Source organism: Nonomuraea sp. NPDC049607, assembly GCF_040675375.1.
GTDB lineage: Bacteria > Actinomycetota > Actinomycetes > Streptosporangiales > Streptosporangiaceae > Nonomuraea.
Genome location: NZ_JBFAOV010000018.1, coordinates 1 through 57,671 on the forward strand (window position 1 = coordinate 1; position 57,671 = coordinate 57,671).

The following is a 57,671-nucleotide window of genomic DNA, read 5'->3' on the forward strand; positions in this document are numbered from 1 at the left end:
ATCCAGGCGGTCAGCCCGCAGGAGGGCGGCCTGGCCTCGGGCGTCAGCAGCACCACCCGGCAGATCGGCGCGGTGCTCGGCGTGGCGGTGCTCGGGGCGATCGTTCACACCCGGCAGTCCGGCGGAGCCTCCTTCGAATCCGGCCTCAACAGCGCCTTCCTCGTGGCGGGTGCCGTGACGCTGGCCTGCGCCGTGTTCACCGTCCTGTGGCTGAGCACAGGCCGGACGCCGCGGGCCGTTCCGGACGGCGTCCCCAGGCCGAGGGCAGCGGCGCGCGGGTGAGCCCGTTCAGGTGCTGGTCGCTGACGGCCGCGCCGACCGGGCGGGGGCCTCGGCGATGTTCGGGAGACGGGAACGGCTCCGAGAAAGCGGAAGGGCCCTCGCGTGGTCGCGGGGCCCGTCGCTCGCGGCGTCACCTGGCCGAGACGGCCTTCCCGGTGCGCGGGATCGCCTACTGCTGGTCCTGCGTGCGCTTCGCGGGGAGCGCGTAGGCCAGGGCCGCGCCGAGGCAGACCGACATCGCGAGCCCGAGGAGGAGGTTGTGGAGGGTCACGCCGAGGCCCATGCCCAGCGCGACGCCCGCGGCCAGGCCGACGATCCAGTTCGGGGTGGTGTTCTTCGCGTTCTTCGTCATGGTTCGATCTTGTCGGAGGTGCGGGGTTCGGGTCAGATGCCGCAATCACGAGTGGGAGATGACAGAAGTCATGACGTCCGCCAGGCGTCCGTTCGACGTGGTGCATGCCTCGGAGGGGTGGCCGGCGGTGGTGAGCTACTCCTTCTGCGGGGCCGGAGTGCGATCGAGGTATCGCCTGCCCCACACGTCCAGCAGGTGCACGATCTCCTCCAAGCTTCTGCCCGTCTCCGTGAGCGAGTACTCGACCCGCGGCGGCACCTCCCGGTACACCGTCCGCGTGACGACCGCGTCCTCCTCCAGTTCGCGGAGCTGCCGCGTGAGCATGCGCGGGGTGATGCCGTGCATCTCCCGCTTGAGTTCGCCGAACCGATGCGTGCCCTGGAGCAGTTTGTAGACGATCGCCAGCTTCCAGCGACCGCCGAGGATCTCCATGGCAACCTCGACCATGCAGTTGTCCGGCTTGTCCGGCAGGTTCGTTCGCATCTCCGTCACCTCTATTGGTATACAAATCAGCACTACGTCACAAAAAAGACAGTACTTGTAGATTCCGTAGCACCTTCCCCAGGCTGGGATCATGCGTTCGAACGACACACCTCGCCGGTGGGCGGTTCTCGCGGTGATGTGCGCGAGCCTGTTCCTGGTCGGCATCGATCTGACCGTGCTCAACGTCGCCCTGCCGAGCCTGACCGAAGAGCTGATGCCCGGCGCGACCGAGGTGTTGTGGATCGTCGACGTCTACTCGCTCACGGTGGCGGCGCTCCTGGTGACCTGCGGAACGCTGGGTGACCGGCTCGGCAGGAAACGGATGGTGCTGGCCGGGTTCGCCGTGTTCGGCGTCGCCTCCGCCGCCGCGGCGGCCTCCGCCACGACCGCGCAGCTCATCGGCGCGCGGGTGCTGCTGGGCGTCGGCGCTGCGATGATCATGGCGTCCACGGTGGCGATCATCAGGACGACCTTCTCCGACGACCGCGAGCGGGCGATCGCGCTCGGCGTGTGGACCGCGGCGCACAGCGCGGGCGCCACCGTCGGGCCGGTTCTCGGCGGTGCGCTGGTGGAGCGCTGGTGGTGGGGCGCGGTCTTCCTGGTCAACGTGCCCCTCGTGGCCCTCGCGCTGATCGCCGGCGCCCGGCTGATCCCCGAGTCCAGGGACCCTGCGCCGCGCCGGTGGAACCCGGCGGACGCGGCGCTGTCCATCGCCGGCCTCGGGCTGGCGGTCTACGCCGGGAAGCAGGTGGGCGACCACCCGTCCGCCGGGACGGCGCTGGCAGGGGCCGCAGGCGTGGCGCTGCTCGTGTTCTTCGTGGTGCGGCAGCGGCGTGCCGCTCATCCGCTGCTGGATCTCTCGCTGTTCGCCGACCGCCGGTTCACCGCCGCCATCATTTGCGTCCTGGCCTGCTTCGGGTGTTATACGTCGCTGTTGTTCTTCCTCACCCAGCGCTTCCAGCTCGTGGACGGGCTCACTCCCCTCCAAGCGGGACTGACGCTCGCTCCGCTGGCCGCGGCGAACGCGGTGGGTGCGGCTGGGGCGCCGTGGCTGGCAGCGCGTTGGGGGCGCCGGTCCGCCGTGGCGGCGTCGCTCGTCGTCTTCGGCGGCGCGCTGGCCGTGCTCGCGGCGGCGCCGGGTGGGGCCGCCGTCTTCGCCGCGTTGGTCGTCGCGGGCGCGGCGGCCGGAGTGGTGATGACGCTCGGCGCGGATCTGGTGATGTCCGCGGCCCGTCAGGAGCGGGCGGGAGAGGCCGCCGCCGTCCAGGAGACCTCGTTCGAGCTGGGCGCGGGACTGGGGGTCGCCGTACTGGGCACGGTTCTCACCGTGGTGTATCGCGCGGCGCTGCCCGCCGCGCCCGCCGGGGCGCGGGAGTCACTCGGCGCTGCGGCCGAGCTGGCGGCTTCCCTCGCCCCTGCCCAGGCGGACGAGCTGCTCCGGGCGGCGCACGAGGCGTTTCGGTCCGGGCTGAGCGCGACGCTGGCCGGCGCCGCGGCGTTGCTCTGGCTGACCGCCCTTGTCGCGGTGGTCTTGTTGCGTGACCCGGGTGAACCGGAGGCGGCGGATACGGGACGCCGCCTCAGCCGAAGTCGTCCGGTGGTGACGTCGCACCGTATGTCGTCCGGCCGGACAACGCGGGAGTGTCTCGAAGAGCAGCGAGGAAGTTGGCCGTCATGGGCTGAACGCGATCACGGTTCCACACCACGGCGATCTGCCACTCCGCCACCGGATGAAGGACCGGGGTGACGGTGACCGGCGGAGGCGCGATGCGGCCGGCGCGGGCCGGGACGAACGCCGCGCCCACTCCGGCTGCCACGAGCGCCAGCACGGTCTGCAGGTCGTCCGCCTCCTGGATGACGTCGGGACGAACCGTGAGGGCCCCGCACAGCCGTTCGATCTGCCCGACCAGGCCCGGCCCTCTGTCCTTCCTCAGTTGCACGAACCGGTGACGAGCGACCCAGCGCGGCAGGTCTGACGCGTCCTGCGGCGGCGAAGTGTGCTCGCCGGTCGAGGCGAGGGCGAGGCGATCGGTGTCCAGCACCATGTGGGCCCAGGCGTCCCCCTCGGGAAGCCGGACGAAGCCCACATCGAGTTCCCCGGTCGCGAGCCGGTCGAACTGCTCCTGGGAGGACATGTCGTCCAGGGTGACGTGCGCGTCGGGATGGCGCCGACGGAAGGCGGCCACGGCGCGCGGGGCCAGATCGATGCTCGACAGCCCGAAGCCGACCGACAGGCGCCCGATCTCCCCGGCGGCCGCCCTGGTGATGCGCAGAGCCAGGGCATCGGCGCGCCGCACCAGATCCTGCGCCTCGGGCAGCAGGATCGCCCCCAGGTCGGTGAGCGTGGCACCGTGCCGCCCGCGGTGGAACAGCCGGCCTCCCACCCGTGCCTCCAGGGACTGGATCTGCTTGGTCAGCGTCGGCTGCGTCACCAGCAGCTTCTGCGCGGCCGAACCGTACCTGCCCAGCTCGGCCACCGTCAGGAAGGCGCGGAGCAGCATCAATTCCATTCCTGGAGTCTATAGAAAGCCATATGGAATTCATTGGACGCATGGAAGACGCGTATGGTCACCTGCTGTCGAAACGGCGACGTGGAGGAGTCAGCAGTGGAACAAGGTGACGTGGCGGTGCGCGGCGCGACCGTTCAGTTCGAGCCCCGGCCCGACGACAAGAGCTACAACCTGGCCAGGATCGAGCATTACGTGCGCGAGGCGACCGCCGCGGAAGTGCGGATCCTCGCCTTCCCGGAGATGTGCCTGCTGGGGTACTGGCACCTGCGCCGACACCCCGCCGACCGGCTCCGCGAGCTGGCCGAGCCGCTGGCCGGGCCGTCGATCTCGGTCGTCCGGCAGCTGGCGGCCGATCACGGCATGGCCATCGGGGCCGGCTTCCTGGAGATCGACGAGCAGGGTCGCCTGTTCAACAGCTACGCCGTGTGCATGCCGGACGGGAACGTCCACTGCCACCGCAAACTGCACGCCTTCGAACACGAGGCGATCAGCAGTGGCGATTCCTACACCGTCTTCGACACCCCTTGGGGCGTACGCGTGGGCGTGCTCATCTGCTGGGACAACAACCTGGTCGAGAACGTCCGGGCAAGTGCGCTGCTGGGCGCGTCGATCCTGCTGGCCCCCCACCAGACCGGCGGCACCGACTCACGCAGCCCCCACGGCATGCGGCCGATCCCCGCGCAGCTCTGGCACGATCGCCGCCGCGCCCCGGAGGCGATCGAGGCCGAGCTGCGCGGCCCCAGCGGACGCGGGTGGCTGATGCGCTGGCTGCCCGCCCGCGCCCATGACAACGGCCTGTTCATCCTGTTCAGCAACGGCATCGGTCAGGACGACGATGAGATCCGCACAGGCAATGCGATGGTCATCGACCCCTACGGCCGCATCCTCGGCGAGACCTGGAAGGCGGGGGACGACATGGTGATCGCCGACCTCGACCTCTCCCTGCTGCCGCTGTCGACGGGCCGGCGATGGCTCCAGGGACGACGCCCGGAACTCTACGACATCCTCACCCGCCGATTCGGAGACGAACGCGAGCCTCGTGCCGCGCGATTCGCCACCGATTCGGTGCCACTCCACCGCGCCCCCACCGACCACGACGGGCCGGCCACCTGAGCCGCCAGCGGGGCGACACCCGGTCATCGGCCGCGTTCGTCCTGGCGGTGGCGCTCCGGCAGCTCACGGGCGGCACGGAGAGAGGATCGGAGGTGCCGTGGGGTTCTCCTGCCGGAGCCCGTACGGCTCTCCAGGCCGGCCCCGCCGCTCTCCGACTCCGAGGTTCCGCTGGAGGACATCGCCCGTCTGGTTGGCCACAGCGGGACGGAGGTCACGCTTGTCGCCGACGATCGTCACTCAGTCAGTCCCTCGACGACTGGCCGATATCTTCGTCACGAATCCCGGGCGCCGCGCTTTGCTTCTCTTCTCTTCGATGTCTCTCCATCGTCAGACCCACATCCAAGAAGAAGGCCGCGAGGAGCAACACACCACCGACGGCCAGCAGAATCGTTGTCGGGATCTGAACGAGATTGCGAACGTCCTCGCACGCGTTCACATGGTCCTGACCGGCGGAATCGGACGGCGAGATGAAGGCCGAACCACACTCCGAGCCACCTTCGGTAAGGGGCATCACCCCAGCAAGCACCCCGGCACCAACAAAGAGGAAGGCAATGAACGCGATCGCCTTTATGGACATACGTGATCCTTCGGCATGATCGATTCGGAGAAGGATCCTTCCATATCGCCCGCAGATGCGAAAGTGCTGGCCCAGCGCCTGATGACCCACCGCCCCCGGGGCGATCCATCCAGATGGTCGTGTGAGCCCTAACGGGCGATCACCCGCACCTCGGGAAACCGTGAGGAACGCTTGTCGAGCAGGTCGCCCTTGCGCCGTAGATGCAGGTCGAAGAAGGCCGTGGTGTAGGCGCGGGTGACAGCCACGGAACGCGCCGCCGACAGTGTCCCGTTCACCGCCTGCAACTGCTCCTTCGACAGACCGATCACCGGCGCCGCCTGCTCGTACACCAGCGGCAGGTCGGTGTAGGAATTGTGCTTGGCGCCCTTGGTCTTCACGTGCAGCCGCCAGCCCCTCAGCCGGGACCAGAAGCCCTTCTGCCCGCGGATGGGCTTGTCGAAGATCTCGGCCTCCATCAGCATGTACGGCCTGGTCAATCCCTTGGCGGCCACCTTGCCGAGTGCGGGTCCGTCCAGGTTCAGCACCGCTTTGACCCGCCGGTCCTCCAGCATCGTCGCGGCGGCCGTCGCTCCTCCCGCGGAATGGCCGAACATGCCGACCCTGCTCAGGTCGAACGCGCCACGCAGCCCCTTCGGCAGCTTCCGGCCTTCGGCATCGGGGTTCTGCCCCTTGTTCAGTTCCTTGAGCTGGTTCAGCACGAAGCGCGTGTCAGCCACCCGTACCTTGACCTCTTCGGCCTTCTCGTCCAGCCGGCTCACCGGGACCGGCTTCAGGACCCGGCCGGTGACCGTGCCGTCGGGGAACTCCACCTCTCCCGCATCGCCTGGATGATCGATCGTGACCACCATGTAGCCCCGGCTGGCCAGTTCTTCGACAGTGGCGGTGTTCATGGAACGGTCGGCGCCGTTGCCGGGTGAGAACAGCACGACGGGCAGCTCTCGACCCGCCACCGGGGCCCCTTCTCGGCCATGGGTCAAGGGCAGGCTGACAGCCGCGGGCGAGAGGCCGTTGGTGCGGTAGAAGGCCTCGGCGGCGCGAGGCGGCAGCCAGGGCGCGGCGGGGTGGCCGTCCGGGCTACGGGTGGGATACCACAGGCTGACCATCAGCTCACGCCGGTCGTGCGTCTTGATCCATGGGTCGGCCCTGGAGCTGTCACGCAGGTGCAGCGCGACGGTGCCGATCTCGCGCGGACCTGTCGGCTTGGGCAGGGCCACAGTGACGGGCTTCGACGCGGCCTGTACGGCGGGCCCGGTGACCAGAAGTCCGACCGCGACCGCGGCGGCCACGCCCCTTCTGAGCAATGCGTAGTTCATGACGGCCACGCTAGGGTGGCTCGCTGTCCGGAAACTCCTCACCGGAGATGAGTTCGGCCTTCCTGCGAACGGCGGAAGCACCCGTCCGCTCGGAGGGGAGATCAGGGCCCGTTTGAGGTTGAAACGGGCGGCACTCCCTGCTAGATCGATATGCACCGCGCGAGGCAGCCGTGTGACCGTAATTCAGCGGACATGTAGGCCCTTCGGCCGCTAGGGTCGGAGCCGATGCGGAATCCCGTCCGCCTGGGGAACTGAGGAGCCTGATGTCTACGACGATGACCGGAGCTTCCGTTCGCCCCTTGGTGACCGCAGTCGCGGCCTTGTGACGCCGCGCGTGTAGCAGCGAAGTCAGCACACATCCCGGTCACCGGGGCGAAGTGACACGTGTCACCGACCCTTGGCGCTGTTCGGCGTCTCCGTTCGCCCTTCCGGGAGTTCTGCTGTGTCCGCTCGTCATTCTTCACTGCTCCATGTTCGTGTCCTGGTCGAACGCCTGCTCGGCAGGAAACCTCAACCGTCGACGTCGGCTCCGAGCCCCGCTGACCAGACTGTCAGCCGGAATGTCCGCCTGCTGAGCTGGTTCAACTTCCTCGGCGACTTCCGCATGTACGGGCCGATCATGGTCATCTACTTCGCGCAGGTCACCGGCTCGTACGCCGCCGCCGCCAGCCTCCTGGCGGTGAAGATGCTGTCTTCGGCGGCGTTCGAAGTGCCTACCGGGGTGCTCTCCGACCGCCTCGGCCGACGCGGCACGATGATCGCCGGCGCCGTCGTCATGACGGCCGCCCACCTCGGGTACGCCGGCGCTTCCGGCTACGGCCTCCTCCTTGCGGCCGTGGTGCTGGAGGGGTTGGCGACCTCGCTGTGGAGCGGCAACAACGAGTCTCTGCTCTACGACACGTTGCTCGAAGCCGGCCGGGAGGAGGAGTTCCCCCGGCACTCGGGCCGGGTGAACTCGATGTTCCAGATCGCGCTCGCACTGGCGGCAGCCCTGGGCGGCGTGGTCGCCGGCACCTGGTCGCCGCGGGTGGTGGTCGTATTGTCGGTCGTGCCGCAGGTGCTGTGCGTGCTCGTCGCCCTGTGGGTCCGGGAACCGCGGGTGCACGGCCCGCGGGAATCGAGCGTGCTGGCGCATCTCGGATCGGCTCTGCGCGGCATCCGACGTAATCCGGTGCTCCGCCGGATGACGCTGGTGTCGGCGCTTCGTTACAGCAGCGAGAGCGCGGCCCAGTTGTCGCCCGTGTTCGTGACGGGGCTGTGGCCGCTCTGGGCGCTGGGCCTGTGGCGCACCTTCGGCCATGGCGTGGCCTTCATCGGCTTCCGCGTCAGTGGCTGCGTGATCGGCCGGGTGGGCGCGGCCCGCACTCTGCTGTTCGGTGAGCTGTTCGACAACGTGGCGAACTTCCTGGCGCTGATCAAGCCGACGGTGTTCTCGCCCGTGCTGCTCGGGTCCCCGGCCTACGGCATGTCGACGATCGCCCAGCAGACGTTGCTGCAGCGCGAGTTCACCGACCGGGAACGCGCGACGATGGGTTCGCTCGCGTCGCTGCTCGGCAGCGTGCTCTACGCGCTCGTCGCCCTGGGAGCCGGCCTGGTGGCAGACCGCTGGGGCATCGTTCCGGCGTTGCTCGCGATCCAGGCGGTGGTGCTGATCGCACTCCCGCTCGCCTGGTGGGTGCACGCGCACGCTTCCTCGCTCCCCGCGAGTGCCGGGACAGCGACGGACTGAGCGCCCGCTCGCCCCGGCCCGGCCTGTGGTCGACGTGGTGGGCGCCGGAAGCTCACTTGTGTGGCCATAGGCCGGCGAGGCGGGCGATGCGGAGGCCGGCGTGCAGTTCCAGGCGGACCGACCCGTCCGTGATGTCGCAGTCGATGACCTCGCGGATGCGGTCGAGCCGGTAGTAGAGCGTGCTGCGGTGGATGCGCAGACGTCGTGCCGTGCCCTGGATCTCGCCGCCGCTGTCGAGGTAGCCCTCCAGGGTCGTCGCGAGTTCGACGCCGTGGGGCGCGTTCAGCAGGCGTCGTACTCCGGTGGGGAGCTGGCTCGGCGTCAGCCGGTCGAGCGGCAGTTGCAGGAACAGGCGGTCGATGCCGAGGTCCTCCCAGAAGACCCGCTTGCCGTAACGGTGCCGATCCAGCCGGGAGGCGCGGGAGGCGAGCTGGGCCTCGTGGTAGGAGTGCACCGCCTCCGTCAACGACGGTTTCACGCCGCCCACGCCCGCCACGACCTCTTCCAGATCGGGACCGGCGAGTGCGCGTTCAAGCCTGTCGTGATTCACCGGACGCGGAAAGAGAACGATTCCCTCGGCCCCGAGAACGGCACCGACGATCTTCACGGTCGTCGATCTCGTGGTGAATTCAAGGGTCGCCTCGACGGCAAGTCGCGTCACCGACTTCGAGGACGATCCCGGGGCCTGGAGAACGAGAACCGAGTAATTCTCGACATCGTCGATGAGGTCGTCCCGGACGAGGGTTTCGGCTGCCTTCGAGCGGGCCTCCGGCGATCCTCCGAGCAATGCCGCGAGAAGGTGCTTCGAATTCTCCTTGCCGTGCCTGCGCTCGGAGATCCGCAACGAGAGCAGCGCGCCCATTTCCGGCGCGGCGGATTCCAGGACTTCGAGGTCGTCGGCGCACGGCGTTTCCCGGTCCTCGACGTAGTAGACGTAGCCGAGCAGTTGCTGCTCGTGACGCAACGGCAGGACGACCAGCTCCCCGTCGTCCTGGGTCACCCGCACGCCGTGCTTGGCGTGGTGCAGCCGATGCTCCTTGACCAGCGACTTCGTCACCGGCGCCGTCGAGCCCGCGAGCAACCGCGCGAGCCGGGCGAGCCGGGCGTCGGTGTCGTGGACGCTGAACGCCGCGATCTTCAGGTCGTGGTCGAGCACCACCAGCGCCACGCCGAGGCGATCGGCCAGATCTTGGACGGCGTCATCAAGGCTCACCGGGGTTGCTCCTCTCCTGCGACACAACGTCGGATCGGCACCAACAAATAGCGACAGATCGTACGAAGCGCTTCAACAGGGTGTCTGTCTACGGTGGTGCGACAGCGCACAAGTTAGCAATGCGAGAGGTGAAAAGGCCAAGCCCGCCGTCGTCTGGCGGGCCTGATCCCGGCCGTTCACCCGATCACTGCGCATCCTGAGCAATGCCCGCGCATGACGGGAAGGAGCCCATTCTAGTGACCGAGCGCACCGTCGAAACCCATGGCTATTCCACTTTCTTCCTGGAAAGCGGCGACGAGGCCCACGAGACCGTAATTCTGCTGCACGGCGGCGGCCCCGGCGCCAACGCGGTGTCGAACTGGAGCGGCTTCATCCCCGCTCTGAGCGACGACTATCACGTGCTGGCTCCCGACCTCGTCGGCTACGGCCGCACCGACCATCCCGAGGACATGCCGGGCAGCCTGACCGGATGGATGCGCATGCGGGTCGAGCAGGTGCTCGCTCTGATGGACGTCCGCGGGATCGAGCGGGCGCACCTGGTCGGCAACTCGATGGGCGGCGCGCTCGCCATGCACCTGGTGATGACGGCGCCGGAGCGCTTCGCCCGCGTTTCCCTGATGGGCAGCGCGGGCGGGCACTCGCAGCCGACGCCCGAGGTCATGCGGATGGTGTCCTTCTACAAGGACCCGACGATCAGCGCGCTGGAGAACCTCACCAAGTGGTTCGTCTATGACGAGGACGCGCTGGGCACGTCGATCTCGGAGATCACCGAGACGCGCTACAAGGAGGTCATGCGGCCCGAGGTGCGGCGTTCCTTCGAGCGCTTCTTCTCCTCCTCGCCCGCCGAGATGGCCGTGCCGCCGTCGGCGCTGCGCCGGATGCCCCACCCGTTCCTCATCGTGCACGGCCGCGAGGACCGTTTCGTCACCCCCGACTCCAGCGTCTTCCTGCAGCAGCACCTGCCCAACGCGCAACTGCACATCTTCCCGCACTGCGGCCACTGGGTGCAGATCGAGCGCGCCGCCCAGTACGCGGCGCTGCTGCGCGGCTTCCTCACCGACGCGTTCTGACCTCGTACGACCAGGAGACAACAGGCATGGACATCAAGCAGCTCGGCTACCTCGGCCTGTCCGCACGCGAGCCGGACGCCTTCACCACGTACGCCACGGACATCCTCGGCATGCAGCGCGTCGCGGGAGAGGACGGCGCCACCCACTTCCGCATCGACGACGTGCACCACCGCGTCACCGTCGAGGCGGGAGAGCAGGACGGCGGCGCGTACTACGGCTGGGAGATCGCCGACGCCGACGCGCTGAGCGCCGCGCTCGACGAGCTGAGCGACCACGGCGTCGTGGCCCACCAGGCGACGCAGCGCGAGCTGGAGATCCGCCGCGTGGCCGGCATGGCGCACTTCCTCGACCCCGCGGGCAACCGGGTCGAGCTGTTCCACGGGGCCTCGCCGGGCGAGGGGCAGTTCACCTCGGCGCGGGACATCGAGCGGTTCGTCACGGGTGACCTCGGCCTCGGCCATGTCGTGCTCGCCAGCCCGGACGTGGCGGCCCAGCAGCGTTTCTACACCGACGTCCTCGGCTTCAAGATCAGCGACACGATGCGCGTGCCGTTCCAGGCCACGTTCCTGCACACGAACCCGCGTCACCACAGCATCGCCTTCGTGGACGGCCCGTTCTTCGGCATCCACCAGCCGTTCCTGCACCACTTCATGCTGGAGGTCCCCGACATGGACCAGGTCGGCCGGACCTACGACCTCGTGCTCGACCGCGACGTCCCGGTCACCATGACGCTCGGCCGGCACAGCAACGACCAGATGTTCTCCTTCTACGCGCAGTCCCCCGTCGGGGTGCACACCGAGTTCGGCAGCGGCGGCGTCCTCATCGACGACGCGACCTGGGAGGTCACCGAGATCCCCGGCCCCGACCTCTGGGGCCACCGGCACTGACGTCACCCTTCTAGGAGCCATTGACATGGAAACCCTCACCCCCGTCGTGGAGACGGACGTGCTGATCGTCGGGGCCGGCCCGGCGGGCGCGACGGCCGCGGCGCTGCTGTCGACGTACGGCATCGCCAACGTGGTGCTCAACAAGTACGCCGGCGTCTCGAACACGCCTCGCGCGCACATCACCAACCAGCGCGGCGTCGAGGTGCTGCGCGACCTCGGGCTGGAAGGCGAGGTGACGAAGAACGCGACCCCGCAGCACCTGATGGGCGAGCACGTGTACGCCACCAGCCTCGCCGGGCAGGAGCTCGGCCGCCTGCGCACCTGGTACACCCATCCGCACTTCAAGGCCGAACACGACCTGGCCAGCCCGACCTCCGTGTGCGACCTGCCGCAGCACGTGCTGGAGCCGATCCTGGTCAACGCCGCCGCCTCGCGCGGGTCGTCCGTGCGTTTCAACACCGAGCTGCTGACGTTCACGCAGGACGACGACGGCGTGACCGCCCTGGTCAGGGACAGGCTGACCGGCCAGGAGTACGGCATCCGCAGCAAGTACCTGATCGGCGCGGACGGCGGCAACTCGACCGTCGCCGCGCAGGCGGGCCTGCCGCTGGTCGGCGAGATGGGGCTGGGCGGCTCGATCAACGTGGTGTTCGAGGCGGACCTCACCCGCTTCGTCGAACACCGCCCGGGTGACATGTACTGGTTCGTTCAGCCGGGCGTCGGTCACGACGGCAACGGCATCGGCGTGCTGCGCATGGTGCGCCCGTGGACCAAATGGGTCGGTGTGTGGGGATACGACGTCGACGCCGGGCGTCCCTCGCTCACCGAGGAGGACGGCGTCCGCATCGCGCACCAGCTGATCGGGGACGACCAGGTGCCGGTGAAGGTCGAGTCGATCTCCATCTGGGCGGTCAACGACGTCTACGCCACCGACAACATGGCGGGCCGGGTCATCTGCGTCGGCGACGCCGTGCACCGGCACTCGCCGATGAACGGCCTGGGGTCGAACACCTCCATCCAGGACAGCTACAACCTGTGCTGGAAGCTCGCGATGGTGTTGCGCGGCGAAGCCGGGCCGGCGCTGCTCGACAGTTACCGGGACGAGCGACTGCCGGTCGCCAAGCAGATCGTCCAGCGCGCCAAGCGCAGCGACGGGCTGATGCCGCCGATCTTCATGGCGCTGCGCCTGCCGCCCGCCTCGGGCGCGCGGGAACTGCGGGACGCCCTCGACGCCCTGCTGCGGCCGACGGCCGAGGGCGCCCAGCGGCGGCAGGAGTTCGACGCCGCGCTGCGGGCCACGATCATGTGCTTCAACACGCACGGCGTCGAGACCAACCAGCACTACACGTCCGGCGCGATCGTCCCCGACGGCACGCCCGAGCAGCCCGCGCCGCGGGACGAGGAGGTCTACCACTTCGCCTCCACCCGTCCGGGACGCCACCTGCCGCACGTGTGGCTGACCAAGGACCAGCAGCGCGTCTCCACCTTCGACCTGTGCGGCCGGGGCCGGTTCACCCTGCTCACCGGCGTCGGCGGCGCGGCCTGGCGGGAGGCGGCCGAACGCGTCGCCGAACGCCTCGGCGTGCCCGTCCGCGTCCATTCGATCGGCCGCGGCTGCGACTTCGAGGACAGCTACGGCGACTACCGCGCCCTTTCCGAGGTCGCTGAGGACGGGGCTCTCCTGGTCCGTCCCGACCACATGGTCGCCTGGCGGTCCGCCACCGCGGCGGACGATCCGGAGGCGGCGCTGAGCGCCGCGCTCGGCCAGATCCTCGGCCTGACGACCAAGGAGTAGGGGGCCATGCGCATCGCGGTGGTCGGCGGCGGGCCCGGCGGGCTGTTCTTCGCCGCGCTGATCCGGCAGGCGGACCCGTCGTCCGCGGTAACCGTCTTCGAGCGCAACCGCGCCGACGACACCTTCGGCTTCGGGGTCGTCTTCTCCGACCGGACCCTGGAGGCGATCCACGAGGCGGACCCCGTGCTGCGCGCGGCCCTGACCGAGCACGGCAGGCACTGGGACGACATCGAGGTGCGGCTGAAGGGCGAGCGGATCAGGTGCGGCGGCAACGGCATGGCCGCGGTCGTCCGGCGCACGCTGCTCCTGCTGCTGCAGGAACGGGCCCGCTCGGTCGGGGCGGACCTGCGGTTCTCCACCGAGGTGACGCTCGACGACCTGGCGGGCTACGACCTCGTGGTGGCCGCCGACGGGTCCTCCTCGCGGATCCGCGAGGAGCTCGGCCCCGGCCTCGGCTCGCAGGTGGAGACCGCCACGGCCAAGTTCATCTGGTTCGGCACCGACCACCTCTTCGACGGGCTCACCTTCATCCACGAACGCGGCCCCGACGGCGTCTTCGCGGTGCACGGGTATCCGATCTCCGACACCATGTCGACGTTCATCGTGGAGACCGACGAGGCGTCCTGGCGGCGTGCCGGTCTCGACGCGTTCGACGAGAGCCTGCCGCCCGGGGCGAGCGACCTGCGCTCCAAGGCGTACCTGGAGAGGTTGTTCGCCGAGCAGATCGAGGGCGGACGGCTGCTCACCAACAACTCCCGCTGGGCCGGCTTCCGCACGCGCCGCACCCGTCACTGGCACACCCTGACCCCGCGGCCCGTCGTGCTGCTCGGCGACGCCGCGCACACCGCGCACTTCTCCGTGGGCTCGGGCACCAAGATGGCCATGGAGGACGCCGTCGCGCTCTCGCGGGCGCTGGCCGGGCACCCCGGCGACCTCGGTACGGCCCTCGCGAGCTACGAGCGGGCGGCCCAGCCGCCGGTCCGGCACATCCAGGACTCGGCGCGGCCCAGCCTCGCCTGGTGGGAGAGCTTCGGCAGCTACTACGACGCCCTTGAGCCGTGGCAGTTCGCCTACCACTTCATGTCCCGCAGCATCTCCGACGCGCGGCTGGCCAGACGCGCGCCGCAGTTCACCGGCTGGGCCCACCGCCGGTGGCGGGACCTGCACGGCGCCGCTCCCCTGGAGACGCGCTTCGAATCCGCGGGCTGGTCGGCGCCCGGCCGGTTGCTCGACGTCGTGGCCGCCGCGGACGGCGTCCCGGCCGCCGTCCGGGGGGAGAGCGATCTGCCGCTTTCCGTGACTCCGCTGCCCGGCGCGTGGGGCGCTCTGCTGAGGGCCCCGGACACCGAGGCCGGCCTGCCCGGTCTGTGCGATTCCATCGCCGCCGGACCGGCGCTGGTCGCCGTGCACGGCGGCACGGCCCTGACCCGTACCCGGCTGTGCGAGGAGGCACGGATGCGCGCGGGACTCCCCGTACTGCTGATCGAACGGGAACCTGACCGGGACCGGGCGCTGACCACGGTGCTGTCCGGCCGCGCGGACCTGGTCGGAGTCCTCACGTGAACGGCCTCGGAACCGGGCGGGGCGATCGCGCGAACGACCTCGGCCCGCTGTTCGCCCCGCGCGGCGTCGCGGTCGTCGGCGCCTCCCGCGACCCGGGCAAACTCGGCGCCGCCATGGCCCGTTCGCTGTCCGGTTTCGACGGGTTCCTGGCACTGGTGAACCCGCGCGACACCACCATGCACCCGTCCGTCGGCGCCGCGGCCGGCGCGGGTCCCGTCGACCTCGCGCTGCTCTGCGTCCCCGCCGCGGCCTGCGCCGACGTGCTCGGCGAGGCGGCCGCCGCGGGTGTGCGGGCCGCCGTCGTGTGCGGCGGCGGGTTCGCCGAGGCGGGCGGCGCCGGGATCGAGCATCAGCGTCGGCTCGCCGCCGTCGCCCGGGACTCGGGCCTTCGGCTCCTCGGTCCGAACACCAGCGGCTTCCTGGCCCCCCACGCGCGGCTGACGGCCAGCTTCGTCCCCGGAGCCCATCGGGTGGCGCCCGGCGCCGTCGCCGTCGTGGCGGCCAGCGGCGGCGTCAACCACGCCCTGGCGTTCGCGCTGACCGAGGCGGGGCACGGCGTCAGCCTCGCCGTCGGCCTCGGGAACGCGGCCGACGTCACGGCCCCCGACGTCCTCGACCACCTCGCCGGCGATCCCCGCACCACCGCCGTCGCCCTGCACGTGGAGTCGGTGGCGGACGGGCCCCGGCTGGTCGCGAGCGTGCGCCGGCTCACCGCGACCCGGCCGGTCGTCGCCCTGGTCGTCGGCCGCCACGATGTCGGAGCCTTCGCCGCGTCGCACACGGGGGCGCTCGCGACCTCCTGGCGCACCACGCGCGCCGCACTGGCCCAGGCGGGGGCGGTCCTCGTCGATGACGAACGCGAACTCGTCGACGCCGTCGGCGCGCTCGCGGTGACGCGGGCCCGGCCCTGCGCCGACCCGGGCGTCGGTGTCGTCACCGCCCAGGCGGGTCCGGGGCTGCTGCTCCTCGACGACCTGCGAGGACGCGGGATCCGGGTGCCCGAGCTCACTCCCGGCACCCGCCGGAGCCTGGCCGGGCTGCTGCCGCCGCTGACCTTCCAGCGCAACCCGGTCGACACCGGCCGCCCCGGGCCCGAGCTGGGAGCGGTGCTCGCCGCCACCGGCGCCGACCCCGGCGTCGACGTCATCGCCGGGTACGTCCTGCACGAACCGGACGCGGTCGACGTCGTCGCCGCCGTCACGGAAGGCGGGACCGCGGGCGTCCCCGTCGTCCTCGGGCTGGCGGGAACGGGCGACGACGTCACCCGCGACCGCAGGGCCCTGCGCGAGTCGGGCGTCCCCGTGGCCCACGACGCCCGCGGCGTCGCCGCCGCCACCGCCGCTCTGCTCGCGGACGCCCGTGCGCGCACGCCCCGACCGGCCGTCCCGGACCCGTGGCAGGCGCCGACCGGCCTGGCCACCCGGTACGACGAGCACGAGGGAAAGGAGCTGCTCGAACGGCTGGGCGTGGCGACCATGCCACGCCGTGCCTGCGCGGACCGGGCGGCGGCCCACGCCGCGTTCGACTCCGTCGGGACGCCGGTCGCCGTGAAGCTGCTGGACGCCGAGATCCTGCACAAGACGGAGATCGGCGGCGTGCACCTGGGCGTGTCCACCCACGCCGGCCTGGACGCGGCGCTCGACGCGCTGGACGCGGCCGGCGCGCGCCGCTACCTGGTCGAGGCCATGGCGCCGGCCGGGATCGACCTGGTGGTCGGCGCGCGGCGCGACGTCGTCTTCGGCCCCCTGGTGCTCGTGGGGCTGGGCGGCACGGTGGCCGAAGCCCTGGCCGACGTCACCGTCAGGCTCGCCCCGCTGTCCCCCGGCGAGGCCGCCCGCATGCCGTCCGAGCTGGCCGGGCGGGCCCTGCTCGCCGGGTGGCGCGGCGGCCCCGTCCTCGACCCCGACGACCTCGGCACGATCGTCTCCAGGCTCGGCGACCTGCTGGCCGCCAATCCGCTCCTGGACGAGATCGAGGTCAATCCGCTACGGCTCACGCCACAAGGTCTGATCGCGCTTGACGCCGTCATCCTCACCAGGAAGGCCGACGATGCCCACACCGATCACTGAGCACACCGTGCCTTGGCCGGACGCCGACGTCGCCCGTTTCACCGAGCGGGGCTACTGGGCCGGGGCCGCGATCGGCACCCTGCTGCGAGAGGTCGCCGACCGCGATCCGGACGCCACGGCGCTGGTCGACGGGACGGGCCTCCGCCTCACGTACGGCGAGCTGGCCGACCGCGCCGACGCCGCCGCCGGGCGCCTGCGTGACCTCGGCCTCGCCCCGGGCGAGCGGATCATCATGCAGCTGGGCAACTCGTGGGAGTTCGTCGTCCTCCTCCTGGCGTGCCTGCGCGCGGGCGTCGTGCCCGTGATGGCGCTGCCCGCCCATCGCCGGGCCGAGCTCACCTATCTGGCCGTGCACGCCGAGGCCGTGGCGATCGCCGTCCCCGACCGGAGCAGGGACTTCGACCACCAACGACTGGCCCACGACCTGGCGTCCGACGTACGCGCCGCCACCGGGGCCGGATGGCGGGTGCTGGTCGCCGGGGACGACGTCGGACCAGGAAGCGTCGACCTGCGCGCCCTGTGCGGCCCGCCCGCCGGCCGGGCCGGCTTCGACGCGCCCCCTCCCTCCTCCCGGGACGTGGCCGTCTTCCTGCTGTCCGGGGGCACGACGGGCCTGCCCAAGCTCATCGCCCGCACCCACGACGACTACGCCTACAACGCCCTGGCCAGCGCCGAGGTCGCCGGGATCACGTCGGAGTCGGTCTACCTGGTCAGCCTGCCCGCCGGGCACAACTTCCCGCTCGCCTGCCCGGGGATCCTGGGCGTCCTGCTGGCCGGTGGGCGGGTGGTCATGCTGCCCTCGCCCGAGCCGGTACGGGCCTTCGCCACGATCGCGGCGGAAGGCGTCACGCACACCGCGGTGGTGCCCGCGGTCGCCGGTCGCTGGCTGGAACGGGCCGCCGAGCACGGCGCCGGGCAGCTCGCCACCCTGCGGGTCGTCCAGGTGGGCGGCGCCCGCCTGGCGGACGAGCTGGCGTACAAGGTGGAGCCGGTGCTCGGGGCGACGCTGCAGCAGGTGTTCGGCATGGCGGAGGGCCTGCTGAACTTCACCCGCCTGGACGACCCCTCGGAGACGGTGTGCACCACGCAGGGCCGTCCTCTGTGCCCGGATGACGAGATCAGAATCGTGGACGAGCAGGACCGGGACGTACCGGACGGCCAGGCCGGACTCCTGCTCACGCGCGGGCCGTACACCCCTCGCGGCTACTACCGGGCCGCGGAGCACAACGCCCGCTCCTTCACCGGCGACGGCTGGTTCCGCACGGGTGACATCTGCCTGCGTACCCCCGAGGGCAACCTCGTGGTGGCCGGCCGCGACAAGGACATGATCAACCGGGGTGGGGAGAAGATCTCCGCCGAGGAGGTCGAGAACCTCGTGTACCAGCTCCCCTCGGTCAGCCAGGTCGCCGCCGTGGCCATGCCGGACGCCCTGCTCGGGGAACGCGTGTGCGTGTACGTCGTGCCCCGGGACGGCGCGACGGTCACGCTGGAGGAGATCCGCGCGCGGATGGAGAGCGCGCAGGTCGCCCGTTTCAAGCTTCCCGAACGGCTCGTCGTCGTCGGGGAACTCGCCTGGACCAAGGTCGGCAAGATCGACAAGAAGGCCCTCCGGACCGACATCGCCGTCCGCCTCAGGGCGGAGCAGCGCGGCACGGGCACTCGCGAAGCGGCACAGGCCGAGGACGATGGGAGAGACGCGTTCGGAGGGGTAGGAGCAGCCGGACGTCACTTCATGGAACAGGACGTGAGGGAGTCGAGATGAAGGCTGCAAAAGGCGATCAGCTGATCGTGGAGGGCACGCGCGACGGCGAGCACCGCCGCGTGGGGTTCATCGTGGAGGTGGCGCACGCGGACGGCTCGCCGCCCTACCTGGTTCGGTGGCTGGACGACGATCACGAGTCCCTCGTCTTTCCGGGGCCGGATGCGCGAGTCGTCCACGCCGTCCGATGAGAGAACACCGCCGGGCCGCCTGAACCCTCGTGCGCGGGGTTTGGGCGCCCTACGGGCCACCGGCGACGTGCGAGCCATGCCGTAGATGCGCGCCGGTCCGGGTGCTGCCGGTTCGGACAGGCCGTCGGCCGGGCTCATGACCCTTGGAGACCGTCCGCGAGCCCGGTGTGGGCGGCGCAGAACGCCAGCGCGTCGGCGTGCAGGTCGTGCCAGCGGGAGGCGGCGCGCGCGCCGTGGCCCACGCCGTCCTCGCAGCGCAGCAGGATCGGCTGCTCGGAGGCGGTGGCGTGCTGCAGGGCGGCGGCGAACTTGCGGGTGTGCATGGCGTCCACCCGGGGGTCGGTGCGCGGGGTGGTCAGCAGCACCGCCGGATAGCGGATGCCGGGTCGCACCTGGTGGTAGGGAGAGTAGCCGAGCAGCACCGGCAGGTGGTCGGGGTGGTCCGGGTCGCCCAGTTCGGTCGTCCACAAACGGCCCAGCCCGAAGCTCGGGTAGCGGACGAGGTCGGTGACGGAGTCGGAGCAGACGGCGGCGGCGAACAGCTCCGGGGCGCGGGTGAGCGCGGCGGCCACGAGCAGGCCGCTGTGCGAGGCGCCCTTGATCGCGAGCTGACCGGCGGTGGTCCAGCCGTCGTCGATCAGATGACGGGCGGCGGCGATGAAGTCCGCCACGGCGTTGGGCTTGTTGACGCCGCGCCCGGCGGCGTGCCAGGCCGTGCCGTACTCGCCGCCGCCACGTACCGCGGCGATGGCGTAGATGCCGCCGGCGGCCACCCAGGCCAGCGTGGTGGGCGAGTACGTGGGCCGGAAGGAGGCGCCGAAGCCGCCATAGGCGGTCAGGACGGCCGGGCGCGGGCCTCGCGGTCCTGGGCGGGCGAGCACGTACAGGTGCCCGGCGCTCTGGCCGCAGGGGTAGGTGAGCCGGGCGACCGTGGGCGCGTTCGCCGGGCGTGGCGCCCTCTGCTTCCCGCCGGGCCGTCGCCATGGGCGGCACCCTTGGTCGCGCGGGTCGTAGCGGTACACGGCCGGTGCGGTGACGAAGTCGGTGTAGGTGAAGTGGGCCTCGGCGCCGCCGGGCGGGCCAGTCAGGCCCGTGATGGTGCCCGGTCCGCGGCCGGGCGCCGGGACGGCGCGCAGGAAGGCGCCCTCGCCGTCGTGCAGGCGCAGTTCGGCGCCGTCGGGGCTGATGAGGCTGACCAACAGGTACGGCTGCCGGCGGGGACCGACGAGCGGGACGCAGCCGGACAGCACCGCGGGGGCGCTGGAGGTGACCAGCGTCCGCCACCGGGAGGCGTGCGGGTCGCCGGGCTCGACGGCACAGACACGACCATAAGGGGCTTCTGCGTCGGTGACGGCGTACAGGCGGCCGGCGGGGCCGGATTTGAGCATCGCGGTGGTGTGGTCCCGGACGCCGTCGTGGATCAGGCGGGCGTCCAGGATGTGCTCCCGGCCTGGGACGATCGGGGCCAGCCACAGGCGGTTGCCGCTCTGGGCCCCGGGGGCGGCGCTGATGGACAGACCGTGGCCGTGGGGGCTGATGGCGATGGACAGATGCGGCCAGGCGGTGGAGAAGACGACGGCGTCGTCGTCCGCCGTGTCCAGGCGGTGCAGCCGTACCTGGCGGCGGGGCGGGAACGGGCCGGTGGAGAGGGTCAGGTAGTAGAAGCCGGAGTCGTCGGGCAGCCAGGCGATCGGCGTGATCCGGCCGGGGCGCAGCGGCCCGGCCACGACGCGCCGGCGAGGCACGTCGAGAACCTGGAGGACCGGCCGCTCGTCGCCGCCGCGCGAGGTCTGGTAGGCCAGCAGATCGCCGGTCCACGACGGCCGCCAGGCGTCCAGGGTGGTCAGCGCCGACGGGTCCAGCCTCAGCGGATCGAGCAGCGGGGCCGGTGCGCGGCCGGCGAGGGCGGTCATGAGGACCGGCAGCTCCTGCCCGGCGGCGCGGTGCAGGTAGAAGCTTCGCGGCCCGCGGATCACCGGTGGGCCGGCCGCCGGGCCGCCGTCCGCCGCGAACTCCTCCAGCAGTCGCCGCAGCCGCGGCCGGTGGCGCCAGGCGGGGGCGTGCGCGGCCAGCAGCGCGGCCTGGCCGTCGAGCCAGGTGGCGCAGTCGGCGCTGTCGGCGTTCTCCAGCCATCGGTAGGGGTCGGTGACCAGGTGCCCGTGCAGCAGGTCCGCCGTCGGGACGCGGCGAGCGGGCGGGTAGGGCGACGGCACGGGCTCCCCCTCCCTCCCGCTCGCCGACGGGCCCGCCGAGGCGTCGGCGGGCCCGTCGGTGCCGGTCAGCTCAGCTCGCCGGTCGTGGCTTCGGAGCGCCAGTCCTCCAGCGAGGCCATCTCGTCGGAGAGAAGCCCAATAGGGAGGCCGGGCAGTTCGTTCATGACGTGATCCTTTCGGGTGCACCTTCTGGTACGCCTGCTCATGCCCGCCGCCGTATTGCTGAAAGTAGCCGCTCGGTCACATTCAGCTAACGGAGAGATCAGGTGCGGATGCCGACGGGAGGAGTCCCCGCCCGTGAGCGAGCAGCTCCGACGGCGGTGCTCGCCGGCGCTCAGGAGTTCCCGGGCGCGGGCCGCCACACGAGGGCGCGGCGCGAGCCGTCGGGGGCCTCGGCCCACCCGGTGATCTCGCCCTGCGCGTTGACGGCGTTGGCCATCGTGGCGGTGCCGGTCGCCGGGTCGGGCAGCAGGGCCGGAGCCGCGCCGGGGCCGGTCCAGACCGCCGCGTGGGCGGCGGTGCCGGCCCCCGTGCAGGTGTGCGTGCCGGCGATCACGTCGTCGTCGTTGACGGCCTTGGGCGTGGCCAGGCCGCCGGCGTCGGGCAGGCGCCGCATGCCCTCCTCGGCGCTCCAGATGTAGCCGCCCGCGAGCACGCCGTCCGCGCCGAGCGCCGACTGGCCGACGATGTGACCGTCGCCGTTGATCCCCTCGGCCTGGCTCCACTGGCCGCCGAGCGTGCCGAGCTCGGTGATGACGCCGTCCTCCCAGAGGAAGGCCCGGTGGGTCCGCTGGCCGGCCGGGCCGGGCGGTTCGAGGCGGCCCTGGGTGCCGGCGATCTGCCCGGCCGGGTTGACGGCCGCCGCATGGCTGCCGGGGACGGCGGCGAGGTCGGTCCGGACGCCGTCCTGGATGCGGAACGCCTGGTAGCGGGCCGTGCCGTTGGGCAGCCAGTACCGATATTCGCCCACGACGACGCCCGCGCTGACGTCGTGGACCAGGGTGGGGACGCTGCCGAAGATGCCGAGGTCGGTCATCGTCCCGGCGCGCCAGTGGAAGGCGTGCCCCTTCTCCGTCGCCGTGTAGCTGCTGCCGACGACGTTGCCGTCCTCGTCGAGGGCGCCGGCGGAGGCGTGGCCGCCGCCGAGACTGCCCAGGTCGACCACCTGCGCGCCGTCCCAGACGGTCGCCCGCTGTTCGCCGGTCGCGCTCACGCTGGAGCCGGCGATCTGTCCCAGGTCGTTGATGTCGAGTGCGTACCCGGTGACGCCCAGGTCGGTGACCTCCCACTGGTCGGTGGTCGCCGGGCAGCCGTCCGCCGCGGCCGGGCCCGCGCCCGCCGGCTGTCCGGCCATGAGGAGGATGCTCGCCAGGATGGTCAGGCTCGTGCGTGTGGTTCTCATGGTCACCCCACTGTCCGAAGAGCCGGCAAAAACGATCACCAAGATATGGGCGCGATCGCCGGCCGCCAAGGCACGAAGGGGAACGTCACCATCCGTCCGCGGGCGATCCCGGAAGGCGTCGGCTCGCGGGCGGCGGGCCTGGGCACGCCGGTGCGGCCGAGGTCGGCGGAGCGGGCGTCGGCTGACACATCGCGCCGCGGCAGGCGCGTTCGCGGGTCACTCTTCGGGGGTGTCGCCCCCGGCGGCGTCGGGCAGCCCTTCGAGCTCGCGTACGCGCTCGACCATCTCCAGGATCGCGGTCAGGCTCTTCGGCGAGAGCCCGGCCGCCCGCAGCGCGATGCCCCGGACGGAGGCGTCGCGCATGGCGGCGAGCAGCGACAGCTCGGCGTCGATGCGCTCAGCCGCCTCGTCGTCGAAGAAGTAGGCGGGCGGGACGCCGAAGAATCCCGCGAGCGCCTCAAGATGGCGCTTGGTGGGGTTGTCGCGCAACCCCTTGCGGAGCTGCCAGATGTACGTGCCCGAGATGGTGGGCCCGCCCGCCGCCCGCAGCGCGTCGGCGACGTCCTCGAAGCTGTATTCGCCGCCCTCTCGCGAGTGGACTGTGCGGAACAGGTGGTCCAGCTTCGCCGCTAGGGTACGGCGTCCCTCGGATGGGGTGTCGGGCATGATTCCTCTGCCGGATGCACGGAGGCGGCTGGGTGGAGAAGGGGACGCTGCCGCCAGCATAGCAGAGGAATTAACTTCAGTTGACGACCGAATAGCGTTCCGTTAACGACAGTCTACGTCGGCTCCAGCGCCCGGCCATGGTGCAGCGTCTCCGCGTACGAGAAGACGTACCCCCTGCCCACCTCGACCGGGGCCAGTCGGGCGAGGTCGGAGTCCGGCACGTCGGGGAAGCGCACCTCGGCGCGGCCCGTCCAGATCTCCGAGAACTCCACGTCGCTCACCTCCGAGGTCACCAGCCGCGTCACCGGTTCCTCCGCCGGGAGCCAGGCCGGGAACAGCCGCGTGTGCACCAGCGGGACGGTGTGCAGGCGGGGCGGCTCGTCGGCGCGGCCCTCAAGGGTCACGGCCGCCTCGGCGACGCGCCTGCCGCCCGCCGACAGCGCGGCGTCGAAGCGGCCTCCGGGGGCGAGCCTGGGCCCCGCCCTGCCGACCCGGGCCGGCCTGATCTGGTGCACCTGACCGAACTGTTTGGGCATGCCCTGGATCCAGCCGCGTACCAGCGGCACCGGCTCGTCCACCCAGGCGTACGGACAGCGGGCCAGAGGACGGCCGCGGTACTCGCAGGCGAGCAGGATCAGGAACTCGGCGAACCGGCAGCGGGCGGGGTCGGCCAGCTCGGCGCCGTCGGCGGAGCACCACTGCCACTCGGCGAAGATCGCGGCGGCGGCTCCCGGGTCGGGGCCCAGGGTGAGCTCCGGGGGCAGGAAGCGGGCGGCGGCCTCGGGGTCCACGCGGTAGTCGGCCATGATGACGTCACCGGAGAAGTGCCAGGGCGGCGGGGTGACCATCGCCGCACGCCCCGAGGGCGAGAGCGGGAGCGTGTAGCCGTGCGGGGACGCGGCGGGTGGGGGGTCGGCTGCGGTGGGCGAGGGTGCGGTGGGCGAGGGTCCGGTGTGCGGGGGGGCGGTCATCAGGGGGTCGTCTCCTGTCGGGGCATCGGATTCTCGGTGGGCGGATTCTCAGGTCTCCGGGGGGATCGTGTTCCAGACCTCCGCCAGCCGTTCCGCGGCGGCGGCCAGCTCGTCCGGGCCGTTGAGGCCGTACGCGAGCCGTACGGCGCCCGCCGTCGAGCCGGGGACGGGGGCGGCGGCGAAGCGGGAGCCGGCGGCGACCAGGACGTCCGCGCGGCGTGCCGCGGCGAGCAGCCCGGCTTCCCGGCGGTCGGCGCGCACCCACACGAACAGGCCGCCGGCGGGCCGGTCGAGGGCGAAGCCGCCGTCCAGCCGCGCCGTGAGGACGTCCACCAAGGCGTCGCGCCGTTCGCGCAGGCGTTCGCGCAGCCAGAGCAGGTGGCGGTCGTAGTGGCCCCGCTCCAGCAGGGTGGCCACGGCCAGCGAGGTGGTGTGGTTCAGGCAGCCGCCGCTCTGGAACACGCCATGGGCGGCCAGCCGGTCGGCCACGGCGGGCTCGGCCGTCAGCCAGCCGAGGCGCAGCCCGGGGGCCAGGGACTTGGAGAAGGTGCCCAGTCTGATCACGCCCCGGTGCCCGTCCAGGCAGGCCAGGGCGGGCGGTCCGGTGCCGCCGTCGAGGCGCAGGTCGGCGTAGGCGTCGTCCTCGACGATCGTCGTCGCGTGCCGGCGCGCGACGGCCAGCAGCTCGCGGCGGCGGCCGAGCGGCACGACCCGGCCGGTCGGGTTGTGGAAGGTGGGGTTGAGGTACACGAAGGCGGGGCGGGTGCGGGTCAGGGCCGCGTCGAGAGCCTGCGGGTCCATCCCGGAGGCGTCCCCCGGCACCCCGTACGGTCGCAGGCCGCAGTCGGTGAGGACGAGCCTGCCCAGGTCGTAGCAGGAGTCCTCGACGAGCACCGCGTCGCGGGGCCGGGCCAGGGCGGTGGCGAGCAGGTGAAGGGCCTGCGAGGTGCCGGCGGTGACCAGCACGCCACCTGGCCCGCACGACACGTCCTGGCGGGCGGCGAGCGCCGCGCGCAGGGTGAGCGCGCCGCGGTCGTCGCCGTACGCCAGGGCGGCCGCGCCGTAACCGGTCAGGGCCTCGGCGTACGCCTCCGCCAGCAGGTCCACGGGCAGCAGGCCGGGGCCGAGGTAGCCGGGGCCGAGGTCGGTCGTACCGGGTGGCGCCACCGACTGCACGACGCCCGCCTCCCAGCGCAGCGCGTGCGACCCGGGCCCGGCCCGCCCCCGCGCCGGGGACACCGGGGGGCCGGGGGCCGCGCGGGGGCGGGGTGCGGCGGGGGTGGGGCTCATCGGGAGGACAGGACGAGGCGGAGGGCCCGCGTCGCCTCGTCGAGCGAGGCGGCCGGCCGGGCGAGCGCCACGCGGAGCATGTGGTCGCCCTCGGACGGGTCGGCCCAGTGGAACTTCTGGCAGGGCAGCATGTACACGTTGTGCTCGCGCAGCGCGGACCACACCTCCAGTGACGAGCGCCGCCCGAGGCGGACCCGTTCGACGCTGGCCCGGCTGGCGGGGTCGGGGAAGTCCACGTCCGGCAGGCCGGCGAGCGACCGCCGCACCAGCGCGCGGTTGCCGGCGATGAAGCGGTGCAGGTCGGGCAGACCGCCGTCGGCGGCGTCCTCGGCGAAGCGCTGCACCAGCGCCAGCACGAGCGGCGAGGCGCCGAGCAGGATGTCGGAGTAGACCTTGGCGACGGGCAGGCCGGGCTCGGCCGAGGTCACCAGCCAGCCGATCTTCAGCTCCAGCGTGGGCCACAGCTTGCCGGTGTCCTCGATGACGATCCAGCGGCAGCCGCTGTCCTCCAGCACCCGGTAGTGGTCGAAGTGGGCCCGGGGGTCGAAGCCGCGGAACGAGGTGTCCAGTGTCAGGACGACGTCGTGCTCGGCGCACTGGGCGGCCAGGGCGCGCAGCCGTTCCTCCGTCACCACGCGGCCGGTGGGGTTGTTGGGCGTGGTGACGAAGACGCAGCTCACCGCGTCGAGCAGGGCGCGGGGCAGGTCGCCGCCGTGCAGGACGTCCTCCTCCAGGGGCAGCAGGTTCAGGCCCACGCCGCGCAGGATGTCGGGGATGTTGTCGAACGTCGGGTGGATCAGCGCGACCGTGTCGCCCCTCTGGGCCAGGGCCCTGGCGAAGATCTCCATGGCCACCGAGGAGGAGTAGCAGGCGAACACGCGGTTCTCGCCGACCGGGTGGCTGTGCTGGCCGAGCAGGCCCAGGTACGCCCGGCAGGCGTCGAGCTCCACCTCCTCGGGAGCCCGCGCGGCGGCCTTGGCGAACAGGTTGGGCAGGTCGTCGATGATCCGCGCCTGGCTGGCGGTGAGCGCCTGCCGGGCGTGCCCGTCGGCGAGGTTCAGCGGGCTGTTCAGCGCCAGACATTCGAATTCGGTGAGATTGATCGCCTGGAGTTCCTGCATCACATTCACCTCACGTGCGTTTTGGAGTGGGATACCCGGACGCAAAATAAGTCGCTCGATTCGTTCCCGTCAATGCATGGCGGAGGACTCGGCCGACGAGCTGTGTGTTTTCCGGACGAGTCAATTCCATTGTGTCCTCATCGACTCGATGGGAGGCTGCGACCAGCGGTTACACCTCCACACAAACGCTGGAAGGGGTTTTCGTGGACACCGTCGCAACTATTTCACCGCCTCGGGCGGAAACATCTCCGAAAAGGGCCGTCATCGGCCTTTCCGTGGTCACCGTCGCGGTCCTCGCGGTCTTTCTGGCGTTCGCCGGAGGCCCCGGCTACTACGTCGACGAGCTCTATTTCCGGGTCGCCGGTGAGCACCTCGCGTGGGGGTACGTCGACCAGCCGCTGCTCGTCCCCCTGCTGGCCCGGCTGCAGATCGTGCTGTTCGGCGACTCGCTGACGGCGATCCGGGTCGTGCCGGCGCTGCTGACCGCCGTGTCGGTGCTGGTCACCGGGCTGATCGCGGGCGAGCTCGGCGCGGGACGCCGGCTCCAGGTGCTGACCGCGTGCGTCTGCGCCGCCACGCTGGCCACGCTCGCCGCCGGGCACGTGCTGCACCCCACCGCCGTCGACCACCTGGTGTGGGTCACGGCCTGCTGGCTGGTGATCCGCGTCCTGCGGACCGGCGACGAGCGGCTGTGGCTCGCCGTGGGCGCGGTCGTCGGCGTGGGGCTGCTGGCCAAGTACCTGGTGGTGCTGCTGGTCGTGGCCCTCGCGGCGGGGCTGCTCGTCGCCGGGCCGCGGCGCGTGCTGCGCGGCGGGTGGCTCCTGGGCGGCGCCGGGGTCGCGCTGCTGATCGCCTCGCCCGGACTCGTCTGGCAGGCCGCGCACGGGTGGCCGCAGTTCACGATGGCGAGCGAGATGTCGGCGGGGCCGGCGGGCGCCGTCAACTTCCTGGTGGGCCAGGTGCTCATGATCGGGCCCTTCCTCACGCCGGTCTGGGTGATCGGGCTGGTGGCCCTGCTCCGGCGGGCGGAGTGGCGGCCGTACCGGGCGGTCGCCGCGGCGTACCTCGTCGTGGCGCCGCTGCTGATGCTGCTCGGGGCCGAGCCCCGCTACACCGAGGGGCTGCTGACCGTACTGGTGGCGGCCGGGTGCGTGCGGGCGGCGACGCTCGGCCGCCGCCTGTGGCTGGGGGCGGCGGCGGTGCTCAACGGGGTGCTCGCGGCGCTCATGGTGCTGCCGGTCCTGCCCATCGCGACGTACGCCGGCAACCCGGTGCTGGCCGTGCTCGGCGAGGAGCAGTTCGGGGAGACCGGCTGGCCGGACCTGGCCGCGCAGGTGTCCGCCGTCCACCGCGCGCTGCCGGTGGACGAACGGCGGCGGGCCGTCGTGTACGCCCAGAACTACGGCGAGGCCGGGGCCCTGGCCCGGTACGGCGGCGCGTACGGGCTGCCCAGGACCTACAGCGCCCAGAACTCCTACGCCGACTTCGGGCGTCCGGCCGACGGCGTGGACGTGGTCGTCGCGGTCGGGGTGGACCGGGCGTCGTTCTCGGCGCTGTTCGGCCGGTGCGAGGCGCGCGGGCGGCTCACCTTCGACGTCCCGCACTTCGAGGAGGGCAAGGAGCTGCTGGTGTGCCGGGAGCCGCGCCTGCCGTGGGCGGAGACGTGGCGGCGGCTGCGGTGGACGGGCACCTTCTGAGCCGGTCATGACGGCTCGGTCCCCGGACGCCAGGACGAGTAGGCGCGCAGGCCGTACAGGAGGGGTACGGCCGGCGCGCACCGCTCGATGCCGTACACCTCGCCGAAGACCACGATGTGGTCGCCGGCCTCCACGGTCCTGGCGACCCGGCAGTCGGCGACGGAGTGGGACTCCTCCACCAGGTGCGGCCCGCCGTAGGCGGGGCGGGCGGACCATCTGACCCTGTCGAAGCGGTCGGCGGCGCCCGAGGCGAACAGTTCGGCGGTGTCGCGGGCGTGGGCGTGCAGCAGGTTCACGGTGAACTGCTCGGTCTTGAGCATGGCGTGCAGCGTGGGGCTCAGGCTGCGGGCGCAGACCAGCAGCGTCGGCGGGTCGAGGGTGACGCTGCACACCGACGAGCAGGTCATGCCGCGCGGGCGACCGTCCGGGTCGGTCACGGTCACGACGGCGACGCCGCTCGGGAAGGTGGACATCAGTGACCGGAAACGGTCGGGGTCGACCGTCGGCGTCATGGGCAGGGCCTCCACCAGCGGGAGATCCGTCATCGCAAGCCTCCGTTCTGTGCGACGGGTACCGGGGCCGTCCCGCGCGGCCGTCGCGGCCGCTGGAGGAGGGCGTACGACGGGCCGGTCGCCGCCGTGGTCACCAGCGCCATGACGGCGAGCGCGAGGAACATGGCCGGGGTGAGGATCCCGGCCTCGTGGCCGATCTGCAGCGCGACCAGCTCGGTCAGGCCCCGGGTGTTGAGCAGCACGCCCAGGCGGAGCGCCGTCCCGGGCGGCTCGCCGCCGAGGCGGGCGCCGGCGTACGCGCCCCCGGCCTTGGCCGCCATGCCGAGCAGCGTGACCAGGACGATCGCCGACCAGGGGGCCACCGCGAACGGCTCGGCGAACACGGTGAACCCGGTGACCACGAAGAACACCGGGACGAGCAGCCGCCCGGCGCCCGCGACCAGCCGCACGGGCCGTGCCCACGGATCCTCGCCGCCGCCCGTGGCAGTCCCATCGGCGGGAGCCGCGGCCGTCAGGGGCAGGGCGAGGGCGGCGAGGGCCGCGCCCAGGATCTCGGTCAGCCCCCACGAGCGCATCGCCGCCGCGGCCGCCAGCGCCCAGACGGCGAGGAGCACCGCCGCCGCCCGCGGGGCGCGGGCGGGCAGCCCCAGGAGCGGGGCCGGGCTCAGCGCGTGCCGTACCGCGACCGCACCCGTGAGGGCCGCGGCGGTGACGGCGAGGAGCACGGCCACGTTCCCGAGGCCGCCGGTCGCCAGGCTGACCGCCAGCGCGATCAGCAGCCAGGCCGCCACGTCGGTGACCGTGGCGACCGTCATCGACAACACCCCCACCCGGGTGCCGACCAGGTCACGTTCGGACAGGATCCGCGCCAGGACGGGGACGGCGGTGACCGACAACGACACCGCCAGGAAGACGACCAGCGCGGACGCCGGGGCCGTGCCGCGCAGGCCGGGCTCGTCCCCGGCCAGCGCCCACACGGCCACGGCGGCGCCGGCCAGCAGCGGGACGATGAGCGCGCCCGCCGCGGTCCAGCCCACCGCCCGGCCGCGCACGAGCGGCGCGGCCAGGCGCAGCTCGTGGATCACGCCGACCAGGTAGAGCACCAGGCCGGCGTGCCCGCACCAGCTCAGCCAGTCGAGGGGCAGCGCCCGCGCGGCGCCGGGACCGGCCACGGCGACGACCAGCGGGCCCGCCGCCATCCCGAGCGCCACCTCGCCGATCACGGCCGGCTGGCGCAGCACGCCGGCCAGCCGCCGCCCTGCCCAGGCGAGGAGGAGGACCGCCGCGAGCAGGACGCCGAACAGGGCGATCCGCGCCGGTCCCTCGGCCGGGATCATCGTGTCCGGCTCAGCTCGGGTCGCCGTCCGGGCATGGCGTCGCCGTTGAGGGCGGCGATGTACTCGTACTGGCTGGGCAGGTTGGCGACCAGCGCCTCGGCCTGCTGGCGTACGAGCCGCAGTTCACGTTCCGCGCGGCCGTGGTCGAAGTGCCGCAGCGCGGGCGGGGCCTGCACCGGGACGCCGCCGAGCCCGAGCAGCATGGCGATGTAGGAGTAGGACTCGAAGCCGTGGTAGTGCGGGAAGATCGTCTCGTTGTCGGGCAGGCGCGCCTGCCACAGCTCCAGGCGTTCGGCCAGCCCATCGGGGAGAGCCCGGGTGGCCGCGTCCTTCCAGTAGTCGTTGTCGGAGCGGGCGGCGGCGTGGTAGTGCAGCGCGAGGAACTCGCGCACGCCGTCCATGACGTTGCCGACCTGGCGGTTGTACGACTCCCGCAGCCGGTCGTCCCAGCGCTCGGCGGGGAAGTGCTTGACCAGTTGCTCGATGGCGTTCTGGATGAAGAACAGGCCGGTCGACTCCAGGGGCTCGACGAAGCCGCTGGACAGGCCGACGGCCACGCAGTTGTTCACCCAGGAGCGCTCGCTGCGGCCGATCCGCATGCGGATGTGGTTGGCCTCCAGCTCGTCCGCCTCGGGGCCGACGAACTCGCGCAGGGTGCGTTCGGCCTCCTCGGGGGTGCAGTAGTCGCCGGCGTAGACGTAGCCGGTGCCGATGCGGCCGTACAGGGGGATGGTCCAGATCCAGCCGGCGTCCATGGCGGTGGCGGTGGTGCAGGGGCGCAGGCCGCGGCGGGCCATGTCGGCGGGCACGCGCAGCGCCACCGCCCGGTCGTTGGGCAGGCTCTCCTGGTAGGAGACGAAGGGGACGTCCAGCGCCTTGTTCAGCAGCATGCCGCGGAAGCCGGTGCAGTCGATGAACAGGTCGCCGGACAGCTCGCCGTGCTCCTTGGTGAGCACGTGGTCGATCCAGCCGCGCTCGTCCAGCCGGACGTCCACGACGTCGTCGAGGACGTGCCGGACGCCGCGCTCGGTGCCGAACCGGGTGAGGTAGGAGGCCAGCAGCGCGGCGTCGAAGTGGTAGGCGTAGGGGAACTGGGTGTTCTGCTCGGTGAGGGTGGTGCGGTAGGCGCGCTCGTCGGGGTTCTCGGTGAAGTCCTGCTCGAACAGCTCGCCCGACAGGTAGCGGGGCGAGCGCTTGGCCTCGCACAGCCAGCTGATGACGAAGCAGTCGCGGTCGAAGTCGCCGCCGGGACGGGCGTCGAGCCACCAGTCGGTGAGGGGGAAGCCGTCCACGACGCGCAGGCGTTCGAACGGGTGGTAGAAGTGATGGCCCTGGGCACGCCAGTTCTCGAACCGGATCCCCAGCTTGTACGTGGCGTTGCACGCGGGCATCCACTCCCGCTCGTCCAGCCCGAGATAGTCGAAGAAGTGACGGATCGTACTGAACGTGGCCTCTCCCACGCCGATCGTCGCGATGTTCTTCGACTCGACCAGAGTGACGGCGATTCGGTCACCGAATGCCGCCCGGAGATATGCGGCGGTCATCCAGCCCGAGGTGCCGCCGCCCACGATGACGACGTTCTTTACCATTCTTGAGCCCTTGTCCATGGCGTTGGGAAACGCGCGTCGGAAGAACCGGAAAAAGGATTGGGCAGTGCTCCGACCGCCCTTTTCCGAGCGTGCCGGACGGCCCCGGCCGATTTCCAGCTCATTGACGCCGGAGCTAAACAGGGCGGTCAGAAGGGTGGTGGCGTGCGGCCCCGCGGCTTGGCATGCGCCCCCTGTGCAGGGCGTTCACGGTTGCCCACAGGCGGTCATCAACTGGCGTAGATGCAAAATTCTTGATCCACCAACCCCAGTTGACTTCCCAACTGCCTCCGAGTTAGCTTGAGCAAAACTGGGGGCTCCCACCGCGGACGCCCTCATCGCCAAGCCGCCCTGATCCACGCGGCCACCGCGTCGTGCGCTTTTTCCCGCGCCGCGGCGTGATCGACGAACCCGGAAAATGCGAAATGGGAGCCGCGGTGCTGCGGATTCATTTCACGGTCGAAGACCTGGCACGCCTGCGCATGGCGGCGACGCTGGGCCCGGTGACCGAGAGCGTGTTCGCCCTCGACCTGTTCGCCAGAAGCGGCGGCGCGGTCCACGGCGAGTGGCGGAGGGACGTGCGCGAACGCATGAACGGCACGGCCGGCCAGGTGGATCGGCTGGCCCGCGAGCGCCGGCCGCTCGGCGAGCTGCTCGGACTGCTCGACCGCTCCCCCGGCGAGTCCGGCTTCCGCGCCGGGGACGCCGCCGTCCCGTGGGCGACCGCGACCGTGCTGGCGTTCTGCCGGGCCGCGGTGCTGCCGTACTGGGGGCGGGTGCGTGCCTACCTGGAGCTCGAACGGGAGACGTTCGGCCGGATCACGATCACCAACGGTGTCGAGTGCCTGCTGGACACCCTGCACCCGAAGCTGGTCTGGAACCCGCCGGTCCTGGAGGTCCCGCACGACGAGGACCGCGACGTGTACCTCGACGGCAAGGGCCTGCTGCTCAGCCCCTCGTTCTTCCTCCAGGTCAGGCACTGCCTGTTCCTGGACCGGGAGCACGAGACGGGGCTGCCCGCGCTCGTGGTCTCGGTCCCCTGGACGCCGGCCGTGCTGTCGGACCTGGTGGCCGAGCCCACGGCCGACGACGAGGCGCTCGGCGCGCTCGTCGGGCACACCCGGGCCGCGGCCATGCAGGCGCTCATGGACAGCTGCACCACCGGCGCGCTGTCCGAGCGGCTCGGCATCTCCCTGGCCGGCGCCAGCAAGCACGCCACCGTGCTGCGCAAGGCCGGGCTCATCACCACCGCCCGCAACCGCAACACGGCCCTGCACACGCTGACGTCGCTGGGCATGGCGCTGCTGCGCGGCGGCGGACTCATCTCACAACGCAACTGACCTTCCCTGGAGGACGCACGATGAGCACGAACCCCTTCGAGGACCCCGAGGGCATCTACCTGGTGCTCGTCAACGACGAAGGACAGCACTCGCTCTGGCCGGCCTTCGTGGACGTGCCGGCCGGATGGGCGGTCGCGCTGCCCGAGACCGACCGCGAACGCGCGCTCGGCTACATCAACGAGAACTGGACCGACCTGCGGCCCAAGAGCCTCATCGCGGCGATGGAGGAGTGAGCCGTGCTGATCATCGAGGGCGGCGGCGAGCCCGTCCAGGACCGGATCAGGGCCGGGCACCGCGCGCTGCGCGAGAGCCTGACCAGCCACGGGGCGCTGCTGTTCCGCGGCTTCGAGGTGGGCGGCGTCGAGGGGTTCGACGCGGCTGTGCGCGCGTTCTCCGGGACGCCGCTGGCCTACACCGAACGGTCGTCGCCGCGCAGCGTGATCAAGGGCAACGTCTACACCTCGACCGACTATCCGCCCGAGGAGGAGATCTTCCTCCACAACGAGAACTCCTACCAGGCCGTCTGGCCCATGGTGCTGTTCTTCCACTGCATGCGGCCGCCGGAGTCGCAGGGGGCCACGCCCCTGGCCTCGACGCGGGAGGTGCACGACACCCTCGACCCGGCGGTGCGCGAGGAGTTCGAGCGGCGCGGCTGGATGGTCGTGCGCACCTACGACGACGAACTCGGCATGCCGTGGTCGGAGGCGTTCAACACCTCCGACCGGGACGAGGTCACCGCGTACTGCGAGCGCAACGGCGTACGGGCGACCTGGCTCGGGGACGGACGGCTGCGCACCGAGGCCGTCCGCGCGGCGGTGCACCGGCATCCGGTGACCGGTGAGCCCGTCTGGTTCAACCACGCCACGTTCTTCCACGTCACGACGTTGCCCGAGGCCGTGCGCGAGGGGCTGCTGGAGATGTGCGGGGAGGAGGGGCTGCCGAGCAACACCTACTACGGCGACGGCGGCGCCATCCCCGACGAGGTCACCGACCACCTGCGCAAGTGCTACCGGGCGGCCTCCCGCCGCTTCGACTACGCGGCCGACGACCTGCTCGTCATCGACAACATGCTCACCTCGCACGGGCGCGAGCCGTACACGGGGGCGCGGCGGATCGCGGTCGCCATGGCGGAGCCGTCGGGGTCGTAGCTCCCGGAACCTCAGCCGTCCCGGTCCTCGTTCCCGGCCCGCGCCCCCGGCCCGTCGCCGGGGTCGCGGGCCGGGGCGGTTCTGCGCAGGTGCCGGTTCGTCGTGCCGAGCACGGCCAGCACCAGCAGGTCCGCGACCAGCCCCGGCACCGCGGAGAACTGGTTCACGATGAACGCGAACACCTGGCCGAACAGGATGTCGACCAGAAGCGCGAGGTAGAGCGCCTGGAAGGCGGCCGCCCGGTTCCACCGTAACCGGGCCGCGCCCCACAGGCTGAGCAGCACCGTCACCGCCGCGGACGCCGCCAGGCCGATCACCGCTCCCCACTCCCGTTCCTGGCCGAGGGAGTCGTAGGAGCTCTCCAGGGCCAGGCCGACCAGGGGCAGCGGGGCCCGTACGGCGAGGTAGACCACCGCGAGCACCACCACGACCGGCCGCCGGCACAAGCGCTCCAGCCAGGCCAGGGCGGCGCGCACGGCGGGGAAGCGGGGCGGTTCGCTGGAGGGCACCATGCCGAGCAGGCGGACCGTGGCGGCGTCGAGCGGGTCGCCGGAGTCCTGGACCAGGCGGATCGCGCTGCGCCGCTGCTCGACCGTCAGCCCGGAGGTGACGCCGACGAGGGCGGCGTGCAGCGCGTTGGCGGTCCGCTCGGCGCCGGTGTAGCCGGTGCGGCCCTTGAGCCACTGGGCCAGCACGACGAGGACGGCGAAGACCAGGTAGATGATGCCGGCGGCGGGCCGGTAGAAGTAGTCGTTGCGCTCGGTGACGAACTTGCCGACCTCGTCGAGGAACGTGCCGAAACCGGCTCCGCCGAGCAGCGCGCCCCACGTCCTGGCCCGCTCGCCGAGGAAGGCGAGGGTGAGGCCGAGCCCGACCGCCATCAGCAGGCCGCCCCACAGGACGTGCGCGATGTGCAGGTCGCCGCCGCCGAGCTTCGGGTAGCCCGTGCTCGCCAGCCAGGTCCTGATCAGCAGCACCGCGCTGATCCCCGCGATGGCGAACACCTGCAGATGAGCCGCCGCACTGGTGATCCTTGCCAGTCGTGATCGGCGCACCGGGTCCTCCTCCGCTGTCAATGACGTCGTGGGAAGCGCCGACCAGGAGCCGGGTCGTCGGCGAATTTCACTTGCGCGGCGCTTCCGCCCGGGGGCCGACACCGGCACGGGACGCTCGCTGATACCTTTTCGACGCTAGCACACCGGCTTCGTGACTGCCCTGTTTAGCTTGAGGCTCAAACACGTTGAGCTCCGGCCCTCCGGCGACCGAACCTTGACCGGACGGGTGTCGCCGAGGAAGGGAGCGAGTTGTGTCGACTTTCGAACTGCGGAAAGACGAGGCGACGGCGATCACGGAGCTGGCGGGCGAGCTCGCCCGGCAGCATCCGGGAGTCGAGTCCGCGCAATTCCAGGAAATCGGCCGGGTTTATGCCGACGAGCTGCCGAGACGCCTCCGCGCGGAGTTGCACGATTTCCGGCTGGCCGAGCCTTCTGGCCTGCTGGTGATCTCCGGGCTGCCGGTGGACGACGCCGCCCTCGGCCCCACTCCCGAGGACTGGAGATCACGTCCCACGCCGTCGCCGACACTGACGCTGGACATCGCGTTCTACCTGGTCATGAGCCTGTTGGGCGAGCCGATCGGCTGGGTGACGCAGCAGGACGGGCGCATCATGCACGACGTTTTCCCGATGCGCGGCTTCGAACGCGAGCAAATCGGCTGGAGCAGCGAGGAAACGCTGGTCTGGCACACCGAGGACGCCTTCCACCCGCTCCGCACGGATTATCTCGGGCTGTTCTGCCTGCGTAATCCCGACAAGGTGGAGACGACCTTCGCCGAGGTCGGTTCGATACATCTCGACGAGGCCACAGAAGCCTTCCTCCGGGAGCACCGATTTCTCATTCTCCCGGACGACTCGCACCGTCCGGAGAATCGTGCCCCGGACCGGGACGACGACCCGAGGGTGACCGACCTGAAACGCCGCAGTTATCGCCAGGTCGAAAGCGCGCTGACCGACCCGAAGCCCATGCCGGTGCTTTTCGGCGCCCCGGACGACCCGTATCTCTGCGTCGATCCGCACTATATGCAAGGAATACAGGGAGAGGACGAGGAGAAAGCGCTCGCCGCCCTCGCCGCGACCGTGGACGCGGCCATGACCGGGGTCGTGCTCGAACCCGGCGACATCTGCGTCATCGACAACTACAAGGCCGTGCACGGACGCAAGCCCTTCCGCGCCCGCTTCGACGGGACGGACCGGTGGCTGCGCCGGCTGAACGTGGCCAGGGATCTTCGCAAGTCGCGCGAGTTCCGGCTGGACGCGCGGTCCCGCGTCATCTACTGAGGCTAGGAGCACCGGGTGATGGACAACTCGACACGTGACGTCCTCGATCTGTTCGCCGAGCGGGTCCGGCTGGCCCCCGGCGCGACCGCCGTGTCCTCGGCCGCGGGCTCGCTGGCCTACCGGGAGCTCGACGCGCGCGCGAACGGGTTCGCCCATCGCCTGCGCGGGCTCGGGGCGGGCCCGGACACGCTCGTCGCCGTCTACGCCGAGCGCGGCCTCGACCTCGTCGTGGCGCTGCTCGGCGTGCTCAAGGCGGGCGCCGCGTACCTGCCGCTGGATCCCGGCGTGCCGGCGAGCCGCCTGGCCGTCGTGATCGACGACGCGGGCGCGCCCGTCGTCGTCACCCAGCGGGCGCTGCGCGGGCGCCTGCCCGTGACGGCGGCGCGGGTGCTGTGCGTGGACGACGATCCCGCGCCGCTCGCCGACGCGCCGCCCGCTCCCCCGGGCCGTCCGGCGGACCTGGCGTACGCGATCTACACCTCCGGTTCCACCGGCCGTCCCAAGGGGGTGCTCGTCGAACGCCGGCAGCTCGCCGCCTACCTGGCCTGCTGCCTGCGGGACTACCCGGGCCTGGCGGGCACGGCGCTGCTGCACTCGTCGATCTCGTTCGACCTGTCGGTGACCACGCTGTGGGGGCCGCTCGTCGCGGGCGGGCGCGTCCACGCGGGGACGCTCGACGAGCCGGGCGGCGTCCGGCCGTCCTTCCTGAAGATCACCCCGAGCCACCTGCCGCTGCTGGAGGACGGGTCCCCGGACGCCGCTCCGGAGCGCGGCGAGCTGGTGATCGGCGGCGAGGCGCTGCACGGCGACGCGCTCGGCCGGTGGCGCGCGGACCGTCCCGGCGTGACGGTGGTCAACGAGTACGGCCCCACGGAGACGACGGTCGGCTGCGTGGCCTTCCGCCTCGAACCCGGCGACCGCACGCCCGGCGGCGCGGTGCCGATCGGCCGGCCGATGTCCGGGTCGCGGGCCTACGTCCTCGACGCCCGGCTGCGGCCCGTCCCGCCGGGTGAGCGGGGCGAGTTGTACGTCGCGGGCTCCGGGGTGGCCCGCGGGTACCGGGGCCGTCCCGGCGGCACCGCCGAACGGTTCGTCGCCGACCCGTACGGGACGGACGGCGAACGCATGTACCGCACCGGGGACGTGGTCCGCCTCCTGCCTGACGGGGAGCTCGAATACCTCGGCCGCGCGGACGACCAGGTCAAGGTGGGCGGGCACCGGATCGAGCCCGGCGAGATCGAGGCCGCCCTGACCCGGCATCCGCGGGTGGCCGCCGCCGCGGTCGTCGCCGACGGCGACCGCCTGGTGGCCCATGTCGTCCCCGTCACCCGGCCCGTCCCCCAGCCCGCCACCACCTCCGAGGCCCCCACGGCCGCGCCCGCCGAAGCACCCTCGGGCGGTGCGTCCCTTGAGGGGGCGGCTGGGCCGTCGCCTGAGCAGTTGCGGGCCTTCCTCGCGCGGGACCTGCCCGAGTACCTGATCCCCTCGGTGTTCCAGCACCTCGACCGGCTCCCCCTCGCCGCCAGCGGCAAGGTGGACCGCGCCGCCCTGCCCGCCACGGGCCCCCAGGGCGCCACCGGCTACACGCCTCCCGGCGGTCACGAGGAACGGGTGATCGCCGAGTTGTGGGCCGAGGTGCTGGGCCTGGACCGGGTGGGCGTGACCGACGACTTCTTCGCCATCGGCGGCAACTCCCTGCTGGCCTTCCGCGTGGTGCCGCGCATCCGTGCCGCGCTCGGCACGAGCCTGTCCCCCCGGGCGATCTTCCGCGAACGCACGGTGGCCGCCCTGGCCGCCTCCCTGAAACCGGCCGAGAACCCCGCCGAGTACGGCGACGAGAACCGTGCCGGGAATCGGGACGGGGTTCCGGGCGGGGTTCGGGGCGGGGTTCGCGCCGCGAGCCGCGACGAGGCGGGCGACGCGGGCGCGGACGTCGTCACCCCGCTCCCGCCGGGACGCGACGCGCCGCTCTCCTACGCCCAGCGGCGTTTCTGGTTCTTCCACGCGCACGACCCCGGCGGCACCGAGTACAACGTCCGGTTCGGCTACCGGCTGAGCGGGCCGTTCGACCCCGAGGCGCTGCGCACCGCGCTCGGCGAGCTCATCGCCCGGCACGAGCCCTTGCGCACGACGATCGAGCACGGCGACGCCGACCCCGCGCGGGCCGAACCCGTGCAGAAGGTGCATGCGGCCGTCGAGGTGCCGCTGACCGTCACCGACGTCGCCGGCCTCCCCGGCGAGGAGCTGGACCGCATGGTGCGGCACGAGGTGACCCGGCCGTTCGACCTGGCCCGCGGCCCCGTGCTGCGCCTGGCCGTGCTGCGCCTGGCCGCCGAGGACCACCTGCTGGTGCTGAGCCTGCACCACTCGGTGATCGACGCCGTGTCCATGCGCATCCTGGCCGACGAACTGGGCCTGCTCTACGACGCCGCCCGCCACGGCCACCGGGCCCCCCTCGCGCCGCTGCCCGTCCGGTACGCCGACTACGCCGCCTGGCAGCGCGACCGCTGGACCGACGACAGCCTGGCGGACCAGCTCGACCACTGGCGTGGCCGGCTCGACGGGATCACCCCGCTCGACCTGCCCGCCGACCGGCCACGCCCGGCCGTACGCAGCTCGGCGGGGGCCGCGCACCGCTTCACCGTCCCCGCGGAGCTGGCCTCCACGCTCGGGGACCTCGCCGCCCGCGCCGGGGCGACGCCGTTCATGGTGCTGGTCGCGGCGTGCCAGGTGCTCCTGTCCAGGTACGCCGGCCAGCGGGACGTCTCGGTCGGCACCCCCGTCTCCGGACGCGACCTGCCCGAGCTCGAACCGCTCATCGGCTGCTTCGTCAACACCCTGGTGCTGCGCTCCACCGTGGACGAGCGCGCCACGTTCGCCGAGTTCCTGGGCGCGGTACGGGAGACCGTGCTGAACGCGTTCGCCAACCGGGACGTGCCCTTCGACCGGCTGGTGCGCGAGCTGGACGCCGAGCGCGATCCCAGCAGGACGCCCCTGGTGCAGGCCATGGTGGCGTTGCAGAACGCGCCGCCGAAGACGCCGCGCTTCGCCGGGGCGCGTACCGAGCCGTACCGGCTGCCGCACGTGTCCTCGATCTTCGACGTCACGCTGGAGTTCGTCGAGCGCGAGGACGGCGGCGCGCTCGACGCGATGATCGAGTACAGCACGGACCTGTTCGAGGCCGCGACGGCCGAGCGGATGGCCGCGCACCTGATCGCGCTGCTGGAAGCCGTGACCGCGGCCCCCGACCATCCCCTGGCCCGCCTCCCCCTGCCCCCCACCCCGCAGCCCGCCCCCGCGCCTGCCGACGCCCCCCTGTCCGATGCCACCCTGACCGGACCCACGCTGACCGGTCCCGCCGCTCCCGCCGCCGGTGGCCGCGGCGAGCAGGCCGGGCGGCCGGTGCATGTGCAGGTGAGTGAATGGGCGCGGGTCGCGCCCGACGCCGTCGCGCTGGAGTGGGACGGCGGCACCCGCACCTACGCCGACCTCGACCGGCGCGCCGACCGGCTGGCGCACCGGCTGCGCGGCCTCGGCGTGGGCCGGGGCGTGCCCGTGGTGGTGTGCATGGAACGCGGCCCGGACATGGTGACCGCCGCCCTCGGCGTGCTCAAGGCGGGCGGCGCGTACGTGCCGCTCGACCCCGGCATCCCGGCCGAGCGGCTGGCGTACGTGATGGCCGACACCGGCGCGCCGATCCTGCTGGCCGACGAGGACCACGAGGGGCTGCCCGTCGTACGCCCCCGCGACACGGAGACGGGCGACGACCACGAGGGGCCCGACGCGGAGACGGGCGACGGCCACCCCGGACCCGGGCCCGGTCGCGGGACGGAGCCGGGCGACCTGGCGTACATCATCTACACCTCCGGCTCCACCGGCCGTCCCAAGGGCGTCATGATCGAGCACCGCGGCCTGGCCGACCTGTGCGCCTGGCACGTGGCGGCGTTCGGGGTGGTGCCCCGGGACCGGGCGTCCCAGGTGGCCTCGCTCGGGTTCGACGCCGCCGTGTGGGAGGTCTGGCCCTACCTGTGCGCGGGGGCCCGCGTCGCCTTCCCCGGTCAGGACGCGCTGGACGACCCGGACGAGCTGGTGGCCTGGTTCACCGCCATGGGCACCACGATCTGCTTCCTGCCGACGCCCCGGCTGGAGACCGTGCTCGACCTGCCCGCGATCGACGGGACGGCGCTGCGTACCGTCCTGACGGGCGGCGACGTGCTGCGCCGCAGGCCGCGGCCCGGCGTCCCGTTCCGGCTGGTCAACAACTACGGGCCCACCGAGGCCACCGTCGTGGCCACCGCCGGGGACGTGAGCCGGGAGGGCGACGGGCTGCCGCCGATCGGCCGCCCGCTGACCGGCAGCGCCGGGTACGTCCTGGACGCCTACGCCAACCCGGTCCCGGAGGGCGTGCCCGGCGAGCTGTACCTGTCCGGGCCCGGCCTGGCCAGGGGCTACCTGAACCGGCCCGGTCTCACCGCCGAGCGCTTCGTCGCCGACCCGTTCGGCCCGCCGGGCGGACGGATGTACCGGACCGGGGACCTGGTCCGCCGGCTGCCCGGCGGCGAGCTGGAGTACCTGGGGCGCGGCGACGACCAGGTGAAGATCCGCGGCTTCCGGGTGGAGCCGGGCGAGATCGAGGCCGCCCTCCAGCGCCACCCCTCGGTGGGCGGCGCGGTCGTGCTGGCCTCCTCTGGACGCGACCGCCTCAACGGGTACGTCACCCCGGCGGGCGACGCCGAGCCCGACCCCGCCGCGCTGCGCGCCTTCCTCGCCGGGTCGCTGCCCGACCACATGATCCCCGCCGTGATCATGGTGCTGCCCGCGTTCCCGCTGACCGAGCGGGGCAAGGTGGACCGGGCGGCGCTGCCCGAGCCCGGCGCGCGGGCGGGGGCGGCGGCTTACGTCGCGCCCTCGGGGCCCGTGCAGCGGGAGCTGGCCGCGATCTGGGGCGAGGTGCTGGGCGTCGAGCGCGTGGGGGCCGAGGACTCCTTCTTCACGCTGGGCGGCGACTCGATCCTGGCCATCCAGGTCGTGTCCAGGGCGCAGCGCGCCGGGCTGCGGCTCACCGCGCGCGACCTGTTCCGGCGGCAGACCGTGGCGGCCCTGGCGCCGTACGTGCGGCGGGCCGGGCAGCCCGCGAACGCCACCGCCGGGGATGCCGCCGACGGCGGGCCCGCCCCGCTGACGCCGATCCAGCGTTTCCTGTTCGACCGGTTCACCGTGCCGGGGACGTTCCACCAGTACGTGGAGGCCGAACTGGCGGCGGACGTGGACGTGCGGGCGCTGGGCGTGGCGGTGTCCGCCCTGGTCGCCCGGCACGCCGCGCTGCGGACCCGATTCACCCGGCACGACGGCGGACGATCCCAGCAGGTCACCTCACCACCGGCCGGGAACGTCCTGCGCCACGTCCGTCTCGACGGCGACGCACCGGGCGTGATCGCGCGCGAGAGCGAGGCCGTGCAGCGTGGCATCGACGCCGAGCGCGGGCCCGTGTTCGCGGCGGTGTCGTTCACCGGCTCCGGCGCGCCGCGGCTGCTGCTCACCGCGCACCACCTCGTCGTGGACGGCGTGTCCTGGCGGGTGCTGCTCCAGGACCTGCACACCGCCTACGGGCAGGCCGTCCGCGGCGAGCCCGTCGACCTGGGCGCGGAGACCGCCTCCTTCGTGAGCTGGTCCCGCACTCTGGCCGCCCACGCCGCCTCCGGCGCCTTCGACGGCGAACTCCCCCACTGGACCCGGGCGACCGGCGCCCCGGGCAGGGCGGACGTCCCGCTGGACCGCGAGGGGCCCAACCTCGTGGCGTCGGGACGGCGTACGACGGTGTCGCTGGACGAGGAGACCACCCGCGCCCTGCTGCGCGACGTCCCGGGCGTCTACCGTACGGAGGTCAACGAGGTGCTGCTGGCCGCGCTGGCCCGCACCCTGGGCGACTGGACCGGGCGTACGGACCTGCTGCTGGCCACCGAGGGCCACGGCCGGGAGGAGATCTTCCCCGGCACCGACCTGTCCCGCACGGTCGGCTGGTTCACCACCTACTTCCCGCTGGCCCTGAGCCTGCCCGACGAAGACGGCTGGGGCGAGCTGCTGAAGAGCGTCAAGGAGCAGGTCAGGGCCGTCCCGGGGCGCGGCTTCGGGTACGGCGTCCTGCGTCACCTGCGCGGCACCGCGCCCGACTGCCACCCCGGTGTCTGCTTCAACTACCTCGGCCGGTTCGACCCGCCTCTGGGCGACCTCTACCGGGACGTCGCGCCCATCGGCCTGTTCCAGGACCCCGGCGACGTCCGGCCGCACCTGCTGGACGTCGTCGCCGCGGTGCGCGCCGGCCGGCTGGAGGTGACCTGGGAGTACTCGGCCGACCTGCACGACGAGGCCACCGTCGCCCGGCTCGCGGACGGGTTCGCCGCGAACGTGACCCGGCTGGTACGCCACTGCGCCGAACCGGGCGCGGGCGGGCGCACCCCGTCGGACTACCCGCTGGCAGGGCTGGACCAGGCGAGCCTGGACCGGCTGCTCGGCGACGGACGCGACGCGGCCGACATCGCCGACGTCTACCCGCTCACCCCTGGCCAGGCCGGCATGCTCTACGAGTGCCTGGCGGCCGGCGACGACCTGTACGTGGCCCAGTTCGGGATGCTGCTCGACGGCGTCACCGACCCCGGGACGCTGGCGCGGGCGTGGCAGTCGGTCGTGGACCGGACGCCCGTGCTGCGCACGTCCCTGGCCTGGGAGGGCCTGGACCATCCTGTGCAGATCGTGCACGGGCGGGCCCGCCTGCCGGTCGTCCGGCACGACTGGCGCCGCCTGCCCGAGGACGAGCGGCGGGCCGCGCTGGCCGCCCTCCTCGCCGCGGACCGGGCCGAGGGCCTGGACCTGACGGCCGCGCCGCCGTCCAGGCTGGCGGTCATCCGGCTGGACGACGACACCGTGCGCGTCGTGTGGACCCTGCACCACATCCTGCTGGACGGCTGGAGCGTGCACCGGCTGCTGCGCGACGTGCTGGCCGCGTGCGCCCGGCTCACCGGAGAGGGCGACGGCGGCCCGCCCGAGCCGCGCCGCCCCTTCCGCGACTACGTGGAATGGCTGGCCGGCCGCGACCTCGCCGCGGACGAGACCTACTGGCGGGAGGCGCTGGCCGGGCTCACCGCCCCGACGCCGCTCCCCTACGACCGGCCGCCCGGCAGGCGACACCGGCCCAAGGCGGCCGGACGGGTCCGCGCCGCCCTGCCGCCCGACCTGACCCGGCGGCTGGCCGACCGGGCCGCGGCGGCCGGCCTGACGCTCAACACCGTGGTCCAGGGCGCGTGGTCGATCCTGCTGTCCCGGCACAGCGGCGAGCCGCGGGTGTGCTTCGGCGCCACGGTGTCGGGCCGCCCCGAGGAGCTGGACGGCGCCGAATCCATGATCGGCATCTTCATCCAGACGCTGCCCGTCCACGTCCACGTGGACGGCGCCCGCCCGCTGCTGCCCTGGCTGCGCGAGCTCCAGGAGTCGCAGGCGGGGGCACGGGAGCACGAGGCGGCCTCGCTCACCCGGATCCGAGCGTGGAGCGACGTGCCGCCGGGGACGGCGCTGTTCGACAGCATCGTGGTCTTCGAGAACTACCCGATCGACTACTCCGCCTCCGGCCCGCGCCTGCGGGACGTGGACGCCGCCGAGGCGAACGGCTACCCGCTCGGCCTCGTCGTCTACCCGGGCGAGGAGCTGTCGTTCGTCCTGCTGCACGACGAGGAGCTGTTCGACGCCGCGACCGTGCGGCGGCTCGGTGAGGGCCTGTCGGCGCTGCTCGGGCAGCTCGCCGCGGACCCCGGCGGGACCGTGGGGTCCCTGAGCGCGGTGAGCGCGCGGGAGCGGCGGCTGACGCTGACGGAGTGGAACGACACCGCGCGCGACCACCCGCGCCGGACGGTCCATGAGCTGTTCGCCGAGCGGGCACGGGAGACGCCCGGCGCGGTGGCGGTGCGCGGCGACGGCGCGGAGCTGACGTACGGCGAGCTCGACCGCCGTTCCGGGGAGCTGGCGGAGGTGCTGGCCGGGCTGGGCGTGCGCGCCGAGTCCAGGGTGGCGGTGTTGCAGGGACGCTCGCCGGACGCGCTGGTGTCGATGCTGGCCGTGCTCAGGGCGGGCGGCGCGTACGTGCCGCTGCACCCGGACTTCCCGGCCGAACGCATGCGGTGGATCCTGCGGGACACGGGCGCGGTCGCGGTGCTGACCGACCGATCGCTGGCCGGGCGCGCCGCCGACCTGGGCCTGCCCGCCGTCGAGGTGGACGGCGACCTGCCCGCGCCCGGCCCCCTTTCCACCCCCCTGCCCGCCCCCCTGCCCGGGTCGCTGGCGTACGTGATGTACACCTCGGGCTCGACCGGGTTGCCCAAGGGCGTCGCGGTCACCCACGAGAACGTGGTGAGCCTGGCCATGGACCACCGCTGGCGCGGCGGCGGCCACGACCGGGTGTTGTTCCACTCGCCGCACGCCTTCGACGCGGCCACGTACGAGATGTGGGTGCCGCTGCTGGCGGGCGGCGAGGTGGTGGTCGCGCCCGGCGACCTGGACGCGCGGCGGCTGCGGGCGCTGGCGGCCGAGCACGGCGTCACGGGGATGTTCCTCACGGCGGCCCTGTTCAACCTGTTCGCCGAGGAGCTGCCCGAGTGTTTCGCCGGGCTGCGCGAGGTGTGGACGGGGGGCGAGGCGGCCTCGCCGCAGGCGCTCGCGCGGGTGATCGACCGCTGCCCCGGGACCACGTTCCACAACGGGTACGGGCCCACCGAGACCACCACGTTCGTCACGACCCGGGAGATGACCCCCGAGATCGTACAGGCGGGACGGGCGCCGATCGGCCGTCCCATGGACAACACCCGCGCCTACGTCCTGGACGCCTCCCTGGCGCCCGTGCCCGTCGGCGCGCCGGGCGAGCTGTACCTGGCGGGCGCCTGCCTGGCCAGGGGCTATCTCGGCAGGCCGGCGCTGACCGCCGAACGCTTCGTGGCCGACCCGTTCGGCGGCGGCGGGCGGCTCTACCGCACCGGGGACCGGGTCCGCTGGACGCCCGAAGGCGATCTGGAGTTCCTCGGCCGGGTGGACGGCCAGGTGAAGATCCGGGGCTTCCGGATCGAGACGGGCGAGGTGGAGGCCGCGCTCCTGGCGCATCCCGGGATCGCCGAGGCCGTCGCCATGGCCAGGCAGGACGCCGCCGGACGCCGGACGCTGGCGGCGTACGTGGTGCCGGCGGCCGGCGGGCCCGCGCCCTCGCACGAGGAGCTGGCCGCGAGCCTGGGCGCGCGGCTGCCCGCGTACATGGTGCCCGCGGCGTTCGTGTCCCTGGACCGGCTGCCGCTGAACGCCAACGGCAAGGTGGACCGCGCCGCCCTGCCGGAGCCCGCCCCGCCGCGGGAGAAGGCGGAGTCGTACGTCGCGCCGCGCAACCCGACCGAGGAGGCGCTCGGCCGAATCTGGGAGCAGGTGCTCGGCCTGGACCGGGTGGGCGTGCACGACGACTTCTTCGCCCTGGGCGGCGACTCGATCACCAGCCTGCGGGTGACGTCGCGGGTGGGACCGGCCTTCGGCGTCGAGCTGTCGCCGCGCGACCTCTTCCTGACGCCGACCGTCGCCGCGTTGTCGGAGGTGGTGCAGGACAGGATCCTGGACTCCCTGGAGGAGGCGGTCCACCGGTCGTGACGGCGGCTCAGCGCGCGCCCAGCCGCCGGTAGGCGCGCGAGACGAGGCCGAGGAAGGCGGCGTCGCTGCTCAGGTCGACGCCGCCGGGCACGGCCGCCGGTTGGGCGCCGCCGTCGGGCGGCCGGCCCCGGGCACGGGCGCGGATGGCCGCGTCCACCGAGGCGGCCTCGGCGAACGCCTCCAGCCGCTGCCCGCGCAGGCCGGAGCGCACGCCCTCTCGCCGGGCCGCGTCCGTCACGCGCTGGTCCAGGTACGGCTCCAGCGCGATCCGGCCGTCCCGGATCTCCACGAACCGCCGGTACAGCCGCAGGTCCAGGTCGCGGAAGGTGACCAGCTCGGTCAGGAAGGGCGCCGGGGCCAGCAGCGCGATGTCCGGGCTGGCCCGGTAGAGCGCCCGCCACAGCGGACGCAGCCGCAGGTGCAGCCGGAAGTCGCGGAACCAGCGCAGCCGCGCGGGCCACCACGACGGCAGGGCCAGGCCGATCAGCACCGCGAGCACGCCGAGCGGCACCAGCAGCATGTCCAGAGGCGCCCGCAGCAGGTCGGGGTAGTCGGCGCCGATCCGCCGGCAGGCGAAGTAGGCCGCCTTGTGCAGGTGGTAGAGCACGGTCAGGGACGCGCCCACGGCGACCAGACGCAGTCCCGCGCTCACCGCCCGGTTCCCCGTCTGGCGGGCCTCACGCAGGGCGAACCAGGTGACGTGGCACAACACCGGCACGAGGTAGCACAGGAAGATGAGCCAGTATTCGAGCACGCCCGGCGTGTCCCCGTAGCGGACGGCGAAGCGCGGGCTGTTGACCGGCGTACGGGCCAGGGCGAAGGTCAGGCACATGCCGAGCAGCACGAGCGCCGGCCAGGCGGCCTCACCCCACGTACGGCGGCGCGGCTCTTCCGGCGGCCCGCCGACCTGCCGCACGAACGTCCCGACCGACCAGGCGAGGGCCAGCATGAACGCGTGGGACACCAGCCTGGCCAGGTTCGGCACGCCGGTCAGCCGCCAGACGACGTCGTAGGCCCAGGGCGTGTTGACCGTCGTCGAGGCGGCGATCGCGGCCAGGATGACGAACACCGCCCGCCCGGCCGGGTCCCGCACCCAGGAGCGCACGGCGGCCAGCCGGTAGGCCGTCAGCGCGCACGCCAGCACCGCGGGGCCGTTGAGCCGCAGCCACTCACCCACGGCCGAGGCCGGACACCCCGCCGTGGATCGCCTCGGCGGTCCCGGTGAGCGCGGCGTCCACGCGCCGGACGTCCGACGCCCGCGGGTGCGACTCCCGGCAGGCCCGCTGCCAGATGAGCGAGGCGAGCAGCTCTGCCTCCTGCTCCTCCTCCGACCCGTAGATCGAACGCCTGAGCACGCGGCGGACGAGGGCGGGGTTGAGGCTGGGGAACAACACGTGCCGCTGGGCCTTCGGGTCGGCCTCGGGGTAGTGGCCGCAGATCACGTGGCTCAGCTCGTGCAGGATGATGTGGTCCTGGTGCGGCGGCGTCGTGTCGGGCTTGTAGAAGATGAGGTCGGTCGCCTCGGTGGCCAGCCAGGCGCCCAGCATCTCGTCGTCGCCGGGCAGCTCCAGGAGCCGGATGGGACGCCCCCGCTCGGCGGCGACCAGGTCGCAGAGCGTTCTGACGCGATAGGGCCGCGGCATCGGTAATCGGCGGGCGATCTCCGCGCAGCGACGCCGCATGAGCCTGAACTTCTTGCCGGCGGGAGTCATACCTCTCCAGGGCTAACAATTCAGCATCGACATCCGATCACGATCGTGTCGCATCCGCTTCGACCATGACAACGTCGTGCTTGCTCTGCCCCTTGGGCCGCCGGCTTAACCACCTCCGCGCCCGCTGCCCGTACCTGCCTCCGACCTGGTTCTTTAGCCGTCGGTTCAATGCTCTGGAGCGGCCGGGCGGCCGTTGACACCATCAGGAGGAGGCGGCGGGCGGCCTCGGACGACGCCCGCGAGGTCCGGGCCGCGCGCTTACCGCAGTTCATCGAAACGTCATCCAGGCGCGGGCGGCCGACCGTCAACCGGAGGGCTTGGAGACACCCCGATGCATATCTCTTCCCAGCGGGACGAGCGGATCGCGGCACTGCCGGAACACCTCCGTGACCAGATGCTGCGGAGACTGTCCGGCCGGTCGGCCGCCGACCCGATCCCGCGTACGGACACCACCGGCCCGGTCCCGCTCTCCCCCGCCCAGGAGCGGCTCTGGTTCATGTACGAGCTGGACCCGGACGCCGTGGACTACCTGGTGCCGCTGGCCGTCCGACTGAGGGGCGACCTGGACGTGCCCGCGCTGCGGACCGCGCTCACCCGGGTGGTGGCCCGGCACGAGACCCTGCGCACGACGTTCGGCTCCCTGGACGGGCGCGGCACGCAGCGGGTCATGCCGGCCGCCGAGGTGCCGCTGCCGCTGACGGACCTGTCGGAGCGTCCCGGCGAGCTGGACCGCCTGCTGGAGGAGGAGGCCCGCCGGCCCGTGGACCTGCGGGTGGGGCCGGTGTTCCGGGCCCGGCTGATCCGGCTCGGCGCGCGCGAGCACGTGCTGACCGCCCACGCCCACCACATCGTCACCGACGGCTGGTCCTCGCGGGTGCTGCTCGACGACCTGGCCGCCCTGTACGCCGAGGCCGCCGGCGGCCCGCCCGCCGCCCTGCCGCCGCTGCCGGTGAGCTACGCCGACGTCAGCGCCTGGCAGCGGGAGCGGGCCTCGGGGCCGCAGGCCGGGGAGCAGCTCGCGTACTGGCGGCGCCGGCTGGACCGGCTGGCCCCCATGGACCTGCCGACGGACCGGCCGCGCCCGCCGGTCAGGAGCTCCGCGGGGGCGGCGTGCGGGTTCGAGGTGCCCGCGGACGTCACCGGGCGGCTGCGGGAGATCGGTGAGCGGGCCGGCGCCACGCTCTTCATGACGCTGGTCGCCGCGGTGCACACGCTGCTGGCCCGCTACACCGGCCGTCCGGACGTGGCCGTGGCCACCGTCGTCTCCGGCCGGGACCGGGTCGAGACGGAGAACCTGGTCGGCTTCTTCGTCAACACGCTGGTGCTGCGCGGCGAGGTGGACGAGTCGCGCCCGTTCGAGGAGCTGCTGGGCCGTACGCGCACGACGGTGCTGGACGCGTTCGCCCACGACCGGGTGCCGTTCCAGCGGCTGGTGGAGGCGCTGCGCCCGGAACGCGACCCGAGCCGCCCGCCGCTGACGGAGGTGGCGGTCAACCTGCGCAACCTGCCGCCCGGCACGGCCGCCTTCCCCGGCCTGCGGGTCACCGAGCTGCCGCCGCCCGTGCTGGCCGCGAGCATGGACCTGTCGTTCGACTTCACCGAACGGGACGGCGCCCTGGCCGGGAGCCTGGCCTACAACACGAGCCTGTACGGCCCGGACACCGCCGAGCGGATGACTGCCCACCTGGTGCGCCTGCTCGCCGGGATCGCGGCGGCGCCCGGCCGGCCGCTGGCCGGGATCCCGCTGCTCGGCCGGACCGAGCACCGGCTGCTGACCTCGTTGTGGCCCGGGACCGGCGCCGGGCCGGAGACGCTGACGGTGACGCGGCTGTTCGCCGAGCAGGCGGCGGCCCGGCCGGACGCCCAGGCCGTGGTGTGCGGCGGCCGCTCGCTCACCTACGGCGAGCTGGACGAGCGCGCCGACCGGCTGGCCCGGCTGCTGGCCGCCAGGGGCGCGGGGCCGGAGCGGTACGTCGCGGTGGCGCTGCCCCGGTCGATCGACATGGTCGTGGCGGTGCTGGCGGTGCTCAAGGCGGGGGCCGCGTACCTGCCGGTGGACGTGGGGCAGCCGGCCGGCCGGATCGCGGCCATGGTCGGCGACACCCGTCCGGTGCTGGCGGTGGCCACCCGGGAGAGCGCGTCCGCGCTGCCCGCCGGTCTGCCGTTCGTCGGGCCGCACGACCCGGCGCCCGCCGGACCGCCCGGCGGCTCCCCGGCCGCGCGGCCGGAGAACCCCGCGTACGTGATCTACACCTCCGGCTCCACCGGCCGGCCCAAGGCCGTGGTGGTCACGCACGAGGGCGTGCACGACATGGTGCGCGTCCAGCGCGAGCGCATGGACGCCGGGCCGGGCGCGCGGGTGCTCCAGTTCGCCTCGCTCTCCTTCGACGGCGCGTTCTGGGAGCTGGTGCTCGCCCTGCTGTCCGGGGGCACGCTCGTGGTCGCCGCCGACGACGAACGCCCGCCGGGCGCGCCGCTGGCCGGGCTGATCGCCCGCGAGCGGGTCACCCACGTCACGCTGCCGCCCACCGCGCTCGCGACGCTGCCCGAGGACGGCGTCCCGCGCGGCGCGGTCGTGGTGGTGGCGGGCGAGACGTGCCCGCCCGAGCTGGTGCGCGCCTGGTCGCCGGGGCGCCGGGTGTTCAACGGCTACGGGCCCACGGAGACCATGGTCGGCGCCACGCTGAGCGAGCCGCTGACCCCGGCGGACGCCGGCCCGGGGCCGGTCCCCATCGGGCGGCCGTTCCCGAGCATCCGGGCGTACGTGCTGGACGAGCGGCTCAGGCCCGCGCCCATCGGCGTGCCGGGCGAGCTGTACCTGGGCGGCACGCGCCTGGCCAGGGGGTATCTGAACCGGCCCGGCCTGACCGGCGAGCGGTTCGTGGCCGACCCGTACGGGCCGCCGGGCACGCGCATGTACCGCACCGGGGACCGGGCCCGCTGGCTGGCGAACGGCCGGCTGGAGCACGCGGGCCGCACCGACGACCAGGTCAAGCTGCGCGGGTTCCGGATCGAGCCGGGCGAGGTCGAGGCCGCGCTGTCGGAGCAGCCCTGCGTGGTCGCCGCCGCCGCCGCGGTCAAGGAGGACGCGAACGGGACCAGGCGGCTGGTGGGCTACGTCGTACCGGCCGAGGGCGGCGCGGACCCCGCGGAGCTGCGCGAGGCCCTGCGGCGGCGGCTGCCCGAGCACATGGTGCCGACGGCGTTCGTGATCCTGGACGCCCTGCCGCTCACGCACAGCGGCAAGGTGGACCGGCGGGCCCTGCCCGCGCCGACCGGCGCCCGCCACAGCGGCGAGGAGTACGCCGAGCCGCGCACCCCGGCCGAACGTGCGCTCGCCGAGGTGTGGGCGCGGGTCCTGGGCGTCGAGCGCGTGGGCGTGCACGACAACTTCTTCGACCTCGGCGGCGACTCCATCCTCGGGCTCCAGGTCGTCGCCGGGGCGCAGGCGGCGGGGCTGGCGCTGACCCCGCGCCTGATGTTCCTCCGCCAGACCGTCGCCGACCTGGCCGCCGAGCTGCCCGACGCCCCGACGGGCCGGGACACCGGGGACGGCCCGGTGAGTGCCCCGGTGAGTGGCCCGGTGAGTGGCGACGTGCCGCTCACGCCGATCCAGCACTGGTTCCTGGAGAACCTGGCCGGCAGCCTGCCGCGGTTCAACCAGGCGGTCGCGCTGGAACCGCCCGCCGAAGCCGGTGACGACGCCGTCGAGGCGGCGCTGACGGCCCTGGTCGAGCGGCACGACGCGCTGCGCCTGCGGCTGGAGCGGGACGACGCCGGGTGGCGGCAGCACAACGCCGCCGCCGAGCACGGCCGGGTGCTGCGCCGCGTCGATCTGTCCGGCGTCCCCGAGGACGAGCGCGCCGGGTACGCCCACCGCGCGGCCGTGGAGGCGCAGACCTCGTTCGCGCTCGACCGCGGGCCGCTGATCAAGGCCGTGCTGTTCACCGGCGACGGCCCCCGGCGGCTGTTCCTGGCCGCCCACCACCTGGTCGTGGACGGCGTGTCGTGGCGGGTGCTGCTGTCGGACCTGGAGATCGCCTGCCGCCAGGCCGCCGCCGGAGAACCGATCCGGCTGGGCCCGCGTTCCACGTCGTTCCGCGAGTGGGCGCTGCGGCTGGGCGACCACGCGGCGTCCGGCGGCTTCGACCACGAGCTGCCCCACTGGCGGCGGGTACGGGAGCTGGCCTCCGAGGTCCCCCCGCTGCCCGTGGACGACGCCGAGGGCGCGAACGTCGCCGGCGACCTGCGGACGGTGACGGCCACGCTGGACGCCGGCCTCACCCGGCGGCTGCTGCGCGAGGTGCCGGAGGTCTACCGGACGCGCGTCGACGAGGTGCTGCTCGGCGCGCTCGGCCGGGTACTGGCCGGCTGGGCGGGCGGCGCCCGCGTCCTGGTCGAGCTGGAGGGGCACGGCCGCGAGGAGCTGTTCCCCGAGGTGGACCTGTCGCGCACGGTCGGCTGGTTCACCACCGTCTCCCCCCTGGTGCTGGAACTCCCGGACGGCGGCTGGGGCGACCTGCTCCGGTCCGTCAAGGAGCAGGTCAGGGCGGTCCCGCTGCGCGGACTCGGGTACGGCGCGCTGCGCCACCTGTCCCCCGCGGGGGCCGAGCTGCGCGACGACCGGCAGCCCGAGGTCGCCTTCAACTACCTGGGCCGGATGGAGTCGCGCGGCATGCTGCCGACCCCCGAGGGGACCGAGCGCGACCCGCGCCAGGAGCGCGTCCACCTGCTGGAGGTCAACGCGGTGGTGCGCGGGGACCGGCTGGAGATGCGCTGGTCGTACTCGTGCCGGCGGCATCGGGAGGCGACCGTGGCGGCCCTGGCCGAACGGATGACGGCGGCGCTGGCGGAGATCGTCGAGCACTGCGCGGAGCCCGGCGCGGGCGGCTGCACCCCCTCCGACTTCCCGCTCGCCCGGCTCGACCAGGCCGCCGTGGACCGCGTCGCGGGCGACGGCCGCTCGGTCGAGGACGTCTACCCGCTCACGCCGTTGCAGGGCGGCCTGCTCTTCCACTCGCTGGCCGACCCCGCCGCCGACACCTACGCCTCCCACTTCAGTCTCCTGCTCGACGGCGTGGACGACCCGGACCGCCTGGTACGGGCCTGGCAGCAGGTCACCGACGAGATCCCGGCGCTGCGCACGGCGATCGTCTGGCAGGACGTGCCCGAGCCCGTGCAGGTCGTGCGGCGCGGCGTGCGCCTCCCGGTCGAGCTGCACGACTGGCGCGGGCTGCCGGAGTCCGCGCGGCGGGCCGAGACCGAACGGCTGTGGGCGCGCCGCGCCGAACGCCGCCTCGACCTGGCCACCGCGCCGCTGGCGCGGCTGGTCGTCGCCCGCCTGACCGACACCCGGGTACGGGTCTTCTGGACCGCGCACCACCTCATGCTCGACGGCTGGAGCGCGGCGCAGGTGCTGACCCAGGTGTTCGAGCGGTACGCGGGCCGTCCGGCCCCCGTGCGCAGGCCGTACCGGGACTACCTGGAATGGCTCGGGCGGCAGGACGTGGCGGCGGCCGAGGGGCACTGGCGGCGGGAGCTGGCCGGGTTCGCCGCGCCGACACCGATCCCGTACGACCGGCCTCCGGCGCGGGCGCACCGGTCACGCTCCACCGCCGCCGTACGGGTGAGCCTGCCCGCCGACCGCTCCGCCCGCCTGTACGAGCGGGCCAGGAACGCGCGCCTGACGGTGAACACGTTGCTCCAGGGCGCGTGGGCGATCCTGCTGTCGCGCTACGCCGGAGAGCGCGAGGTGTGCTTCGGCGCCACCGTCTCCGGCCGCCCCGCCGGCCTGCGGGACGCCGGGTCGATCGTGGGGCTGTTCATCAACATGCTGCCCGTCCGGGTCGAGGTGGACGGCGAGGCCGAGGTGTTCGGCTGGCTGCGCCGGCTCCAGGACCACCAGGCCGAGTGCCGCCAGTACGACTACCTGTCCCCCGCCCAGGTCCACCGGTGCGGCGAGCTGCCGGGCGGCGTTCCTCTGTTCGACAGCGTGCTGGTGTTCGAGAACTACCCCGAGGGCCGGCGCGACGGGCACGGCGTGCGGGTGCTGGAACACCTCGGCGACGAGCGCAGCAACTACCCGCTCATGATCACCGTGCACGCGGGCGACGAACTGACCATCGCCGCCGACTACGACCCGGCGCTGCTCGACGAGGCCACCGCGGCCCGGCTGCTGGGCCACCTGGAGACCCTGCTCGACGCCCTCGCCGACGGCACCGCCCGGCGGACGGCGGACCTGCCCGTGCTCACCGCCGCCGAACGCGCGCAGCTCGCCGCCTGGAACGACACCGCGGCGCGCTTCCCCGCCGCCCGCCCGGTGCACGAGCTGTTCGCCGAGCAGGCCGCACGCACGCCCGGCGACACCGCCGTGAGCTGCGGCCCCGACAGCCTGACCTTCGCCGAGCTGGACGGGCGGGCCGACCGGCTGGCGCACCTGCTGATCGAGCGCGGCGCGCGGCCGGGCACGCTGGTCGGCGTCTGCGTCGAACGCGGCGTGGACGCCGTCGCCGCGCTGCTCGGCGTGCTGAAGTCGGGGGCGGCGTTCGTGCCGCTCGACCCGGACTACCCGCCTGCCCTGCTGGAATCCATGCTGGCCGACTGCGCCGCCCCGCTCGTGGTCACCCGTACGGCGCTGCTCGACCGGCTGGGCGGGACGGAGGCCGTCCTGCTGGACGATCCCGCCCTCGATCCGGCCCGCGCCCCCGCCCGGCCGCCGCGCGTGGACGTCGGGCCGGACGACCTGGCGTACGTGATCTACACCTCGGGCTCGACGGGACGGCCGAAGGGCGTGATGGTCGAGCACCGCAACGTCCACCACATGACCCACGCCTGGGACGCCCACTACGGCCTGGCCGGGACCCGGCCGCGCTGCCTGGCGGTCTCCAGCCAGTCGGTCGACCTGTTCTTCGGCGACTTCCTGCTGTCGGCGATGTTCGGCGGCGAGATGGTGATCTGCCCGGCCGACCACGTCGGCGACCCCCGCGCCATGGCCGACCTGCTGGTGAGCAGCGGCGCGCACCTCATGGTGACCGTGCCGTCGCTGGCGGCGGCGGTGACCGAGGAGCTGGCGCGCTCGGGCCGGCGGCCGGAGGCGCTGCGGGTGCTGATGGTCGGTTCGGAGGGCTGGCCGGTGGCCGAGGCCGAACGGGTGCTCGCCCGCCTCGGGCCCGGGACGATCGCGGTCAACGCCTACGGCGCGACGGAGACCACCGTGGACTCGACGGTGTTCCAGCTCGGCGCGGCGCCCATGGGGCAGGGGGCGTACGCGCCGATCGGGCGGCCGTTCGCCAACACCCGTGTGCACGTGCTCGACGCCGGGCTGCGTCCGGTGCCCGTGGGGGTGACCGGCGAGATCTGCGTCGCGGGCGACGGGGTCGCGCGCGGTTACTGGGGGCGTCCCGAGCTGACCGCGAGCCGGTTCCTGCGCGACGCCTCCGGGGAGCGGGTTTACCGTACCGGCGACCTGGGCCGCCGCCGGGCCGACGGCGAGCTGGAGATCGTCGGGCGCGCCGACGACCAGATCAAGGTCCGCGGGTTCCGCGTGGAGCTGGGCGAGGTGGAGGCCGCGCTGGCCCGCCATCCCGGGGTGGCCGCCGCCGCGGCGGCCGGGCACCGCGACGAGGCCGGGCGGACGCGGCTGGTCGGCTACGTCGTGCCGGCCGGCGAGGACGTCCCGGGTCCGGCCGAGCTGCGCGCGTTCATGGCCGCGCACGTGCCCGCGCAGGCGGTGCCGTCGGCGTTCACCCGGCTGGACGCCCTGCCGCTGACCGCGGGCGGCACCCTCGACCGGCGGGCGCTGCCCGTGCCCGACGGGCCGCTCGACGCGGCCGTGCCCCGGGTCGCCCCGCGCGATGCCACCGAATCGCTGCTGGCCGGGATCTGGGCCGAGGTGCTGGGGCTGGACGTGGCGGACGTGGGCGTCGAGGACGACTTCTTCGACCTCGGCGGCGACTCCGTCCTCAGCATCCGGGTGATCTCGCGGGTGCGGGCGGCGCTCGGCGCGGCGCCCTCGCCGCGCCAGCTCTTCGACACCCCGACCATCGCCGCCTTCGCCGGCACGCTCACCGCCGCGCCCGTGCCCGACGCCGTCGAGCGGGTCGCGGGCGACGAGGGCCTGCCGCTGTCCTTCGCCCAGCAGCGGTTGTGGTTCCTCAGCGAGTTCGAGCCCGGCGGCTCGGAGTACAACACCGTGTACGGGCTGCGCCTGTCCGGCGAGCTGGACGTGGCGGCGCTGCGTACCGCGCTCGACCGGCTGGTGGAGCGGCACGAGTCGCTGCGCACGGTCTACGGCGACGTGGACGGCCGCGGCACGCAGACGATCCTGCCTCCCGGCCCGGTGCCCCTGCCGGTGACCGACGTGTCCGGCGACGACGATCCCGAACGGGCGATGCGGGAGGCCGTGGAGCGGGCCGCGTCCCGGCCGTTCGACCTGCGGCGCGGGCCCGTGCTGCGGGCCACGCTGGTGCGGCTGGGCGCCGCCGAGCACGCGCTCGCGCTGGTCATGCACCACATCGCGACCGACGGCTGGTCGATGGGCGTGCTCGGCGCCGAGCTGGGCGCCTGCTACGCCGCCGCGCTCCGGGGCGAGCGGGCCGAGCTGCCGCCGCTCCCGCTGCGGTACGCCGACTTCGCCTCCTGGCAGCGCCGGCACCCGTCCGACCCCGCCTACTGGGAACGCCGGCTGGCCGGCCTCACGCCGCTCGCGCTGCCGGTCGACCGGCCCCGCCCGCCGGTACGGGTGGCCGACGGCGCGATGCGCCTGCTCGACGTCGCGCCGGGGACGCTGGACCGGCTCAAGGCGCTGGCCCGCGGGCACGACGCCACGCTGTTCATGGTCCTGACCGCCGTGACGCAGCTCCTGCTGTCCCGGATCTGCGGACAGCGGGACGTCGCCGTCGGCACGGCGACCTCCGGACGCGGCCGGGCCGAGCTGGAGGGGCTGGTCGGGTTCTTCGTCAACACCGTCGTGCTCAGGTCCACCGTCGACGGCTCGTCGTCGTTCGCCGCTTTCCTGGCCGAGGTGCGTTCGACCGTGCTGGAGGCGTTCGAGCACGAGGACGTGCCGTTCGAGCGGCTGGTCGAACTGCTTCGTCCGGAGCGGGACCCGAGCAGGAACCCGCTGGTGGACGTCATGGTGGTGCTGGACAACACGCCGTCGGCCGACCCGGACCTGCCGGGCCTGCGCGCCGCGCCGCTGCCGGCCGTCTCCGGCCAGGTCAGCCACGACCTGACGGTCGACTTCCACGAGCACGGCGGCCGGCTGACGGCGGCCATCGGCTACAGTACCGCGCTGTTCGACCATTCCACCGCCGAACGGCTGGCCGGCCACCTGACGACCCTGCTCGACGCCGTCGCGGCCGACCCCGGCGCCCTCCTGGCCGACCTGCCGATCATGACGGACGCCGAACGGGAGCAGGTCCTGACCGGCTGGAACGGCACGCGCGCCCCGGCGTCGTCCGCGCTGTTCACCGACCTGTTCGCCGAACGGGCCCGCGCCGACGCGGCGCTGCCCGCGCTGTCCTTCCGCGACCGCACGCTCACCTTCGCCGAGCTGGACGCCCGCGCCGACCGCCTGGCACGGCTGCTCCGGGCGCGCGGGGCCCGTCCCGAGACGCTGGTGGGACTGGCCTGCTCGCGCGGCGACCGGACCGTCGTGGCCCTGCTGGCGGTGCTCAAGGCCGGGGCCGCCTTCCTCCCGCTGGATCCCGACCTGCCGGACGAACGGCTGTCGTTCATGCTGGACGACGCCAAGCCGGTGATCGTC

General features: G+C 73.2%; 34 protein-coding genes and 2 pseudogenes (1 of these 36 running past the window's edge). 18 read left to right on the forward strand and 18 right to left on the reverse strand.

The features are described from left to right. Nucleotides 1-282 (forward strand): annotated as a pseudogene (locus AB0J97_RS30465) (multidrug RND transporter); the annotation flags it as partial. Nucleotides 283-451: 169 nt separating this feature from the next. Here the strand turns inward: AB0J97_RS30465 and AB0J97_RS30470 are convergent. Beyond that, on the reverse strand, nt 452-634 hold the full coding sequence (locus tag AB0J97_RS30470; protein ID WP_357701594.1) for a hypothetical protein: 183 nt from the start codon (nt 632-634) through the stop codon (nt 452-454). A gap of 135 nt (nt 635-769) precedes the next feature. Then, nucleotides 770-1,117 carry a helix-turn-helix domain-containing protein gene (locus tag AB0J97_RS30475; protein WP_364094781.1) on the reverse strand — a complete coding sequence of 116 codons (348 nt, stop codon included), beginning with the start codon at nt 1,115-1,117 and terminating at the stop codon, nt 770-772. A 91-nt stretch (nt 1,118-1,208) separates the two neighbouring features. On the opposite strand from AB0J97_RS30475, the gene AB0J97_RS30480 reads away from it, so the two are divergent. After that, nucleotides 1,209-2,864, forward strand: coding sequence for an MFS transporter (locus AB0J97_RS30480; RefSeq protein ID WP_364094784.1), 1,656 nt, complete (start codon nt 1,209-1,211; stop codon nt 2,862-2,864). Here AB0J97_RS30480 and AB0J97_RS30485 read toward each other — a convergent pair. Next, nucleotides 2,818-3,627 (reverse strand): annotated as a pseudogene (locus AB0J97_RS30485) (LysR family transcriptional regulator); the annotation flags it as partial. The gene AB0J97_RS30480 and the pseudogene AB0J97_RS30485 overlap by 47 nt on opposite strands. Nucleotides 3,628-3,723: 96 nt before the next feature. On the opposite strand from AB0J97_RS30485, the gene AB0J97_RS30490 reads away from it, so the two are divergent. Continuing rightward, nucleotides 3,724-4,740 (forward strand): nitrilase family protein, encoded by a 1,017-nt coding sequence (locus AB0J97_RS30490; RefSeq protein WP_364094787.1) that lies wholly within the window; start codon nt 3,724-3,726, stop codon nt 4,738-4,740. 241 nt (nt 4,741-4,981) lie between these two features. Here the strand turns inward: AB0J97_RS30490 and AB0J97_RS30495 are convergent, their stop codons facing one another. Beyond that, nucleotides 4,982-5,317 carry a hypothetical protein gene (locus AB0J97_RS30495; protein ID WP_364094790.1) on the reverse strand — a complete coding sequence of 112 codons (336 nt, stop codon included), beginning with the start codon at nt 5,315-5,317 and terminating at the stop codon, nt 4,982-4,984. Between the two features lie 128 nt (nt 5,318-5,445). After that, nucleotides 5,446-6,630 (reverse strand): lipase, encoded by a 1,185-nt coding sequence (locus AB0J97_RS30500; RefSeq protein WP_364094793.1) that lies wholly within the window; start codon nt 6,628-6,630, stop codon nt 5,446-5,448. A gap of 442 nt (nt 6,631-7,072) precedes the next feature. Here AB0J97_RS30500 and AB0J97_RS30505 point away from each other — a divergent pair, with 442 nt between their 5' ends. Further along, entirely contained in the window at nt 7,073-8,359 is a 1,287-nt protein-coding gene (locus tag AB0J97_RS30505) for an MFS transporter (RefSeq protein WP_364094796.1), read from the forward strand. A 52-nt stretch (nt 8,360-8,411) separates the two neighbouring features. Here the strand turns inward: AB0J97_RS30505 and AB0J97_RS30510 are convergent, their stop codons facing one another. Then, entirely contained in the window at nt 8,412-9,572 is a 1,161-nt protein-coding gene (locus AB0J97_RS30510) for a helix-turn-helix domain-containing protein (protein WP_364094800.1), read from the reverse strand. Between the two features lie 236 nt (nt 9,573-9,808). On the opposite strand from AB0J97_RS30510, the gene AB0J97_RS30515 reads away from it, so the two are divergent. The 7 genes from AB0J97_RS30515 to AB0J97_RS30545 are packed head-to-tail and all read left to right on the forward strand — an operon-like array spanning nt 9,809 to nt 18,906. After that, nucleotides 9,809-10,642, forward strand: a complete 834-nt coding sequence (locus AB0J97_RS30515; RefSeq protein WP_357701578.1) for an alpha/beta hydrolase — start codon at nt 9,809-9,811, stop codon at nt 10,640-10,642. A 26-nt stretch (nt 10,643-10,668) separates the two neighbouring features. Beyond that, nucleotides 10,669-11,529: a VOC family protein gene (locus AB0J97_RS30520; protein ID WP_357701576.1), complete on the forward strand. Its 861-nt coding sequence runs from the start codon at nt 10,669-10,671 to the stop codon at nt 11,527-11,529. A gap of 25 nt (nt 11,530-11,554) precedes the next feature. After that, complete coding sequence (locus AB0J97_RS30525) at nt 11,555-13,324, forward strand: FAD-dependent monooxygenase (protein WP_364094804.1); 1,770 nt, start codon at nt 11,555-11,557, stop codon at nt 13,322-13,324. Between the two features lie 6 nt (nt 13,325-13,330). Beyond that, the gene (locus AB0J97_RS30530; RefSeq protein ID WP_364094808.1) at nt 13,331-14,887 is read left to right on the forward strand and encodes an FAD-dependent monooxygenase; all 1,557 of its coding nucleotides are present in this window, start codon (nt 13,331-13,333) and stop codon (nt 14,885-14,887) included. Then, a complete protein-coding gene (locus AB0J97_RS30535) occupies nt 14,884-16,956 on the forward strand; it encodes an acetate--CoA ligase family protein (RefSeq protein ID WP_364094811.1) in 2,073 nt (690 codons plus the stop codon). The genes AB0J97_RS30530 and AB0J97_RS30535 overlap by 4 nt, the downstream gene beginning before the upstream one ends. After that, nucleotides 16,937-18,718 carry an AMP-binding protein gene (locus AB0J97_RS30540; protein ID WP_364094814.1) on the forward strand — a complete coding sequence of 594 codons (1,782 nt, stop codon included), beginning with the start codon at nt 16,937-16,939 and terminating at the stop codon, nt 18,716-18,718. Before AB0J97_RS30535 ends, AB0J97_RS30540 begins: the two co-directional genes overlap by 20 nt. Further along, the gene (locus tag AB0J97_RS30545) at nt 18,715-18,906 is read left to right on the forward strand and encodes a DUF1918 domain-containing protein (protein ID WP_357701566.1); all 192 of its coding nucleotides are present in this window, start codon (nt 18,715-18,717) and stop codon (nt 18,904-18,906) included. Before AB0J97_RS30540 ends, AB0J97_RS30545 begins: the two co-directional genes overlap by 4 nt. A 134-nt stretch (nt 18,907-19,040) precedes the next feature. Here AB0J97_RS30545 and AB0J97_RS30550 read toward each other — a convergent pair whose 3' ends face one another. From AB0J97_RS30550 to mppP, 6 genes are all read right to left on the reverse strand, one after another. Then, entirely contained in the window at nt 19,041-21,119 is a 2,079-nt protein-coding gene (locus tag AB0J97_RS30550; protein WP_364094817.1) for a prolyl oligopeptidase family serine peptidase, read from the reverse strand. Between the two features lie 334 nt (nt 21,120-21,453). Beyond that, nucleotides 21,454-22,521: a hypothetical protein gene (locus AB0J97_RS30555; RefSeq protein ID WP_364094820.1), complete on the reverse strand. Its 1,068-nt coding sequence runs from the start codon at nt 22,519-22,521 to the stop codon at nt 21,454-21,456. 216 nt (nt 22,522-22,737) lie between these two features. Then, on the reverse strand, nt 22,738-23,187 hold the full coding sequence (locus tag AB0J97_RS30560; RefSeq protein WP_364094823.1) for a helix-turn-helix domain-containing protein: 450 nt from the start codon (nt 23,185-23,187) through the stop codon (nt 22,738-22,740). Nucleotides 23,188-23,300: 113 nt separating this feature from the next. Then, nucleotides 23,301-24,158 carry an enduracididine biosynthesis enzyme MppR gene (gene mppR, locus AB0J97_RS30565; protein ID WP_364094827.1) on the reverse strand — a complete coding sequence of 286 codons (858 nt, stop codon included), beginning with the start codon at nt 24,156-24,158 and terminating at the stop codon, nt 23,301-23,303. 48 nt (nt 24,159-24,206) lie between these two features. Continuing rightward, nucleotides 24,207-25,448, reverse strand: a complete 1,242-nt coding sequence (locus tag AB0J97_RS30570) for an aminotransferase class I/II-fold pyridoxal phosphate-dependent enzyme (RefSeq protein WP_364094830.1) — start codon at nt 25,446-25,448, stop codon at nt 24,207-24,209. Next, nucleotides 25,445-26,569 (reverse strand): enduracididine biosynthesis enzyme MppP, encoded by a 1,125-nt coding sequence (mppP, locus tag AB0J97_RS30575; RefSeq protein WP_364094833.1) that lies wholly within the window; start codon nt 26,567-26,569, stop codon nt 25,445-25,447. The genes AB0J97_RS30570 and mppP overlap by 4 nt, the downstream gene beginning before the upstream one ends. Nucleotides 26,570-26,844: 275 nt before the next feature. Here mppP and AB0J97_RS30580 point away from each other — a divergent pair, with 275 nt between their 5' ends. Further along, a complete protein-coding gene (locus AB0J97_RS30580) occupies nt 26,845-28,266 on the forward strand; it encodes a glycosyltransferase family 39 protein (RefSeq protein ID WP_364094836.1) in 1,422 nt (473 codons plus the stop codon). A 5-nt stretch (nt 28,267-28,271) separates the two neighbouring features. Here the strand turns inward: AB0J97_RS30580 and AB0J97_RS30585 are convergent, their stop codons facing one another. From AB0J97_RS30585 to AB0J97_RS30595, 3 genes are read right to left on the reverse strand one after another with little or no spacing between them, the layout of a single operon-like run. After that, entirely contained in the window at nt 28,272-28,811 is a 540-nt protein-coding gene (locus AB0J97_RS30585) for a flavin reductase family protein (RefSeq protein WP_364094839.1), read from the reverse strand. Further along, nucleotides 28,808-30,115: a cation:proton antiporter gene (locus tag AB0J97_RS30590; RefSeq protein WP_364094842.1), complete on the reverse strand. Its 1,308-nt coding sequence runs from the start codon at nt 30,113-30,115 to the stop codon at nt 28,808-28,810. Before AB0J97_RS30590 ends, AB0J97_RS30585 begins: the two co-directional genes overlap by 4 nt. After that, nucleotides 30,112-31,704, reverse strand: a complete 1,593-nt coding sequence (locus tag AB0J97_RS30595; RefSeq protein ID WP_364094845.1) for a tryptophan halogenase family protein — start codon at nt 31,702-31,704, stop codon at nt 30,112-30,114. The genes AB0J97_RS30590 and AB0J97_RS30595 overlap by 4 nt, the downstream gene beginning before the upstream one ends. Before the next feature lie 434 nt (nt 31,705-32,138). Here AB0J97_RS30595 and AB0J97_RS30600 point away from each other — a divergent pair, with 434 nt between their 5' ends. The 3 genes from AB0J97_RS30600 to AB0J97_RS30610 are packed head-to-tail and all read left to right on the forward strand — an operon-like array spanning nt 32,139 to nt 34,189. Continuing rightward, nucleotides 32,139-33,041: a winged helix-turn-helix domain-containing protein gene (locus tag AB0J97_RS30600; RefSeq protein ID WP_357701544.1), complete on the forward strand. Its 903-nt coding sequence runs from the start codon at nt 32,139-32,141 to the stop codon at nt 33,039-33,041. Nucleotides 33,042-33,061: 20 nt separating this feature from the next. Continuing rightward, entirely contained in the window at nt 33,062-33,274 is a 213-nt protein-coding gene (locus AB0J97_RS30605) for an MbtH family protein (RefSeq protein ID WP_357701542.1), read from the forward strand. A 3-nt stretch (nt 33,275-33,277) separates the two neighbouring features. Further along, the gene (locus AB0J97_RS30610) at nt 33,278-34,189 is read left to right on the forward strand and encodes a TauD/TfdA family dioxygenase (protein WP_357701540.1); all 912 of its coding nucleotides are present in this window, start codon (nt 33,278-33,280) and stop codon (nt 34,187-34,189) included. An 11-nt stretch (nt 34,190-34,200) separates the two neighbouring features. On the opposite strand, the gene AB0J97_RS30615 is transcribed toward AB0J97_RS30610, so the two are convergent. Beyond that, nucleotides 34,201-35,244 (reverse strand): hypothetical protein, encoded by a 1,044-nt coding sequence (locus AB0J97_RS30615; protein ID WP_364094852.1) that lies wholly within the window; start codon nt 35,242-35,244, stop codon nt 34,201-34,203. 251 nt (nt 35,245-35,495) lie between these two features. Here AB0J97_RS30615 and gntD point away from each other — a divergent pair, with 251 nt between their 5' ends. Continuing rightward, nucleotides 35,496-36,524, forward strand: coding sequence for a guanitoxin biosynthesis L-enduracididine beta-hydroxylase GntD (gene gntD / locus AB0J97_RS30620; RefSeq protein WP_364094855.1), 1,029 nt, complete (start codon nt 35,496-35,498; stop codon nt 36,522-36,524). A gap of 18 nt (nt 36,525-36,542) precedes the next feature. Next, nucleotides 36,543-46,193, forward strand: coding sequence for an amino acid adenylation domain-containing protein (locus AB0J97_RS30625; protein ID WP_364094858.1), 9,651 nt, complete (start codon nt 36,543-36,545; stop codon nt 46,191-46,193). A 7-nt stretch (nt 46,194-46,200) separates the two neighbouring features. Here AB0J97_RS30625 and AB0J97_RS30630 read toward each other — a convergent pair whose 3' ends face one another. Both AB0J97_RS30630 and AB0J97_RS30635 read right to left on the reverse strand, forming a co-directional pair. Beyond that, a complete protein-coding gene (locus AB0J97_RS30630; protein WP_364094861.1) occupies nt 46,201-47,370 on the reverse strand; it encodes an MAB_1171c family putative transporter in 1,170 nt (389 codons plus the stop codon). Next, complete coding sequence (locus tag AB0J97_RS30635) at nt 47,363-47,905, reverse strand: hypothetical protein (RefSeq protein ID WP_357701530.1); 543 nt, start codon at nt 47,903-47,905, stop codon at nt 47,363-47,365. The genes AB0J97_RS30630 and AB0J97_RS30635 overlap by 8 nt, the downstream gene beginning before the upstream one ends. 331 nt (nt 47,906-48,236) lie before the next feature. On the opposite strand from AB0J97_RS30635, the gene AB0J97_RS30640 reads away from it, so the two are divergent. Beyond that, a protein-coding gene (locus AB0J97_RS30640) for an amino acid adenylation domain-containing protein (RefSeq protein WP_364094866.1) crosses the window boundary here: on the forward strand, nt 48,237-57,671 show its 5' portion. Its footprint extends 2,946 nt past the window's final position; 9,435 of the gene's 12,381 nt are visible here — the first part of the coding sequence; the start codon lies at nt 48,237-48,239; its stop codon lies off the right edge, out of view.

What these genes read in the sequence shown, in the direction of transcription:
- AB0J97_RS30470 (WP_357701594.1), bottom strand. Translation starts at nt 634, where the DNA reads ATGACGAAGAACGCGAAGAACACCACCCCGAACTGGATCGTCGGCCTG.
- AB0J97_RS30475 (WP_364094781.1), bottom strand. Translation starts at nt 1,117, where the DNA reads ATGCGAACGAACCTGCCGGACAAGCCGGACAACTGCATGGTCGAGGTT.
- AB0J97_RS30480 (WP_364094784.1), top strand. Translation starts at nt 1,209, where the DNA reads ATGCGTTCGAACGACACACCTCGCCGGTGGGCGGTTCTCGCGGTGATG.
- AB0J97_RS30495 (WP_364094790.1), bottom strand. Translation starts at nt 5,317, where the DNA reads ATGTCCATAAAGGCGATCGCGTTCATTGCCTTCCTCTTTGTTGGTGCC.
- AB0J97_RS30500 (WP_364094793.1), bottom strand. Translation starts at nt 6,630, where the DNA reads ATGAACTACGCATTGCTCAGAAGGGGCGTGGCCGCCGCGGTCGCGGTC.
- AB0J97_RS30520 (WP_357701576.1), top strand. Translation starts at nt 10,669, where the DNA reads ATGGACATCAAGCAGCTCGGCTACCTCGGCCTGTCCGCACGCGAGCCG.
- AB0J97_RS30525 (WP_364094804.1), top strand. Translation starts at nt 11,555, where the DNA reads ATGGAAACCCTCACCCCCGTCGTGGAGACGGACGTGCTGATCGTCGGG.
- AB0J97_RS30530 (WP_364094808.1), top strand. Translation starts at nt 13,331, where the DNA reads ATGCGCATCGCGGTGGTCGGCGGCGGGCCCGGCGGGCTGTTCTTCGCC.
- AB0J97_RS30540 (WP_364094814.1), top strand. Translation starts at nt 16,937, where the DNA reads ATGCCCACACCGATCACTGAGCACACCGTGCCTTGGCCGGACGCCGAC.
- AB0J97_RS30545 (WP_357701566.1), top strand. Translation starts at nt 18,715, where the DNA reads ATGAAGGCTGCAAAAGGCGATCAGCTGATCGTGGAGGGCACGCGCGAC.
- AB0J97_RS30555 (WP_364094820.1), bottom strand. Translation starts at nt 22,521, where the DNA reads ATGAGAACCACACGCACGAGCCTGACCATCCTGGCGAGCATCCTCCTC.
- AB0J97_RS30560 (WP_364094823.1), bottom strand. Translation starts at nt 23,187, where the DNA reads ATGCCCGACACCCCATCCGAGGGACGCCGTACCCTAGCGGCGAAGCTG.
- mppR (WP_364094827.1), bottom strand. Translation starts at nt 24,158, where the DNA reads ATGACCGCCCCCCCGCACACCGGACCCTCGCCCACCGCACCCTCGCCC.
- AB0J97_RS30570 (WP_364094830.1), bottom strand. Translation starts at nt 25,448, where the DNA reads ATGAGCCCCACCCCCGCCGCACCCCGCCCCCGCGCGGCCCCCGGCCCC.
- mppP (WP_364094833.1), bottom strand. Translation starts at nt 26,569, where the DNA reads ATGCAGGAACTCCAGGCGATCAATCTCACCGAATTCGAATGTCTGGCG.
- AB0J97_RS30585 (WP_364094839.1), bottom strand. Translation starts at nt 28,811, where the DNA reads ATGACGGATCTCCCGCTGGTGGAGGCCCTGCCCATGACGCCGACGGTC.
- AB0J97_RS30590 (WP_364094842.1), bottom strand. Translation starts at nt 30,115, where the DNA reads ATGATCCCGGCCGAGGGACCGGCGCGGATCGCCCTGTTCGGCGTCCTG.
- AB0J97_RS30595 (WP_364094845.1), bottom strand. Translation starts at nt 31,704, where the DNA reads ATGGTAAAGAACGTCGTCATCGTGGGCGGCGGCACCTCGGGCTGGATG.
- AB0J97_RS30605 (WP_357701542.1), top strand. Translation starts at nt 33,062, where the DNA reads ATGAGCACGAACCCCTTCGAGGACCCCGAGGGCATCTACCTGGTGCTC.
- AB0J97_RS30625 (WP_364094858.1), top strand. Translation starts at nt 36,543, where the DNA reads ATGGACAACTCGACACGTGACGTCCTCGATCTGTTCGCCGAGCGGGTC.
- AB0J97_RS30635 (WP_357701530.1), bottom strand. Translation starts at nt 47,905, where the DNA reads ATGACTCCCGCCGGCAAGAAGTTCAGGCTCATGCGGCGTCGCTGCGCG.